The sequence below is a fragment of the Coprococcus sp. AF51-11b1 genome (genome assembly GCF_027682785.1).
Lineage (GTDB): Bacteria > Bacillota > Clostridia > Lachnospirales > Lachnospiraceae > Allocoprococcus > Allocoprococcus comes.
The window spans coordinates 1-57,671 of record NZ_JAQCZB010000010.1; the positions used below are offsets into that span (position 1 = coordinate 1).

The following is a 57,671-nucleotide window of genomic DNA, read 5'->3' on the forward strand; positions in this document are numbered from 1 at the left end:
ACTCGTTGTGAGTCATACCCTCCCTGCTTTGGAACTATCTATTTCCCGACAGCCCCTTTCTTTTTTACTCAGTATTTTTCTACAACATAAATAATGTTATCATTTTTAACATATTTCGTCAAGTTAGGCATAACGGATTTAGGTGCTTTAACTGTAAAACTTTATCAAAATATCGCAACTTTAATCGAAGAATTTAAATGATAAAAACAGCAAAGAACATCAGTGTCTGATTGAGAAGGAAAGTTCTTGATGTTATATCTGCTGGGAAGATCTTCCCGCGCTAATCCTAGCGCAGGAAGCCTCTCAGCATTTTTTCTTTCCAGAACCGGTACTTCTGATACCGTATCGGCAGATCCATCCAGGTTTTCTTATCGACTATGCTTCTCTGATGTGTGAAGCATTCAAATCCTTCTTTTCCATGATAGCATCCCATGCCGCTTTCTCCGACACCGCCGAACGGCATCTGGCTGGTGGCGAGGTGGATGATGGTATCGTTGATGCAGCCGCCGCCAAAATGGCATCTGGCAAGGACTTTCTTTTTGGCAGCAGGATCTTCGGTGAAAAGATAGAGTGCAAGCGGGTGTGGATGGGATTTGACCTGCCGGATTGCATCATTCAGGTCAGAATAGGTAAGTACCGGAAGAATCGGTCCGAAAATTTCTTCGCCCATGACCGGATCGTCCCAGGTGACATCTTTTAGGATGGTCGGGGCAATGCGCAGGGTAGACGGATCGGACTCACCTCCACAGACTAGCTTGTCGGCAGCAATCAGGTTCTGCAGCCGGTGAAAATGTTTTTCGTTGATGATTTTCCCATAATCCGGATTTTGAAGAGGCTGTTTGCCAAACTGCCGGTGGATTTCTTTTTCCAGTGCCTGAAGCAGCCGGTCACGAATAGAAGCATCGCAGAGGATATAATCCGGGGCAACGCAGGTCTGTCCGCAGTTGAGGTATTTTCCGAATACGATCCGCCTTGCGGTGAGAGAAATTTTCGCCGTGGAATCCACGATGCACGGGCTTTTCCCACCAAGCTCCAGAGTGACGGGAGTCAGGTATTCGGCAGCATGACGAAGGACTTCTTTTCCAACCGTTTTTCCTCCGGTGAAAAAGATTTTGTCAAAACGCTGGTTTAAGAGCGCCTGATTTTCTTCCCGGCCTCCGGTGATCATCGTTGCATATTTCGGCGGATAACATTCCTTGAGGATCTGGCTCAGAATCTGACTGGTGTGTGGAGCGTAAGCGCTTGGCTTCAGGATGACGGTATTTCCGGCGGCGAGCGCATCGATCAGCGGTTCTAAAGTGAGGAGTACCGGGTAATTCCAGGGACTCATGATCAGTACGGTTCCGTAGGGGGATGGCGATTGAAAGCTTTTGGCGGCGAAGTGTGCCAGCGGAGTAGGGACGGTTTTACAGCGCATCAGCTTTGGTAAATGCCTTTGCATCCAGGTAAGCTCGGAAAGTGTCAGACCGATTTCGCACATATAGCTTTCCATCCGGCTTTTTCCAAGATCCGTTTTTAGTGCTGTATACAGATCTTGTTCATGGCGTTTGAGTGCAAGTTTTAGCTGTTCTAATTGTTTTAATCGAAAAGAAAGCGGAAGTGTTGCGCCGGTTGCAAAAAAATCACGCTGCGTGGAAATCCGCTGTCTGATTGTCTGTTCATCCATGTGTTTTAACCTCCCAGGTATCTGGATATTTAAGTTTCGATTCCTGTTTTCCAAATTGTGTTTATATTCTTGAAGAGTCTTTTATACTGAAAATAATGTATATTTCTTTTATGATAACGAAAATAAGAGAATTCTTCAACGGTGTGAGTGGCGAAAATGGAAAGAATGTGATAAAATATTTTTGTTTGCAGCAGCAGACTTACATAATTTTATCAAGACAGGAGCTTTAATATATATGGGATACGAGCGTTTGGAAAAGAGTTTAATCGATCTGGTAAAGGAAGAGCAGGCAAAGCTCGGATATCGGAAAGAGATGATCCGGCTTTATTATCCGCTCAGTTCACTGAATCATTTTATGGAGACGAATGCAGATTCGGAAGAAATGCAGGAGCTCCTTGCAGCTTTTCCGAAAGCAGCAGAAGATATTTTCGGGGAAGTCGGGATTACACATGCAAAGGACCGTTTTTGCTTTGCTTTATCGGAAAAAGCATCGGAATATGTGCATGAAAATATGAAACCGAATGAATTTATCAAAGAGCTGGTGGAACTTGTCGCAAAGCATGGCTGCACGATGGAAGATATCGAAGTATTGTTCCGTTCTCATTCAGACAAGATCGTGGCAGAACCTATGGACAATGGAGAATTTGACCGGATGATCCGGTTTGAAGAGGGAGAAGACAAGTATTATTATTGCTTTAAAGATGAAGGATGCCATATTATTTATCATCGTTTCCTGCCGGAAGATTATGCAGATTTTGACTTTTAAATCGAACATTGCGGGAATTGCATAGCAATGAAGCAATCCGGTTACATCAGTGAGTGGCAAAATTTACTTTTGACACTCACATCATTAAATTGAATAAAAATAGATACAGATTTTGGCTTTAAACCAGATAAGAAAATAAGAAATCGAGGTAACACCAATGAAAATCGGAATATATGATTCAGGGATCGGCGGACTTTCTGTGCTTCACCGCGCACTGAAAAAGATGCCGGAAGCAGAATTTATATATTATGCGGATACAAAGCATGTTCCATACGGAGAAAAGACGAGGGAACAGATCAAAGGATATGTAGAAGAGGTTCTGAATTTCCTGATCGCGAAGGAGGTTGATGCAATCGTAATCGCCTGTAATACGGCAACCAGCGTGGCAACGAAAGAATTCAGAGGCGAATTTGCCGTACCGATCGTCGGTATGGAACCGGCAGTCAAGCGCGCGCTCAAGCTATATCAGGATATGCAGAAACGGATTCTGGTAACAGCAACACCGGTTACGATAGCCGGAGAAAAATTACACAGCCTTCTGGAACGGGTTGACACAGAACACGAAGTAGATCTGGCTCCGCTTCCAAAACTGGTCCGCTTTGCCGAAGCCGGAAGATTCCAGGACCCGGAAGTAGATGAATACCTGAAAAACAGCCTTCAGAGCTATACACTCAACCAGTATGCTGCAGTCGTACTTGGCTGTACTCACTTCAACTACTTCAAACAATCCTTCCGCAAAATCTTCCCGGGAGAAATCCACTTTGTAGACGGCAACGAAGGCACCCTCCGCCAGCTAAAAAGAGTTCTCCCCGAACAAACCACCCCAGGAGAACCCAGCAAAGTCACCTATTACTTCTCCGGAGAACCTGCTGATGATGAGGGTATGAAGAAAATTCAGGCATGTATGACGCAGTTAGATAAAGTATATGAGATCAAGTAAATACTGATATCGAATAAAATCCACCCCATTCCTATCTTGTGCAATGGAGATGAGACTCAAGAATCGTGGAAGCCTTTGCTGAACACGATTCTCGCCCTAAGAGGCTCATCGGAATGCTTTGCACAACTTGGAATGGGGTGGATTTTATTCTTCTCTGGTGGTGTCACAACCTATCTTATTGTACTTCCTGAATCCCAGTAATATCACTATCTATCATCATCGAATAATTGGTATAATACACGACAAACCCAGGCTTGCTTCCATTTGGTTTCTTGACATGTTTTTTCTCTACATAGTCAACCTCCACCTTTTCAGCCCCGGAATTCTTCGAGTAATGCGCAGCAAGTCTGGCTGCCTCTTCAAAGGTCCGGTCCGGAAGTTCTTCCCCGTTCGTCTTCACGATGACATGGGAACCCGGTGCCTTTTTCGCATGGAACCACCAGTCCCCGCCATTTGCAAAATGGAAGGTGAGTTCTTCGTTCTGAAGATTATTTTTTCCAACATACATATGGAAACCGTCTGAAGAAATATAGTGGAACGGTTTGCTTGTGATCTTCACCTTTTTGGCAGACTGCTTTCTGCGGATAAATCCACTTTCGATCAGTTCTTCCTTGATCTGGATCAGGTCATCCTCGCTTCGTGCAATATCCAGGGATTTGCTGACGGACTCCAGATAATCAATCTCATCTTTCGTTTCTTTGATCAGTTCTGAAAGAGCCTCGAAAGTACGTTTCTGTTTATTATACCGGTCAAAATATTTCTTTGCATTTTCCTGTGGTGTTTTCTGCGGATCCAGCGGAATTTTGATCATTTCGTTAGTATAATAATTGAGTGCTTCCAGTTCTTTTGCACCTTCTTCCAGATTGTAACCGTAGGTGTGGATCAGTTCCCCGTATACCTTGTATTTATCGCGGTTTTCCGTATCGCGAAGCTGCTTTAACTGCAGGTCGTATTTCTTGCGGTTACGTTCCAGTGCTGTCTGAACCACACGGCGCAGATCCGAAGATTTCTGGCGGATCCGGGTGATCAGATCACGGGAAGAATAATAAGTCCGGATCACTTCAGAAATCGAATCATAAGATTTTACCTGATAGTTGGAAAAGTGGGTGAGCAGAAGAGATGAGAACTCTTTCGGCTCATTTCCATCGTAATAAATAGCAGGAGAGAATTTGCTTTCTGTCACCTGCTCCATAAAATAGGTAAACTGCCGGTACAGATGCGCCAGCAGATCACCGGACATCTCCGATGCCGGAACAGAAGAGTCGATTCCTGCCAGATAGCAGATCTCTTCGGCGACAACCGGACTGATTCCGGTAAAACTGTTGTAGATCGCTTTTCCGACCGGCATTGGTTTGGAGAGAAGTTCCTGTGTGAAATTTTCCTCCGGTATGCCAAGTGGATTCTCTTTTTTCATAGTATCCGGGATAAAATATTCTCTTCCCGGAAGAACCTCACGCACAGAACTCATCTGCGCGGAAACATGCTTGATACTGTCGATGATCATTCCTTTTTCATTACAGAAAATAATATTGCTGTGCTTGCCCATGATCTCAACGATCAGGGATTTGCGGCACAGATCTCCAAGTTCATCCAGGTGCTCGATCTCGAAGCGGATGATCCGTTCCAGGGAAGGCTGAGAAATGCCTACGATGCGGCCATTTGCAATATGTTTTCTCAGAAGCATACAGAAATTCGGCGCAGTCATCGGACTTGGTTTGTTATCTCTGGACAGATAGATCAGCGGCAGGGATGCACTTGCGGAGATGACCAGTCTTACCTGCCCTTTTGCAGGTTTGATCGTGAGAAGCAGTTCATCATTTTCCGGCTGTGCGATCTTGGCGATCCGTCCGTTCAGGATGGTATCATTTAATTCTTTTACGATATTTGCGATTGTAATTCCATCAAAAGCCATTTTAAAAATTCACCTCATATTTATCCGGGAATATGCCAGGGCACATTCTTTTTTCAATGGGCTCATTATAGCATAGAGAGGCATGCATAGACAAGTGAAAATGCCCTGTCACCCGGTTGACGAGTAAGTGTAAATGAACTATAATAATCGATAGTAAAACGGCCCTTAAAAGGTCAGTAAGAAGAGGGAAAATCAAATGATAAAAAGTATGACAGGCTTTGGACGGTGTGAGATCGCCGAAGCAGACCGCAAATTTACCGTAGAGATGAAGGGGGTTAATCACCGTTACCTGGATGTGAATATCCGTATGCCAAAGAAGCTTAACTTCTTTGAGTCCGCGATCCGCAACCTGCTTAAGCAGTATGTGCAAAGAGGAAAGATTGATATTTTCATCGGGTATGAAGATATGACAGAAAGCCAGATGACTTTGAAATATAATCAGAAGCTGGCAGAAGAATATATGACAAGCTTTAAGCAGATGGAAGAACAGTTTGGGCTTGACAATGATGTGCGGGTATCCACACTTGCACGCTGCCCGGAAGTCCTTACGATGGAAGAACAGTCTGTGGATGAGGAAGAACTGTGGAGTGGTCTTGAAAAAGCAATGAAAGGCGCATGCGAACAGTTTGTACAGACCAAGACTACAGAAGGTGAGAACCTGAAAAAGGATATCATTGGCAAGCTGGATGGAATGCTGGAAGTTGTTGCCAGGGTTGAAGAGCGATCTCCGCAGATCGTTGCTGAATACCGGGAGAAGCTGGAAACGAAAGTGAAGGAGCTTCTTGGGGACACCCAGATTGACGAAGGACGGATCGCGGCTGAGGTTGTGATCTTCTCTGACAAGATCTGTACAGATGAAGAAGTGGTAAGGCTGAAAAGCCATATCAAGCATATGAAGGAAACTCTGGAACAGACAGAGGGAATCGGACGCAAGCTTGATTTTATTGCGCAGGAGATGAACCGTGAGGCGAACACGATCTTATCCAAGGCAAATGATCTGGAAGTATCCAATTATGCAATCGATCTGAAGACTGAGATTGAAAAAGTCCGTGAGCAGATTCAAAATATTGAATAAAGCTTTGAAAAATGTAAAAAGATGTGTTAAAATAACATTTCAATGTCTGAGTATGCAGGAGAACTGATTATGAGAGAAAAAAAAGGAATTCTTATTGTAGTATCCGGATTTTCCGGAGCCGGTAAGGGAACACTGATGAAAAAGCTGATGCAGGACTATGATAATTATGCATTATCGATCTCTGCAACCACGCGACAGCCTCGTGTCGGGGAAGAAGATGGAAGAGAGTATTTTTTCAGAACAAAAGAAGAATTTGAAAAAATGATTGCGCGTGATGAGCTTATAGAGTATGCTAGATATGTAGAAAATTACTATGGAACTCCGAAGCAGTATGTTATGGAGCAGTTAGAGGCAGGCAAGGATGTGATCCTTGAGATTGAGATCCAGGGTGCGTTGAAAGTGAAAGAGAAGTATCCGGATACCCTGCTGATGTTCGTGACTCCGCCGAGTGCGCAGGTACTGAAAGACAGACTGGTAGGACGGGGAACCGAGACCGCAGAAGTGATCGATTCGAGAATGAAGCGGGCAGTAGAAGAATCACAGGGCGTAGAGAAGTACGATTATCTTGTGATCAATGATGACCTGGAGCGCTGCGCAAAAGAGATGCACAGCATTATTCAGGGTGAGCATGACCGGGTAAGCCGGAATGCTGACTTTATAGATGATATCAGAAAAGAACTGAAGGAACTGTAGGAAAGGAGCAGAATTTATGTTACATCCATCATATACCGATTTGATGAAAGTAGTAAATCAGGACGTGGAAGAAGGCGCAACTAAGATTGTCAACAGCCGTTATTCTATCGTTCTTGCAACAGCAAAGAGAGCGAGACAGATCATTGACGGCGAGATGCCGCTTGTTCCTGTTAAGGACGGCGAAAAGCCGCTTTCTATTGCAATTGATGAGCTGAACAGTGGAAAGATCAAAATTATTGCAGAAGATGCAGATAAATAAAAGAAGTTCGATACCCTGCAGCTGTCTGCGGGGTATTCTTATGATAGGGGATTTTATTTTCCGGTGAAGATGATTTCCCCTGCCGCCCAGAAATTATGCTTGAGGAGAAATTTATTTTATGAATATATTATTCATTTCATTAGGCTGTGACAAGAACCTTGTGGATTCGGAGGTCATGCTTGGGATTCTTGCAAAGGACGGTCATCAGATGGTGGACGATGAGACAATGGCAGATGTCATTATCATTAACACCTGCTGCTTTATCCATGACGCAAAGGAAGAGAGTATCCAGAATATTCTTGAGATGGCAGATCTGAAGAAGACCGGTAGATTAAAAGCCCTGATCGTAACAGGCTGTCTTGCACAGAGATACAAAGAAGAGATCATTCAGGAAATCCCGGAGGTTGATGCGGTTCTCGGAACGACTTCTTATGAAGAGATCGCACACGTGATTGATGGAGTTTTAAGTGACAGTCCGATGGAGCGCGGAGACGTGCGCCTGACCATGAAGGATGTGGATTATCTTCCGGTGACAGACACGCACCGTATGGTGACGACCGGCGGACATTTCGCTTATCTGAAGATTGCAGAAGGCTGTGACAAGCACTGTACTTACTGTATTATCCCGAAGGTACGAGGAGATTTTCGGAGTGTGCCGATGGAGCATCTGCTGGAGGAAGCGCAGAATCTGGCAGACGGAGGGGTGAAGGAGCTGATCCTGGTAGCACAGGAGACCACCATGTACGGAACCGATCTGTACGGGGAGAAGCGGCTTCCACAACTTTTGAGAGCGCTTTGCAAGATCAGCGGACTTCGTTGGATCCGTATTTTATACTGCTATCCGGAGGAAATCACGGATGAGCTGATTCAGGTGATCAAGGAGGAACCAAAGATCTGCCATTATCTGGATCTCCCGATTCAGCATGCAAGCGATGGTATCCTGAAGAGAATGGGAAGACGGACTTCCAGAGCGCAGCTCATCGAGACCATTGAGAAGCTTCGACGTGAGATCCCGGATATCGCACTTCGCACAACTTTGATCACTGGATTCCCTGGAGAGACACAGGAACAGCATGAAGAGCTGATGGATTTTGTGGATCAGATGGAATTCGACAGACTTGGCGTATTTACCTACTCACCGGAAGAGGATACTCCAGCAGCATCTATGCCGGATCAGATCCCGGAAGAAGTCAAAGAGGAACGTCAGGCAGAGCTCATGGAACTTCAGCAGGATATCGTATTTGACCAGGCAGAAGACCGGATTGGGGAAGAGCTGCTTGTGATGATCGAAGGCAAGGTAGCAGATGAGAATGCCTATGTGGGAAGAACCTACCGGGATGCGCCGAATGTAGACGGACTTATTTTTGTGAACACATCGGAAGAACTAATGTCGGGAGATTTTGCAAGGGTAAAAGTGACCGGATCTGCAGATTATGATTTGATAGGAGAGTTATTATGAATTTACCAAATAAGTTAACGATTTTACGAGTGATTTTAATTCCATTTTTTGTAGTGTTTATGTTATTTGATATTACCGGAGCAGCAGATAAGTGGATCGCACTTGTGATCTTCTGTGTTGCCAGCCTGACGGATATGCTGGATGGGAAAATCGCCAGAAAGTACAACCTGGTAACGAACTTCGGTAAATTTATGGATCCGCTTGCAGACAAGCTGCTGGTATGTACCGCGCTGATCTGTCTGACATCTATGAACCGACTGAATGTCATTGTTGTTCTGGTGATCATTGCCAGAGAATTTATCATCAGCGGATTCCGTCTGGTTGCTTCTGACAATGGAATCGTCATTGCGGCAAGCTACTGGGGCAAATTCAAAACCGTATCACAGATGGCACTGATCATTGTGCTGATCATGGATCTGGGCGGTGTGTGGAATGTTGTAGGAACAGTCCTTACATGGGTAGCACTGCTCCTGACCGTCGTTTCACTGATCGATTATATTGCAAAGAACAAACAGGTATTAACACAGGGAGGCATGTAAAATGGTTGTAGAGCTGATTTCTGTCGGCACTGAAATTTTACTTGGCAACATTGTGAATACAAACGCAGCATACCTAGCAGAGAAATGTGCTCTGCTAGGTTGTTCTTTATATCACCAGACTGTTGTCGGTGACAATGAAGAGCGTATGGAAGAAGCAATCCGCCAGGCAATAGAGCGCGCTGATATCGTAATTCTGACAGGGGGACTTGGCCCTACCAAGGATGATCTGACAAAAGAAGTAACTGCAAAGGTATTTGGCAGAAAACTTTATATGGATGAACATTCCAAAGCACGGATCCAGTATTATTTTGAAAAGATAAAGAGTAAAAAAGTAACGGAAAATAACTGGAAGCAGGCGTTGGTTCCGGAAGGCGCGATCGTGATCGACAATCTGAACGGAACGGCACCTGGACTGATCCTGGAGGATAAAGAGCGCGGCAAAGCAGCGATCCTGATCCCTGGGCCTCCGAATGAGATGAAGCCGATGTTTGAACACGACATTGCACCGTACCTCAATAAAAAGCAGCCGGAGGGAATCTATTCCCATATGGTAAAAGTGTGCGGGATTGGGGAAAGCAGGGCAGAGACCATGGTTGCGGATCTGATGGATGCACAGACCAATCCGACGCTTGCGCCTTATGCAAAGACAGGAGAGGTACATTTTCGTGTGACTGCAAGAGCATGCTCTGAAGAAGCGGCAGAAAAACTGATGGAGCCGATGATCGAAGAGATGAAGAAGCGTTTTGGTGATGCTGTTTATACGACCGAAGAGAATGTGACACTGGAAGAGTCGGTGATCCGTCTTCTGGAAGAGAAGAAGATGACTGTGACAACGGCAGAATCCTGTACAGGCGGAAAGCTTTCCGGCAGACTTCTGAATGTGTCGGGAGCTTCCAGCGTGTACAATGAAGGATATATTACTTATGCGAATGCATCGAAGGAAAAGATTCTTGGTGTGAAGCATGAGACACTGGAAACCTACGGGGCAGTCAGTGAACAGACAGCAGCAGAGATGGCGCTTGGGGCAGCAAAGGCGGCAGGTGCGGATGCGGCACTTAGTGTAACCGGAATCGCAGGACCTGGCGGCGGCACAGCGGAAAAACCGGTCGGACTTGTGTATATCGGATGTGCGGTAAATGGAGAGGTAACGGTAAGAGAGTACCGTTTTACCGGCAATCGTGAGAAGAACCGGGACTATGCGGTTGCACGTGCGATCACGCTCTTGCGGGAAGAACTTTTAAAGAGGGCGTAAGAGAGAAAACCAGTTCATTCTGGAAAAGATGAGGTACAGAAAAATGATCATAAAAAGACTATATAGCAGTCAGGAGGTTGTGGAAGGTCTGCATCTGGTATGGGATGTATTTATCAGAGAAAACGCCAATTCCTGTACACAGCAGGGAATCGAGGAATTTGCCCGTTTTATCAAGATGGAGAATTTTATGCCTCTTGTCGAAAGCGGAGAGATGATCGTCTTTGGCGTGGTAGAAGGACAGGATCTTGGCGGTGTCGGAGCCGTGCGGAGGGATGGACATATTTCCCTTCTGTTTGTCCGCCCGGATTTGCGGAGAAAAGGGATTGCGAAGGCTCTTGTTGGTGAAATGTGCAGATACTGTACGATGCAGTTTGCTCTGATGCGTATGACGGTCAATGCATCGGTTGTGAGTACGGAAGCTTATCACCATATGGGATTCCGGGATCTGGCACCGGTTCAGGAAAAGAACGGGATCCGTTTTGTCCCGATGGATTTGATGATATCACCGGCAAATGTAAGATCTTCTTATAATGGAAAGAAACATACGGGACTTTTTATCGGGATCGCAGTTACCGTACTTATTTTTCTGATATTCCTGGGACTGCTCTTCGGAAAAATCATCAGCAATTTTGCGAGTGGTGAAGGAAAACAGGAGGATTCGTCACAGATTTTTGAATATAACCCGGATGAGGACGGAGAAATTGACGATATCTTTGGCAGTAATGGAAATGAAGAGGATAATAAGGAAAGCAGTTCTGAAGAAGCACAGGGAATCGAGGCAATTGAAGGCTACGAGGCAGAAAATCTGCCGTATACGATCACGGAGGAAAATTACACTTATTTTTCCAATGGAAATAAAGGCGAATATCCGATGCAGTTTGATGTCAAATATCCGCAGATCACAGGTGTGGAAGGTGAAAATATTGACAAGATCAATGAAATGCTGAAGGACTGTGCGATGAGTACGGTCAATACCTTATATCTGGCTCCGAGTGATTCTATGAAAGAGAAAATGTTGGAGGAATCGAACCCGTTTTTAGGAAGTCTTGTAACGTACAAGGTTTCTTATGCAGGAGAAGATTTTATCAGCGTAGCATTCAATGATATTTATTATGCAGGAAATACTTCTGCACAGTATTGTGACCTCCGTACCCGCAACATCCGTATTTCTGACGCAAAGCAGTTTGAAGTGGCAGATATCGTGGATCTAAGCGATGCATTTATGCACGATTGGATGAAAAAGATGAAGGGTGAAGCACCATCGGCAGAGGTGTTAAGCAGTGTGAAATTAAATGATTTCCGACAGATTTTAAATGGAGAAATCCTGGAGAACCGGTACTTTGATGCATTCTTTGTAGATAAGGATGGAATTGAGATCGGAATTACTTACCATTACCCGGGAGATGGAAAAAAATCTTCTGCGGAGAGTGGATGGATCACAGCGCCGTTTACTATGAAAGAAATAATTGAATATAAAACAGACAGTGAGTTCTGGAATCTTGTACAAAGTAACAATTGACGAATGTCGAAAATTGTGCGAAAATAAATACATATGGTGTTAAAACAATCACAAACGCCTTATAAAAGAAAAACAGATGTATTTGAAAGGAGTTTTAACATGATTTATTCACATGAAGTAGAAATGATGTGTCCGGTAGCTCAGGGTGCAAACCACGGACCAGCTCCAATTCCGGAAGAAGCAAAATGGGTAAAGGCTAAAGAAATCAAAGATATTTCCGGTCTTACACATGGTGTCGGCTGGTGTGCTCCACAGCAGGGTGCATGCAAACTTACTTTGAACGTTAAAGATGGTATTATTCAGGAAGCACTTGTGGAGACTATCGGATGTTCAGGAATGACTCATTCCGCAGCTATGGCTTCAGAAATTCTTCCAGGAAAGACTATTTTGGAAGCACTTAACACAGACCTTGTCTGTGATGCAATTAATACAGCAATGAGAGAACTTTTCTTACAGATCGTATACGGAAGAACTCAGAGTGCATTCTCAGAAGAAGGACTTCCGATCGGTGCAGGACTTGAAGACCTTGGTAAAGGACTTCGTTCACAGGTTGGTACAATGTACGGAACTCTCGCAAAAGGACCACGTTACCTGGAAATGGCAGAAGGTTATGTAACAGGAATCGCTCTTGATAACCATGATGAAATCATCGGATACCAGTTCGTAAGTCTTGGAAAATTCACAGACTTTGTCAAAGCAGGCGATACTCCGAACGAAGCTTGGGAAAAAGCTAAAGGACAGTACGGACGTGTAGCTGATGCCGTTAAGATCATTGATCCGCGTAAAAACTAATTACATACATAAGTAATTAACGGGTTATATAGGCAACAATATTTTCAGGAGGACAATTAAATGGCTTTATTTGAATCATATGAGAGAAGAATTGATAAAATCAATGAAGTTTTAAACAGCTATGGCATTGCTTCACTCGAAGAAGCTGAAAAGATCACAAAGGATGCCGGACTGGATGTATACAACCAGATCAAAGGTATTCAGCCAATCTGTTTTGAAAACGCATGCTGGGCTTACATCACAGGTGCAGCAATCGCAATCAAAAAAGGATGTACAAGAGCAGCAGACGCTGCAGCAGCAATCGGAGAAGGACTTCAGGCTTTCTGTATTCCGGGATCTGTAGCAGATCAGAGAAAAGTAGGTCTGGGACATGGTAACCTTGGAAAGATGCTTCTTGAAGAAACAACAGACTGCTTCTGCTTCCTTGCAGGACATGAATCATTCGCAGCTGCTGAAGGTGCAATCGGTATCGCTGAAAAAGCAAACAAAGTTCGTCAGAAACCTCTTCGTGTTATCCTGAACGGTCTTGGAAAAGATGCTGCAAAGATCATTTCAAGAATTAACGGATTCACATATGTTCAGACAGACTATGACTATTATACAGGAGAACTGAAAGAAGTTCAGAGAATCGCTTACTCTGACGGACTTCGTTCTAAAGTAAACTGCTACGGTGCAAATGATGTACGTGAAGGTGTAGCTATCATGTGGAAAGAAGGCGTTGACGTTTCTATCACAGGTAACTCTACAAACCCGACACGTTTCCAGCATCCGGTTGCAGGTACATACAAGAAAGAATGCGTAGAAGCAGGAAAGAAATACTTCTCAGTTGCTTCAGGTGGTGGTACAGGACGTACACTTCACCCGGACAACATGGCAGCAGGACCGGCTTCTTACGGTATGACAGATACACTCGGACGTATGCACTCTGATGCACAGTTCGCAGGATCTTCATCTGTACCGGCTCACGTAGAAATGATGGGTCTTATCGGTGCAGGTAACAACCCGATGGTCGGAATGACAGTCGCTGTTGCTGTAAGCATTGAGGAAGCTCACAAAGCTGGTAAATTCTAAGAAATTTATTTACAGGGAGAGGCGTAGCGCCTCTCCCTTTGTATATACAAATCAAAGAAGAACCTGCCGGTCCGATTATTTTATATCAAATCTTTCTTTTATCACTAAATCCTATCTCTCACATATACTAATACCACATCTGATCGAATTATTTTTCAAAAGAAATCTTCCTTAAAATCCCCAAAAAGAAAGGCAGGCTATCCAGATAATGGAGCAACTTATGGATTATGTAAAACCGGAACTGCTGATCGTAGCGGCAGTTCTATACTTTTTCGGAATTGCACTTAAACAAGCAGAATTTATCAAAGATAAATACATTCCGATCACGCTTGGGGCGACAGGCATTATCATCTGCGGGATCTGGGTGACATCTACCGCACATTTCGCAGGAGCACAGGATGTGTTGACCGCAGTTTTCGCATCCGTAACGCAGGGCATTGTTGTTGCAGGACTGAGTACCTACATCCATCAGATCATCAAGCAGGCAGGAAAAGAAGAGTAGGAGTAGAAGTGGTATGGCATTAAATGGAATTGACATCAGCAACTGGCAAAGTGGGATTAATCTTGCGGTTGTCCCGTGTGATTTTGTGGTGATTAAGGCGACAGAAGGAACCGGTTATGTAAATCCGGATTACGAAAGAGCCTACCGTCAGGCGAAAACAGCAGGGAAATGCCTGGGCATTTATCACTATGCGTCTGGTGGAAATATACAGGCGGAGGCAGAATATTTTCTGAAGAATGCAGGGAGCCGTGTGGGGGAGGCAATGCTTGTGCTGGACTGGGAAGGGCGGTCCAATCCGGCATTTGGTGTGAATGACCGGGAATGGGTGAAAGCCTGGTGTAATTATATTTCAACAAAGACCAGCGTCAATCCTGTGGTTTATGTGCAGCAAAGTATGATGAGCCGGTTGCAGAATATCGGAAACTATGGACTGTGGGTAGCGCAGTACGCGAGTATGGAGCCAATCGGGTACCAGGAAAATCCATGGAATGAGGGTGCATATGCCTGTGTGATGCGGCAGTACAGTTCTTCGGGAAGATTAAGCGGATGGAATGGCAATCTGGATTTGAATAAATTCTACGGAGACCGGCAGGCGTGGAGCCGGTATGCTGGAAAAGGAAACCAGACAACTCCAGAGAAACCTTCTGAAGAGGAAGAAAACCAGGAAGGAACTACGCTGGATCTGGTTTTTCGGACGATGCGTGGAGAATTTGGAAATGGGGAAGAACGGAAAAGCTGGCTTGGAACCAGATATGGAGAAGTGCAGGGGATGATCGACTATATTTCCGGTGCCAGTACAGAGACACTGGCAAAGGAAGTGCGTGCCGGGAAATATGGCAACGGGGAAGTGCGGAAAACGGTTCTGGGGAAACGGTATGAAGAAGTACAAAGCAGAGTCAATGCCGAAGAAAACAAGTATCATATCGTCAAATCCGGGGATACGCTTTCGAAAATTGCAGCGATATACGGAACATCTTATCAGGAAATCGCAAGGTTGAACAAACTACAAAATCCGAATCTGATTTATGTCGGTCAGAGGCTGCGGATCAAATAACCGGCTAATAGATTTGATATTCAGAATCTGGTCTTTGAATTCAGTAATTTGGCAAAAAGAGCTATTGTTTTCAGCTTTTTGGTGTGCTATGATGAAAAAAATGAATACACAGGAGGTTTTGGGATATGGATAATAACTTAAATGACCAGATAACTGAGAATAGTGAAGGGGAGGAAAAGAGTCCATCTTCTTACACCGATCCCAATGCAGGATATACAGAAGCAGAGCCGCAGGCAAAGAATGACAATAGCGTGCCAAAAGAGGCAGCGGACGATAATTTAAAGCAGGAAGAAAAAAGTCATCCGGCATATACTTATGGTGAAATGCCAAAGTCAGAAAACGGAAGCGGTTACGGACAGTCAGCACCGGACGGAAGCGCTTGCCATTCTGGAACTTCGGATGGAACTTATGAAAATAATACTTACAACGGAAATTCGTATTATAACGGAACCAATCAGAGCGGAGCTTATACCAATGGGTACTCTGACAACCAGTATCAGAATAGCGGTTATAATACCGGATTTAACGCGAGCGGCTATAATAACAATTACAATAGCCAGAACAATTGTCAGATGTCGCCAAAGCAGATGGATCTATCTCCACTTTCTACCGGAGAATGGCTTTTAACGATGATTGTCGGAATTATTCCATGTGCGGGACTGATTCTGTATATTATCTGGGCGTTTGGTAATAGTGGCAATCTGAACCGGCGTAACTACTGCAGAGCATCCCTGATCCTTCAGGTGATTTCCTATGTGCTTGTGATTTTCTTTGTTATCATCGCAGCGATCGGCAGAGTAAGCTATTATGGTTATTAAATAAGTATCTGGCAGGCTTTTCGGCAGGGCAGCAGTGCTTTGCTGAAAAGCTTTTTCATTTTTTTAGAAATTCTTTAGAAATCTATTCCGGTTCTCTTTAGCTTTAGGAGATAGACTATAGTCAAGGATGAGAAAAAGAGGAGAAAAGCAGTTATGGAAATGAATCATGTACTGGTCGTTGAAGACGACAAGGAAATCAGAGAAGGTGTGGAAATATACCTGAAAAGTCAGGGATACGAAGTATTTCAGGCGGCAGATGGGATTGAAGGTCTGGAAGTGATCGAGAAAGAGGAAATCCATCTTGCAATCGTCGATATTATGATGCCGCGGATGGATGGAATCCGTATGACGATGAAGCTTCGGGAAAAATATGATTTTCCGGTGATCATGCTGTCGGCAAAATCAGAGGAAGTGGATAAGATCATGGGACTGAATATCGGGGCAGATGATTATGTGACGAAGCCATTTACACCGATGGAGCTTCTTGCAAGGGTGAATTCACAGCTCAGAAGATACCGGATGTTTGCAGAGAAGCTAAGAGATCGTGAAGAAAATCAGAATATCCATGTGATCGGCGGTCTGGAGCTGAATGAAGCTACGGTGGAGGTATCGGTTGACGGAGAGCCGGTGCGCCTGACACCGATTGAGTACAAAATCCTGCTTCTCCTTATGAAGAGTCCTGGAAGAGTTTTTTCGGCAGAGGAAATTTACGAGCGTGTATGGAATGAAAAAGCGATCAATACCGATACGATCATGGTCCATATCCGGAATATCCGTGAAAAAATTGAGAGCTGCCCGAAAGAACCAAAATATTTAAAGGTGGTGTGGGGCGTTGGATACAAAATCGAAAAACAGGCATAAACTAGGGATTGTCCTGATTTTAGGTGTAATCTTACTTGCGACGGTGATCGTGTTAGGAAACTATAATACTTTTTATAAGAATGCAAAAAAGGAGCAGGACAGTCTGACACAGAATTACCGGACGAGTGAGTCCTTTATGAAGACATTTATTCGGGACTGCTATGTATTGTATTCCAAAGAATCCGGAAACGAATATAACGTAAAGTTTCTGGATGATTATTATCCGGAATTTGATGAGAAATTTAACCGGCAGATTGCATATATGAATTACCAGGTGCAGGATGCAAACGGAGAGGTAATCGATGGATACCGGTCGAATAGAGATTCCTGGGAAAAAGTGAAAGATACCGAGCTTGCAGATTATGCTCTTGGGATTAAGATCTCGTTTGACAAAAACGGTGAAATCAAGATTGATCAGGTGATGGGAACGGAAGTAACCAAACAGGAAGCTGTTCTGAAGATCCTGACCTCAAATCTGCCGGAAAAAATATTTGAATATGAAGATGAAAGTGAGATTGAAAATATTTCACCAAAAGACAGGACCTATTATTTCATGATGACGGAAGCAAAGCTGAATGCTTATGTTATGCGGGTATATCCGATTACTTCAATGGTGGGAAACGCGGCGGTTTATACAATCTTGACCCTTATATTGTTGGTCGCACTTCTGGCATGGCTGATTCCGATGAAGAAAGATCTGCATACAGGAGATGAAAAAATTTTCCATGTACCATTTGAAATTGCGATAGCGACTGGTATTACTGGAATTAGCCTGATTTTCAGCTATCTTGGAGAACTGATTATGCACGCGAAAGGAAATGTGTGGCCAATCGATTTTCTGGTCTGGTTTGTTTTCTTTGCAGTCATGTACTGGGTATCCGGCTGTGTACGCCAGATCCGGCTTCTTGGAGTAAAGGAATATGTGAAAAAAAGAGTTCTGCTGATCTGGATCTGGAGAAGATTCGGAAACGGAATCCGAGGCGGTATCCGCTGGTGCAAGAATAAGATTGAAGCATTTTATCATTCTCTGGATCAGTTCAATTTCAAGGAAAAGAACAATAAGATTATTTTGAAAATCGTGCTGTTCAATTTCGCAATACTGCTGGTGATCTGTTCATTCTGGTATTACGGAATTGCAGGACTGATCGTATATTCTGTAATCCTGTTCCTGATCCTGCAAAAATATTTTAATGATCTCCGGAAAAAATATGCATTGCTTTTGGAGGCAACCAATAAAATTGCAGACGGAAATCTGGATGTAGAGATTGAAGGTGATCTTGGTGTGTTCAGTCCGTTCCGTAATGAAATCCAGAAGATCCAGACCAGATTTAAGAAAGCGGTAAAGGAAGAAGTAAAAAGCCAGCGTATGAAAACAGAACTGATCACAAACGTATCACATGATCTGAAAACACCGCTGACTGCGATCATAACCTATGTGAATCTGTTGAAAGACGAGAAAGATGAGAAAAAGCGAAAGGATTATATTGATATTCTGGAACGCAAATCTATGCGTCTGAAAGTCCTGATCGAAGACCTTTTTGAGATCAGCAAAGCAAGCAGCCAGAATGTAAACCTGAATTTGATGAACGTGGATATCGTCAATCTGTTTAAACAGGTAAAATTTGAGCTGGAAGATAAGTTCGAAGAAAAAGGTCTGGAGTTCAGGACCACTTTCCCGGAAGAAAAAGTGATTCTTCGTCTGGACAGTCAGAAGACCTACCGGATCTTTGAGAATCTTCTGAATAACATTGTAAAATATGCGCTTCCGGGAACAAGAGTTTATGTGGAAATCGAAAAGACGGAGAAAGATGTATTTATCCGCCTGAAAAATATTTCTGCAACTGAGCTCACCTTCAATCCGGAAGAAATTACAGAACGCTTCGTCCGCGGAGATGAGTCCCGCAATACCGAAGGCTCCGGTCTTGGCCTTGCAATCGTAAAAAGCTTCGTAGGTCTCCAGGGTGGAAGCTTCCATATCGAAACCGAAGCAGACCTCTTCAAAGCCGAAATCCGCTGGGCTTTGCCGGGAGAAGAGACAGTGAAGCAGGAAGCATAAGAAAAATAAATGGTACCGGATTCAATTTTTTTTACAACTGAATCTGGTACCATTTATTTTTCTGATTTGTCTCACAACCTACATCATTCAACTTTTTTACTTTGGAAATCCGCTGGAGTAATGAATCTCATAATCATCCGTGATAAAGAGTGCCTCTGCCCCCTTGATTCCTTCGATATATTTCAATCCATCATCTAACCCCATCGCAAAGCAGGTTGTACTAAGTGCGTCCGCTTCCGTAGAAGAGTCACAGACAATACTCACCCCAAGCAGATTATTTTCATAAGGATACCCGGTTTTCGGATCTAAGATATGGTGATAAATCTTGTCGCCCACCTTAAAATACCGCTCATAAATCCCGGAAGAAACCACAGATTGATCCTTGATTTTTACACTGGTGATCGCTTCTCCATTCTGTGCAAACGGCTTCTGAATCCCGATATTATAATCCGAGCCATCCGGTTTGCCGCCAAGAGCCAGCACATTTCCGCCCAGATTGATCAGCGCATGGGATACATTCTGCTCTTTCAGATATGCTTTCAGCTGATCCGCAATATATCCCTTTGCAATTCCGCCAAGATCAATAGCTGCCTCCGGATCCAGAAGCTGAACCGTATTTCCATCAACCCTCACATTCTCATATCCGATATGACTTTTCGCTTCCTGAATCGCCGCATCATCCGGAACGGTCCCCGTATTATTCTTAAAATCCCACAAGTCACTAAGTGGAGCGATCGTAATATCAAACTTTCCATCTGCCAGACGGCTGTATTCCACGCCTTTCTGAATCAAATCCACCGTATCACCCGAAAGTGTCACAGGCTCCCCGTTTGCATGGTTCAGCTTATAAATCTCGCTTCCTTCCGAAGTCCGGCTAAACCGCGCATTATAATCTTCGCATTTCGCCACACAAGCATCCAGAACATCCTCTGAATCCTTATCATAAACCGTAATCGTCACCACCGTATCAAACACCGTCACCGTCCGCGACACCGGCTGCGGCGAACTCCCAGAACATCCACCCAGACAAAAAGTCCCAAACAAACTCAAACAAATACCAATTCCCAAACTTTTTATTTTCATCGCAAACCTCCTCAAACCATAACCTACAGTATTGTTTTTTTCATAAACTTCCTAAAAACGACATAATGAAAATTTACGAATCTCAGGTCTGTGCAATCAGCTAATGCACAGCCGTGAGGGAAGCGAAAGTCCTGCACGCCTCTATTTTGTGCAATGGAGATGAAACACAAAAATCGTGGAAGCCATTGCTGAACACGATTTTCGCCCTAAGTGGTTCATCGGAATGGTTTGCACAACTTGAGGCGTGCAGGACTTTCGCTCCCCTCACGGCGTCCCCATTCTCTTCTTCCACAAACCGTCCCATTCGTCAATTACCCCATTATACGTTCCCCTATGAAAAAAATCAATCGAACACTTGATTGCATTAGATAAAATGATGTGTTAGAATAAACAAAGAAAAAGGAGAACCCTATGAGCCATAAAGAAAATAAGAGCCATGAGGAGAAAGCATCCGGTTTCAAAAAGAATGATCTGATTCTTGTCCTCCTTGTATTTGCTGCGGCAGGCATTTTTTTTTCAGGACATCTATTCACGAGCCAGAAAAGCGCAGGCGTTGTAGAAATACAGATTGACGGGAAAGTGGTAGAGACACTGGATCTGCAGAAAGAGCGTGCATTTAAGATCAACGGAGGAACGAACACCGTGCAGATCGAGAACGGAAAAGTGAAAATGGCAGCGGCCAACTGTCCGGATCAGATCTGTGTACACCAGAAAGCAATTTCAAGGAACGGAGAGAGTATTATCTGCCTTCCGAATAAGATCGTTCTGAAAATTGTCGATGGAGAAGAAGCCGAACTGGATGCGGTGACGAATTAAGATATGAAGAAAAATACAGTCAGAATAGCGTGGTTTGGTGTATTTACTGCCCTTGCGCTGATATTTAGTTATGTAGAGACTCTGATCCCGTTTCAGATCGGGATTCCGGGGGTTAAGCTTGGACTGGCGAATCTGATCGTTGTGGTGGCACTGTACAAGATGGGTGGAAAGGATGCCCTGTTGCTTTCGGTGACGCGTATCGTGCTGTCCGGATTTATTTTTGCCAGTCTGTTTAGTATTTTATACAGTCTGGCAGGCGGACTTTTAAGCCTTGCAGTGATGGTGATTTTGAAAAAGCGGGGATCATTCAGTGTTTTTGGAGTCAGCATGGCAGGTGGTGTCTTTCATAATGTCGGTCAGCTGATCGTAGCGATGCTGGTCGTGGAGACATTCAGCGTCGCCTATTATGTGCCGGTGCTTCTGATCGCAGGAGTGATCACCGGATTTATTATCGGAGTTGTGGCAAATGAAATGCTCAAAAGACTTGGCAGCATCGTATTGTCATAGCATGGGAGGAAGAGATGATTTCATATATAAGAGGGGAGCTTGTAGCTCTCGAAGAAGATAAAGTGATCGTAGATGTAGGCGGCGTGGGCTACGGGATTTTTATGTCCGGACAGGCGATGGGACAGCTTCCGCCGGTTGGGAGTAAAGTGAAGATCCACACCTATCTGAATGTCAAAGAAGATGTCATGCAGCTGTATGGATTTTTAAACCGTGATGCGCTTTCTGTGTTCAAGCTTCTGATCGGTGTCAGTGGGATCGGACCGAAAGGAGGTCTTGGGATTCTGGCGCAGCTTACACCAGACGAACTTCGATTTGCCGTGATGTCGAAGGACATCAAGGCAATTTCAGCAGCACCGGGAATTGGCAAGAAGACGGCGGAGAAGCTGATCGTGGAACTGAAGGATAAGCTGAAGATTGAGGACGTACTGGATCACCAGGTGGAAGCGGCAAATGGAGCCGCTGAAGATACGGTAAATGCACAAGGACTTCAGGCAGATGCGGTACAGGCACTTACGGCGCTTGGCTATGGAAGTACTGAGGCACTGCAGGCAGTACGAAAAGTGGAAATGGATGAGAGCACGACGGTGGAAGATCTGCTGAAGGGTGCACTCAAATATTTGATATAAGAGGATTAGGATGGGAAGAAGAATTATTACCACAGAGAATCTGGAAGAGGATGTAAAAATTGAGAGCCATTTAAGACCTCAGCTTCTGGAAGATTATATTGGACAGGCGAAGGCAAAAGAGACTCTTAAGATTTATATAGAAGCGGCAAAAAGCAGGGGAGAGGCACTGGATCATGTGCTGTTTTACGGCCCGCCGGGACTTGGAAAGACAACCCTCGCCGGGATCATTGCGAATGAAATGGGCGTAAATATCAAGATCACGTCAGGTCCTGCGATCGAGAAACCTGGGGAAATGGCGGCAATCCTTAATAATCTCCAGGAAGGAGATGTGCTATTTGTAGATGAGATCCACCGGCTGAACCGGCAGGTGGAGGAAGTACTTTATCCGGCGATGGAAGATTTTGCAATCGATATTATGATCGGAAAAGGGGCTTCGGCAAGGTCGATCCGTCTGGATCTGCCGCATTTTACACTGGTAGGGGCAACCACCCGTGCCGGAATGCTGACAGCTCCGCTCCGGGATCGTTTCGGGGTTGTGAACCGTCTGGAATTTTATACGGAAAAAGAACTGCAGACCATCATTGTCCGTTCAGCAGGCGTGCTGGATGTGGAGATCGATGAAAAGGGAGCCCTTGAGATGGCAAGACGTTCCAGAGGAACGCCAAGGCTTGCCAACCGGCTTTTGAAAAGAGTCCGGGATTTTGCCCAGGTCAAATACGAGGGGGTGATCACCGAAGAGGTGGCAAGGCAGGCACTGGATCTTCTGGATGTGGACCGGCTTGGACTTGATCATGTAGACCGTAATCTTTTGACGACCATGATTGAAAAATTTCAGGGAGGTCCGGTAGGACTGGATACCCTTGCGGCAGCGATCGGGGAAGATGCCGGAACCGTAGAAGATGTCTATGAGCCATATCTTCTGAAGAATGGCTTTTTACAGAGAACACCAAGAGGAAGGGTGGTCACAGATCTTGCGTATACCCATCTTGGATTTGACAAGAACAAAGAATAGAAAGGAAAGAGACGATGCTGAAGATAAAACAATATGTGAAAGCAGAGAGTCTGGAGCAGGCGTATGAACTGAACCAGAAAAAGACGAACCGGATCGTCGGTGGAATGCTCTGGCTGAAAATGAGTACTGCGCAGATCCAGACTGCGATCGATCTGTCCGGACTCGGACTGGATCAGATTGAAGAGACGGAGGATGCATGGAAGATTGGATGTATGGTATCCCTTCGTGATCTGGAGTTACACGAAGGATTAAATGAATTGAGCTGCAACATGATCAGAGAAAGTGTGAGAAGTATTGTCGGTGTACAGTTCCGGAATCTTGCGACGATCGGCGGAAGTATTTTCGGACGGTTTGGATTTTCGGATGTACTGACCTGTTTCCTTGCACTGGATACAGAAGTAGAACTTTATAAAGGTGGGATCATTTCTCTGGAAGAGTTTGCAAAGATGGAGAGGGATAATGATATCCTTGTCCGTGTGATCGTAAAGAAAACACCGGGAAAGGGAAGCTATCAGTCACACCGTAATACCAAGACGGATTTTCCGGTACTGGCGGTTGCTGCTGACCGTTATGGAGATGAACTAAAGGTGGCAGTTGGGGCAAGACCGATGAAAGCAGTCTGTATTCACGTTCCGGCAGAACAGCTGGATGCGTGCACAGATCTGAAAAAATTTGCAAAAGAGCTTGCAGCCCAGGTGCCGATGGGAAGCAATATGCGTGGAAGTGCAGCGTATCGTACCCATCTTGCAGAGGTTCTGATCCGCAGAGCATTAGAGAGAATCACAAACGGAGGTGAAAAGAATGCAGATTAGTCTGACACTGAATGGAAAAAAGATTACAGAAGAGATCGCAGCTGATCTGCTTCTGATCGATTTCGTGAGAAATCATGGATGTTACAGCGTAAAGCGCGGCTGTGAGACTTCCAACTGTGGACTTTGTACCGTATTTTTAGATGAGAAGCCGGTACTTTCCTGTTCCGTGCTTGCTGCAAGAGCAGACGGGCACAAGGTAGATACGCTGGAAGGACTGCAGGAGGAAGCAGAAGAATTTGGCTCTTTTATCGCAGGACAGGGGGCGGAGCAGTGCGGATTCTGTAATCCGGGTATGATCATGAATGCAATCGCACTTTTCCGCGAGAATCCGGATCCAAGTGATGACGAGATCCGGGAATACCTTGCGGGGAATCTCTGCCGCTGTTCAGGCTACGAGGGACAGCTCAGAGGAATCCATGATTTTCTGGAGTACAAAAGAAAAGGAGGAGCCAGATGAAAGCAGTAGGAGTACCATTTGTAAAAAAAGATGCGAAAGCACTGGTGACTGGAAAGCCGGTATATACAAATGATCTGGCACCAAAGGATTGCCTGATCGTTAAGCTTCTAAGAAGTCCGCATGCCAATGCGATGATCCAGGAGATCAAGACAGATGTGGCAATGCGTGTGCCGGGAATTGAAGCAATCTATACCTGGAAGGATGTACCGCAGCAGCGTTTTACAATTGCAGGACAGACCTGGCCGGAGCCTAGTCCGTATGACCGGTTGATCCTGGACCAGCATGTTCGCTTTGTAGGAGATCCGGTAGCGATCATTGCCGGAGAAAATGAAGCCTGCGTAGAACGTGCAATGAAGATGATCAAGGTCAAATACGAGGTTCTTCCGGCAGTATTAGATCCTGAGGAAGCGCTGGATGGTCCAATTCTGGTGCATCCGGAGGACAGCTGGAAGGCATTGTGCCCGGTAGGAGCAGATAACAAGCGGAATCTTTGTGCACAGGCAGAAGATGGACATGGGGATGTAGAGAAAGTTCTTGCAGAATGCGATGTTGTTGTAGAACATACATATCATGTCAAAGCGGCACAGCAGGCAATGATGGAACCATTTCAGACGGTCTGCTTTATGGATATGTATGGAAGACTGAATGTGATGAGTTCTACGCAGATCGTTTACCATGTGCGCCGTATTGTTTCCAATGCACTTGGCATACCAAAATCCAAGATCCGTGCGTTTAAACCAAGGATCGGTGGTGGATTTGGGGCAAAACAGACGGCGGTAAGTGAGGTTTATCCGGCGTTTGTAACCTGGAAAACCGGAAAGCCATCGAAAATTGTATTTACAAGAGAGGAATCCCAGATTGCATCCTCACCGCGTCATGATATGGCGGTGACGGTTCGCATGGGAGCAGATAAAGAGGGAAATATCCGGGCAATTGATCTGTATACACTTTCTAACACAGGAGCATACGGGGAACATGGACCGACAACGGTCGGACTTTCCGGACATAAGGCGATTCCGCTTTATGGTTCATTAGATGCATACCGGTTCCGTTACGATGTGGTCTATACCAACCGGATGGCAGCAGGAGCTTATCGTGGATATGGAGCGACGCAGGGAATCTTTGCGGTTGAGACATCTGTTAACGAACTGGCAGAAAAACTTGGCATGGATCCGATGGAGATCCGTATGAAGAATATGGTCAAAGAAGGACAGTTCATGCCGGCATATTATGGGGAGACAGCGAATAGCTGTGCACTTGATAAATGCCTTGCGAGAGTAAAAGAAATGTCCGGATGGGATGAAAAGTATCCAAGAAAAGTTATGCCGGATGGCAAAATCCGCAGCGTCGGAGTAGCACTTGCCATGCAGGGATCCTGCATTTCCAATGTAGATGTCGGATCTGCGACGATCAAACTGGGCGAGGATGGTGTCTACAATATGTCAATCGCGGCAGCGGACATGGGAACCGGGTGTGATACGATTCTTGCACAGATGGCAGCAGAATGTCTGGACTGTGATCTGGATGATATTGCAGTATCCGGAGCAGATACCGATACTTCGCCGTATGATTCAGGCTCTTATGCATCAAGTACGACTTATGTGACCGGTATGGCGGTGACAAGAGCCGGTGAGGAACTGAAAAAGCGGATCGTCAGACAGGCAGCGAAGATGCTGAAATGTGAAGTGGATGAGGTTGATTTCGATGGACACATTGCAAGAAGCGATAAGACCGGAGAAGAGGTGACACTTGCGGCAATCGGAGCAGGGGCAATGTGCGGAAGTGATATTGCGCTTCAGGTAACAGAAAGCCACAGTTCGCCGGTATCTCCGCCGCCTTATATGGCAGGCGCTGTTGAAATCGAATTGGATCCGGAGACAGGACATGTCGAGATCCTGGATTACTATGCAGTGGTTGACTGCGGAACTGTTATTAACCCGAATCTTGCGAGGGTACAGGCGGAAGGCGGAATCGTGCAAGGAATCGGCATGACTCTTTATGAGAATATTCAGTACACGGAAAAAGGACAGCTTCTGAACAATTCATTTATGCAGTACAAGATTCCGACCCGAATGGATATGGGAAATCTGCATGTGGAATTTGAGAGCAGCTATGAGCCGACCGGACCGTTTGGTGCAAAATCGATTGGCGAAATCGTCATCAATACACCGGCTCCGGCATTGACGCATGCAATCGCAAATGCAACAGGTCTGTGGTTCCGTGAACTTCCGATTACAAGTGAACAGATTGCAATGGGAATTATGGAAAATGAAAATTAAACTGATTTATCTGGCGGCTGGAAACAGCCGCCGTTTTAACAGCCAAAGGATGCAAAATACAGAACCGCCACAATCAGAAGCAGAGAACAAATTGCTTTATCTGTTGGATGAAAAGCCGATGTTCCGCTATTTATTCGACCGTCTGGTAAAAGTCTGTCAAAGGCATCCGGAATGGGAAATGATTGTGGTAACACAGTATCCGGAGATTGAGCATCAGGTAAAAGCACTTCAGGAAAACGAGCAGCAAGGTGAACGTTTCCCGGTAGAAACAGTGATTTCAAAAGACAGCTATAAAGGAGCAGCCTATTCGGTAAAAGCAGGGATCCGTGCGGCAGGAGATGCTGATGCCTATGCATTTTTTGTGGCGGATCAGCCTTATTTTACAGAAGAAAGCGTGGAAGGATTCCTAGAAAAGATGGAGCGGGAGGCAAAAGTTGTACCGGGATGTGTGACCTGGAATGGACAGGAAGGCAATCCGGTCTGGTTTCCGGCAAAGTACGGGAAAGAACTTCTGGAACTGGAAGGAGATGCCGGAGGAAGAAAGGTGTTCCGCAGATACCGGGAAAAAGCAGTATTTTACGAGGTGAGCCTGGAAAAAGAGCTGGAAGATATTGATTATATGCCGGAAATAGAAAAAATGCGGATAACAGAAGGAGGCACAGAGAAAACTTTCCATGTATATGTCATCGAAAATGGAAAGCTTCAAAGGAAAGAGTCTCTGCTTATGGCACTTGGACTTGCGGAGCAGATGGTACCGAGAATTGCTGCCGTGGGTGCGGGAGGTAAGACTTCTCTTTTGAAACAGCTGCTTGCTGAATACCAAGAGAAGGGTGCCCTCCCGGTTCTGGTGACTACAACCCATATGAAAAAAGAGACTGCCCCTTATTTTGTAATGGAGGATTCTATCGAAAAAATTCTGGAAGTGCATAAAAGAGAAGGCATGGTGATCGCCGGTCTGGATGCAGGAAAAGGCAGGATCAAAAGCCTTTCTGTACCGGTAATGGAAAAGATCTGGGAGCTTCCTGCGCCGGTTCTTGTGGAAGCGGATGGTGCACGGATGCTTCCGGCGAAAGTGCCGGGGGAGAAAGAACCGGTTATTCCAAAGCAGATCCAGATAGTCCTTTCTGTATATGGACTCGATGCCATCGGACAAAGGATAAAAGACTGCTGTTTCCGGCCTGAGCTTGTGGCACAGGTACTTGGAAAAACAGTGGAAGAGGTTCTGACGGAGGAGGATCTGGCAGGGCTGGCTGTTTCGGCAAAAGGCGGGAAAAAGAATGTCCTGCCGGAAATGGATTTCTATATTGTACTAAACAAAGCAGATGACGAAAAACGTCTGAAAATGGCAGAGAGAATCGCCTTAAGAGTAGAACGGGATTCTGGTGAAAAAGTACGGATTACATCGTTTCGTTAATATTTTGGAAAAATAAAGCAATTGTGTGTTGAAAAATGGAACATTGCCGAATTGTCATTGAAAACCATTCGTGCTATCATAGATACGATAGCTTTGACAACGAAAGTTGTAAGTGGGTAGAGAAGGAGGCAAAAAAGTGAGTACGAAGAATAGTAATACTTCACAGGAACTATTTAACCTTAACGGAAAACCATCCTTTGGTCAGGCACTTCCGCTGGCATTCCAGCATGTAGTGGCGATGATCATTGGCTGTGTTGCACCGGCGATCATTCTTGCCGGTGTGTCCGGACTTTCAGAATCAGACACGGTTGTCCTGATTCAGGCATCTCTTGCAATGTCAGCGATTTCGACATTCATCCAGCTTTTTCCGTTTATCAAATTTAAGTCTTATCAGATAGGAGCCGGGCTTCCGGTTATTATGGGAATCAGCTTTGCGTATGTGCCGATCATGCAGTCAATTGCACAGGATGCAGATGTTGGAACAATACTTGGTGCACAGATCGTGGGCGGTATTGTTGCGATTATTGTAGGAATATTTATCAAGCAGATCCGTCATCTTTTCCCGCCGCTGGTTACGGGAACGGTTGTATTTGCAATCGGACTTTCGCTGTATCCGACCGCAGTCAATTATATGGCAGGTGGAGCAGGAAGTGCGGATTATGGTTCATGGCAGAACTGGCTTGTTGCGATCATCACACTGGCAGTCGTAACAGGACTGAATCATTTTGGAAAGGGCTTTTTAAAGCTTTCTTCCGTTCTGATCGGAATCATAGTTGGATATGTAGTTGCGCTTGGCTTTGGAATGGTGGATTTTTCTTCCGTATTAACGGCAAAATGGGTACAGTTCCCACAGCCGATGCATTTCGGAATTAAATTCGAGCCATCCTCATGTGTTGCGATTGCGGTATTGTTTGCAATCAGCTCTATTCAGGCAATCGGAGATTTTTCAGCAACGACGACCGGCGGAATGGACCGTATGCCGACGGATGAGGAATTAAGCGGTGGTATCATTGGTTATGGAGTCAGCAATATTGTCTGCGCATTTTTCAGCGGACTCCCGACAGCAACCTACAGTCAGAATGTCGGAATCGTAAGTTCTACGAAAGTAGTAGCAAAGAGAGTATTTGGAATTGCAGCGATGATCATGCTGGTTGCAGGAATCATGCCAAAGATCGCATACATTCTTCTAACTATTCCGTCATGTGTGCTTGGAGGCGCAACAATCTCTGTATTTGCAATGATTTCCATGACGGGTATCAAACTGATCAATAATTCAAAGATGAATTATAGAAATACATCCATCGTAGGGCTTGCCATTGCACTTGGAATGGGTGTGACACAGGCAAATGCAGCACTTGCGCAGCTCCCTGCATGGGTAACAACCATTTTCGGTAAATCACCGGTTGCACTGTCTACTCTGGTTGCAGTGTTCCTGAATCTGGTTTTACCAAAGGAGAAAGAAGAGTAAATGAAGATCCTGATAAGAGGAGCCGGGGATCTTGCCACGGGAATTGCGGCAGAGCTGTGGGAAAGAGGACATCAGATCCTGATGACGGATGTTGCCATCCCACTCACCGTCAGACGTGAGGTGGCATTTTCAAGAGCGGTGTACGAAGAACATGCAGTGGTAGAAGGAATGGAAGCAGTTCTTGCCGAAAATTTTGAAGAAGCAGAAACAATTATGGCAACGCGGAAAATTGCTGTCATGGTGGATGAAAAAGCAGAAGTGCGGAAAGAATATCTGCCGGATGTACTGGTTGACGGGATCATGGCAAAAAAGAATCTTGGGACCCGGATCAGTGACGCTCCTCTTGTTATCGGTATCGGACCGGGCTTTACGGCAGCCGGAGACTGCCATTTTGTGATTGAAACGCAAAGAGGTGAGCATCTGGGCGAGGTGATCCGCGAGGGAAGTGCAATCCCCAACACCGGAATTCCGGGAAATATTGGCGGCTATACGGTGGAACGCCTTTTAAAGGCATCCGCAGACGGAATCATGCATCCGGTCGCGAGAATTGGTGATGTGGTGGAAAAAGGGCAGATTGTTGCAAGGTGCGGAGATGAACCTGTCTATGCGAGGCTCCACGGGATTGTCCGTGGGATGCTCCAGGAAGGTGTACCGGTCAAAAAAGGATTGAAGATCGGAGATGTGGATGCAAGGATAGAGGAAAAACTTTGTTATACGATTTCGGATAAAGCACGAAAGATCGGAAACGGAGTTGCGGAAGCAATCGATTTTGTCTATAAAACAAAATAAAAAGTTGTCTGGACAACTTATTTATCCATCCTTTTTATGGTAAAATATAAAAAGGTTTGGGCAGAATACCTGCCGCAGTGACGGCAGGTATTTTTATGCCATAATCCATATAAAGTGAGGAACAAAAAATGAAACTGGTAAGAACAGAAGATGCAGTGGGGCAGGTGCTGTGCCATGACATTACACAGATTATTCCGGGAGTTGTAAAGGATGCTGTTTTCCGGAAGGGACATATTGTTACCGAAGAAGACATTCCGGTACTTTTATCTGTGGGAAAAGAGAATCTTTATATCTGGGAAAAACAGGAAGGTATGCTTCATGAAAATGAGGCAGCTGAGATTTTGCGTCAGATCTGTCAGGGTGAGCATATGCATCCTTCCGGGGTGAAGGAAGGAAAGATCGAACTGATCGCCGACTGTGAAGGGGTATTGAAGATCAATACCGAAAAGCTGAATGCGGTGAACAGTCTTGGTGAGATGATGATCGCATCCAGACATGGAAATTTTCCGGTGAAAACCGGAGATAAGATTGCAGGAACAAGGATCATTCCGCTTGTGATCGAAGAAGAAAAGATGCAGAAGGCCTGTGAAGTGGCAGGAAAAGAACCGATTTTCCGGATTCTTCCGTACCAGAAGAAAAAAGCGGGAATCGTAACGACGGGAAGTGAAGTGTATTATCATCGGATTGAGGATAAATTTACTCCGGTTGTGATCGACAAACTGAAAGAATGTGGCGTTACAGAGGTGAAGCAGATCCAGTGCAACGATGATCATGAGATGATCACAGAAGCAATCCAGACTCTGATCGAGGATGGTTCTGACCTGATCGTCTGTACCGGTGGAATGAGTGTAGATCCGGATGACAGGACTCCTCTTGCAATCAAAAATGCCTGTACGGAAGTGGTGACTTATGGGGCACCGGTTCTTCCGGGAGCCATGTTTATGCTTGCTTATTGTGAAAAAGAAGGCAGACAGATTCCGGTCATGGGTCTTCCGGGATGCGTGATGTATGCAAAACGGACGATTTTTGATCTGGTTCTTCCGAGGATTATGTGTGATGAAAAGCTGCATGAAAAAGATTTCCAGCTTCTTGGACAGGGAGGACTTTGTCTGTCCTGTCCGGTGTGTACGTTTCCAAACTGTGGATTTGGAAAAGGAAAATATTAAAATTATGAGAAAGAATAACTTATTTAAGAAAACAGTGGCAGCAGGTCTGATTCTGCTGATGGCAGCATCACTTGCTGCATGTGGCGGTAAAAAGACCGACACAAAAACAGAAGACAAAAAGACAGAAACAAAGGCTGACAAAGAAGAGGATGTAGAGCTTCAGGTATTTATCGCAGCCAGCCTGAATACGGCAATGACAGATATTGCAGAGCGTTATGAAAAAGAGCATCCGAATGTGAAAATCGTTTATAATGCAGACAGCTCAGGAACTCTGCTGACACAGATCGAAGAAGGATATGAGTGTGATCTGTTCTTCTCCGCAGCACAGAAACAGATGGATCAGCTTGAGGCTGATGGACTGGTAGTAGAAGGAACACGCCATAATGTAGTGAACAATCAGGTAGTTGTTATCACATTAAAGGACAGTGATACAGCAGTAACCGGGCTTGAAAACTTAAATGAGGCAAAGAGCATTGCACTTGCAGGCGGAAGTGTACCAGTTGGAAAATACACCCGTCAGGCGTTGATGAATCTCGGAATTCTGGACAAAGTAGACGATGCGTCTACCATCACAACAGAACAGATTTCTGAAGCTCTTGGTGGAATAGAGATCAGTGAGCAGGCAAATGTAAGCAAGGTGCTGATCACCGTTACAGAGGGTGCATGCGAAGTTGGAACAACTTATTATTCTGATACATACGGATATGAGGATCAGATCAAGATCCTTCAGACAGTAAGCTATGATCTGACAGGTAATGTGATTTATCCGATCTGCCGTGTGGAAAATAAAGAGGCAGATGATGCAAAGAAAAAAGCAGCCGATGATTTCCTTGCATATGTAACATCCGATGACGCAAAGAAGATCTTTGACAGCTACTATTTCGATACAAACGTAGAGTAAAAGAGGAACGATATGGAAGAAATAAGACAGATCCTTGCAGGACTTGACTGGAGTCCGCTTTTCATTTCAATCAAAACAGGAATCGCAGCAACGATCGTGTCATTCTTCCTGGGAATATGGGCAGCAAGAAAGGTGCTGAAAGCGAAGACGGGTCTCAGGGCTGTGCTGGATGGGATTCTGACACTGCCGCTGGTGCTTCCGCCGACGGTTGCAGGATTTTTCCTGCTGCTCATTTTCAGTACGAGAAGAACCGTTGGATCGTATCTTTATACGACATTTGATATCAAGATCGTACAGTCCTGGGCAGGATGCGTGATCGCGGCAACTGTGATTGCATTTCCACTGATGTACCGGAATGCAAGAGCAGCATTTGAACAGGTGGATGTGAACCTGATCTATGCGGCGCAGACGCTCGGTATGCCGGAGTGGAAGATTTTCTGGAGGGTGATCATGCCGGCGGCAGGTCCTGGAGTTGCATCCGGTACAATTCTTGCATTTGCAAGAGCGCTTGGAGAATATGGTGCGACCTCCATGCTTGCGGGCAATATTCCAGGAAAGACGGCAACCATTTCCCAGAGAATTGCAATGGTCATCCAGGACGGTGATTATCAGACGGCAGGCGTGTGGGTCGGAATTGTAATCCTGATCGCATTCGGAATAGTAGTACTTATGAATCTGGCATTTGGAAAGGGAATGAAACATACAAAGCAATGGTAGAACTAGAGATAAAAAAACAGTATGAAAAATTCAGGCTGGATGTTGCCTTTAAAAGTGAAAAAAAGCGGATCGGAATCCTGGGCGCTTCCGGATGTGGGAAAAGCCTGACCTTGAAAAGTATTGCCGGGATCGAAAGACCGGAAAAAGGGCGGATCGTGATTGACGGAGTTACCCTTTTTGATGCCGGAAAAAAGATTTTTCTGAAGCCACAAAAAAGGAAAGTCGGTTATCTTTTTCAGAATTATGCGTTGTTTCCGAACATGACCGTGGAGCAGAATATCGGGATTGGATTTACCGGAAACAAAGAAGATAAGCAGAAAATGGTAGAACAGCTGATCCATCATTTCCAGCTGGACGGACTGGAAAAGCTTTATCCGTCAAAGCTTTCCGGCGGACAGCAGCAGAGAACGGCACTGGCACGGATTATGGCATATGAACCGGACGTGATCCTTCTGGATGAACCATTTTCGGCACTGGATGCGTATCTTCGGGAGCGGATGCTGACCGAGCTGATGGAAATGCTGAGTGATTATGAAGGTACGGTGATCATGGTGTCCCACAGCAGGGATGAAATCTACAGCTTCAGTGAAGAGGTTCTGGTAATTGAAGATGGACATGGAATCCGCCTGGGTCCGGTAAAAGAAGTATTTAATGCACCGTGCTATAAGACAGCGGCAAGACTTACCGGATGTAAAAATATTGCAGATGTTTACCGGATGGATGCGCAGACGGTGTATGTGAAAGACTGGGATGTGCAGCTGATTTTTAAAGGACGCAGTGTGCCGGAGAATGTGAAGGCAATCGGAATCCGAGCTCATGATCTGATTCCGGTGTATGGAACGATATCCGGGGCTATGCTGAAAGTTAAAGAATGGAAAAGTGTGGATTATCCATTTGAACGAAAATATTTTATCCAATGCGAGTCGGGATGTGAGGACTTCTGCTGGTTTGTTCAAAGAGAGATTTCTGCCACTCTGGAAGAAAAAGGAATGCCGGATGCACTCGCATTTCCGGAAGAAAAAGTGCTGTTCCTTGAAGGATAGCGTGGCAGATGCTATAATGGACAAATAGAGAAAACGGGCAGAAGGTGGCAGCATAAATGCAGAAAGAACAAGACAGGGAAGCGATTTACCGGAGCATTTTCTTCTGTGATATGGATCGGAAGAAGGCGGATGAGATCGTTAACCGGTTAGACGGCAGAACCGTAACCTATGACAAGGGCGAAATCATCATAAGAGAAAGAGAAAAACTGAACAATATCGGAATCCTGCTTGACGGGGTACTCTGTAAAGTGCAGTATTACCGGGATGGAACCGAACAGCTGGTCCAGAAGCTTGTCAGCTCGTTTGTTGTGGGAGTGGAGATTGCGGTCAGTGAAAAAAAGACGAGTCCTTATGATGTTTATGCATCGGAACAGGCACACATTTTCTGGTTTCCTGTACGGGCGATGGAAGAAGAGGGCGTTCTGGATCTGCGTGAGAGGATTGAGTTTTACAAGAAAACGGTTCATTTCCTTGCAAATGAAGATATCCGCAAGTGCAGGAAGATTGAATTGCTGTCGATCAGAGGAATCCGGGAAAGAATCGAGCAGTATTTGAGAATTCAGCAAAGCCGCCATAAAAGCAATGCCTTTGATATTGAATTTAACAGAGAACAGATGGCAAATTATCTGGGGATCAACCGGAGTGTGCTGTCACATGAGTTGAAAAAAATGGAAAAAGAGGGGATTTTGAAGGTCAGAAAGAATCATTTTGAGCTGGCTGATAAAGAATAAAACAGAATTTCTGCTGAAAATATCGAAAAGTGGTTGGTTTTTATCAGAATATAGTTTATAATGAAAAAAGGATTAGGCGGCAAGGAGGTTCTTTATGGCATCGTCAAAAAATTATACAGAAGTTTTGATAGGCGGCAAAGTATTCACCCTGAGCGGATTTGAAAGCGAAGATTATCTGCAGAAGGTATCCACTTATCTGAACCATAAAATCGAGGAATGTACAAGCAGCGATGGATATCGCAAGCAGAGTGCGGAAGCCAGAAGTGTGCTTCTTGCTTTAAATATAGCAGATGATTATTTTAAAGCCAAGAAACAGGGCGGCGCATTAGAAAGCGACATCGAGGCAAAAGACAAAGAGATGTACGATTTAAAGCATGAACTGATCTCAGTACAGATCAAGTATGAGAATGCTGAAAAAGCACTGGATAAACTCAAGGCAGAGAACCAGGAACTTCAGATGAAGATCGTACAGCTTGAAACAGAAATGAAAAATCACCGTACAAAATAGACTGTCCTGAGGCAGTCTATTTTTGATACTCCGGTATACAAAGAGAAATATCTGCAACACAGGGGCTTTGTATACAGGTTATTTAAAGATAGAGGAGTTATATGAAAGACAGAGTTGAAATTCTTGCACCGGCAGGGAGTATGGAGTGCCTGAAAGCGGCAATTGCAGCAGGAGCTGATGCGGTATATACAGGGGGAGCCCTTTTCGGGGCACGTGCTTATGCACATAACCTGACGGAGGAAGAACTTTTAGAGGCAATTGATTATGTGCATTTGCATGGAAGAAGACTGTATCTGACCGTGAATACACTGATCAAAGACCGTGAGATGGAAAAACAGATGTATGATTATCTGCTCCCTTATTACCGGCAGGGGCTGGATGCAGTGATCGTGCAGGATATTGGACTCTTCCGTTTTATCCGGAAGCATTTTCCAGATCTTCCGATTCACGCAAGTACCCAGATGACGCTTACGGGAGTAGATGGGGCGAAGTTTCTGGAAAAGGAAGGTGCACAGCGAATTGTTACGTCCAGAGAACTGAGTATGGCAGAGGTGAAGAAGATTGCCGATGAGACAGAGCTCGAGATTGAAAGCTTTGTACATGGTGCACTCTGCTATTGCTATTCCGGTCAGTGCCTGTTCAGCAGTTTTATCGGCGGCAGAAGTGGCAACCGTGGACAGTGCGCACAGCCGTGCAGACTGCTTTACCGGACACCGGAAGCAAAGAGACCGCAGTATCTGCTGAGTCTTAAGGATATCTGTACATTGGAACTGATCCCGGAGATGATCGAGAGCGGGATTTATTCTTTCAAGATTGAAGGCCGGATGAAGAAGCCGGAGTATGCGGCAGCAGTCGCTTTCCAGTACCGGAAATATGCCGATCTTTATCTGAAATATTACGAAGAATGTCCGGCAGAAGAGGATCCGGCAGCGTATGCGATGAAGAAATACCGTGTCCGCGAGGAGGATCGGCAGATGCTGCTGGATCTCTATAACCGTGGTGGTTTCCATACGGGTTATTATCATACACAGAATGGACGGGAGATGATTTCCTTAAACCGTCCGAACCATGCAGGAGTGCCGGCAGTAAAGGTACTTGCTAAAAAAGGCAGAAATGTGACTGCAAAAGCACTGACAGACCTGTATCCGCAGGATATTATTGAACTCCCGATGCGCAAAGGCAGGGAAAAAGCAGATAATTATACCTGTAAGGATGCAGTCAGAAAAGGAATGAATGTGCAGATCCCGGTATTTGCAGATACCCCGTTCAAGAGGGATGAAATCTGGATGCGCACAAGAAACAGCACATTGATTGACACGCTGCGTGAAGAATTTGTAAATGGAAAAATAAAAGAACGGATCTGCGGAACTTTCCGGCTGTATCCGCAGGAAAAGGCAACGCTTACGGTGAAGTGCCGGGATGCCGAGATTACGGTTGCCGGTGAAAAAGCACAGGAAGCACTGAGCCAGCCGATGAGCAGAGAGCGGATTGAAAAGCAGCTGCGCAAGACGGGAAATACGGAATTTGAATTTTCCTTTTTAAAGGCCGAGATCGGAGAAAAAGTATTTCTTCCGATGCAGAGCCTGAACGAACTTCGAAGGGAAGCACTGGAGACGCTGGAAAAAGTGATCTGTGAGAAATACAGAAGAAGTGGTGAAGTGAAAGATCCGGAAGAAGATAAGACAGAGCTTTCAATGGAAGAAGAGGTACTTTCCGGATGGACGGCATCGGTAAGAACCGCAGAACAGATGGAAGTGATTCTGGAAGAAGAAGCAATCGGAAGAATCTATGCGGATTGTACCATGTTCCCTCACATCTGGGAGAAGGACAGCTATGTGGAGTGGATTACAAAAGTACATGCAGCAGGGAAAGAAATTTATCTGGTCATGCCGTATATTTTCCGGGAAAGAACCCGAAAACAGTATGAAGCTGCATATAACCGGATATTCGGAGCCGGATGGGACGGCATTCTGATCGCCAATTATGAAAGTTTTGCGTTTCTGAAAGAGCATGGTTATACCGGAAGGATTATGACCGATTACAATCTGTATGAATTTAATCAGGAAAGCAGGAAATTCTGGAAGGAAAAGGGAGTTTTTGAATTTACAGCGCCCGTGGAACTGACAGAAAGAGAACTCCAGGATCTCCGGGTAAAGGATGGAGAAGTGATCGTATATGGTTATCTTCCGATGATGATATCTGCAGGATGTATTCAGAAAACGACCAGAGGATGTCTGAAAAAATCCGGACAGACGACAATAACTGACAGATATCGTAATCCATTTGTGGTAAAAAATGAATGTGATTACTGTTATAATATCCTTTACAATTATGTACCATTATATCTGGGAGACCGGATGGAAGAGGTATATCAGATCGGCCCTGGGCGGATCCGACTGATGTTTACTACTGAAAGGCAGCAGGAGGTAAGGCAGATTTTAAGTGCGTATTTTGAAGGAAAAGAGCTTCCGGAGGGAACGTACACCAGGGGACACTGGAAAAGAGGAATAAAGTAGGTGGAATTTTGATCAATATAATTGTAGAGCTGTCAAAATATCTGATGATAGCCCTGATGCTGGTCTATACATTTGAATGTTTTGCAGTATTTAATTACACAGATGAGTATACACAGAGAAGTATTTTCAGAAAGCAGAATGTGCTGATGTTTCTGCTTCATATGATTGCATTTCTGGTGATGTATCTGCAGACAAATGAAACAAAAATGATCGGATTTTACGGGATGCAGGTGGTACTGTTTCTGGCGGTCATTTTGCTGTATACAATAATTTACCCGCGGGTGTCGCGGCTGGTTGTAAATAATATGTGTATGCTGATGGCAATCGGCTTTATTATGATCACCAGACTTTCGTATTCGCTTGCGGTAAAGCAGTTCCTCATTGTCAGTGCATCTGTAGCGATAAGTCTTGTGATCCCGGTCATCATCCGGAAGGTAAAAGCTCTGTCAGAATGGAAAATATTCTATGCAATTGCAGGTGTTGTAATGCTTGGGGTCGTCATCATTGTAGGACGTGTGACTGGAGGAGCGATGCTGAATGTTGCAATCGGAGGTTTTACCCTTCAGCCATCTGAGCTTGTGAAGATCATTTTTGTATTTTTCGTTGCGGCGAGTCTGAAGACTGATACTTCATTTAAGAATATTGTGATCACAACGGCAGTGGCAGCAATGCATGTGCTGATCTTGGTTCTGTCAAAAGACCTTGGTGCGGCGCTGATCATTTTTGCTGTATATCTGGTGATGCTTTATGTGGCAAGCAGACAGCCACTTTATGTACTTGTCGGGCTGATTGCAGGAAGTGGGGCATCAGTTGTGGCATATAAATTATTTAACCACGTCCGTGTGCGTGTACTGGTATGGAAGAATCCATTTACCGTTTACAATGAAGGTGGTTATCAGGTGGCACAATCCTTGATGGCGATCGGCACAGGAAGCTGGTTTGGAATGGGACTTTTTCAAGGGGCGGCAGATCAGATACCTGTTGCAGAGTCAGATTTCATTTTTTCGGCAATTGCGGAGGAAATGGGACTGATTTTTGCACTTGGTCTGATACTGGTATGTGTCAGTGTTTATATGATGTTTCTGAATATTGCGATGCAGCTTCGGGACAGCTTTTATAAACTGGTGGCACTGGGACTTGGAACCTGTTATATTTTTCAGACATTTCTGACGATCGGAGGTGTGACAAAGTTCATTCCGTCTACCGGAGTGACACTTCCACTGGTAAGCTACGGTGGAACCTCCGTCCTCAGTACGATCATTATGTTTGCGATCATTCAGGGACTGTATGTATTAAGAGAAGACGAGGAAGAAGACATTGAAAGAAAAAAATTACAGAGAAGACGAACTTCCAGATCTGGATCAGCAGCTGGAGAGCCTGCCAGACGAGAGCGGGTATCACGACCAAAAGAAGAAGGCAGAAGGAAAAAGCCGCAGCAGACGAACGGATGGCGAACCGAAGAAAAAGGCCGAACGCAGCAGCCTAAAAAACGGACAGCGGCGTCCGAAAGAAGCACAGGCAGAAAGAAGCGGAGCCAGTAAGAAAAAAGAGAAGCAGATGACCAATAAAGAACTGACGAGAGTTACTTATATTTTTGTAACACTGTTTTTGGTACTGTTGGGATATCTGGTTTATTTTAATGTGGTAAAAAGTAAAGAGGTTGTCAACAGCACGTACAATATCCGTCAGGATCTTCTTGCGGACCGTGTGCTGCGTGGCAGTATTACAGATAAAAATGGAGAAGTGCTTGCACAGACTGTGACAAATGACGATGGATCGGAAACACGGGAATATCCGGAAGGAGAAGTGTTTGCACATGTTGTCGGATATGCCGCAAAAGGAAAATCCGGACTGGAATCCTCACAGAATTTCAATCTTCTGACTTCAAATGCCTTTTTCCTGGAAAAGCTGGCGAATGAATTTAAAGACCAGAAGAATACGGGAGATACGGTGGTCACAACCTTGGATGCGAACCTGCAGAATGCAGCATATAATGCACTGGGAGATAACAAAGGTGCAGTTGTCGTGATGGAGCCAAGTACAGGGAAGATCCTGGCAATGGTATCGAAGCCGTCTTTTGATCCGAATAATGTTTCGGAAAACTGGGATGCACTGAACAATGACGAGAACAGTTCGCTTCTTAACAGGGCTACACTTGGACAGTATACACCGGGGTCGACATTCAAGCTGGTGACAACACTTGCTTTTATGCGGCAGAATCCAGATTATAACAATTATTCGTTTGAATGTAACGGAGAATTCTCACAGAATGGGGCAACGATCCACTGTTATAACAGTACTGCCCATGGGGAAGAGAGTCTGACGGATTCGGTTGCAAATTCCTGCAATTCTTCGTTTTCAAATATCGGGCTGCAGCTGGATAAGGCAGAATGGAGAAAGACTGCCAAACAGATGCTGTTTAACAGCAAGCTTCCGGGTGATGTGAAATATAATGAAAGCAGTTTTCGCCTGAAAACAGATGCAGGAGATGCAGATACGATGATGACTGCAATTGGTCAGGGAGAGACACAGGTCAGTCCGTACCATATGGCGATGCTCGTTTCGGCGATCGCAAATGGTGGAAAGCTGATGAAGCCGTATCTGGTGGACAAGATTACAAATTATGCAGGCACAACGGTGAAGAAATATATGCCGGAAAGCTACAAAGAGCTGATGACATCATCTGAAGCTGCACAGCTTACGGAATACATGAAGGCGGTTGTGGATTATGGTACCGGAGCTGCGCTTTCAGGTGCGTCTTATACAGTGGCAGGGAAAACCGGAACTGCCGAGGTCAGTGAAGATGGAAATACAGTACATTCCTGGTTTGTCGGATTTTCCAATGTGGATAATCCGGAGCTGGCGATCGGCGTCTGTGTCGAGGATGCGGATACGGCGACCATTACTGGTGTCAGTGTCGCAAAGCAGGTGTTTGATTCTTACTATAATAATTAAAGGTCAAGGTGACAGCGCACATGAGGTTTTACAAAAATCTTTATGTCAGCGAGAGCATGACAAAAAAGAAAGAAAAAGTGATTGCAAAACTGAATAAAAAAAAATATCCGTTGAAAACTTATGTGATCGCACTGATCGAAGAAGGGGAAAATCAGCTGGAATTTTATTCGACGTTGATGTTCCGCCAGGGAAGTGTGATCGATGATGATATTTTCGCAATTGGTCTTGCAAGCGGATATGATGATGCGCTGTATCTGGTAGAAGAGATCGCAAAGGAAGTTTATGAAGAGACAGGGGATTTGGATATCCGGTCTTACATCAGAAAGCAGGAGAGGGAAGAAGAATGATTCTACATATCATTGGATTGATTTTGAAGATTATCGGAATAATTCTTCTGGTGATTCTGGGAATTCTGCTACTTGTGATCGGTGTCCTTCTCTTTGTACCGCTGAGGTATGAACTGCGTGCCGAGTTTCCGGGGAAGCTGGAAGATGCGGAGGGGAATCTTAAGATTTCATGGCTGCTTCATCTGATTGCAGGAAGAGTGGAGTATCGGAACGGCGATGTGAAATGGCAGGGGCGGATTGCCTGGAAGAAGTTGGGAGATGTTCTGGAAGCGGAAGATAAACCGGTGAGAAAGAAGGAGAAAAAGCCGGATGGCGGAAAAAAAGCCGGTGCGGAGAATGCCAGTGAGAGAACGGCAGAAAGAAATGATGCGGCAGATGTAAAGAAGCCGCAGACGCTGCCGGAAAAGAGAGCCGAAAGCGGAACGTATGCAAAGCCAGAGCATGCGGACGTGAAAGATGAGAAGTCCAAAACAGAAACACAGGGAAGTCCTGACACGAAGGTGAAAACATTTTCAGAAAAAAAAGAAGAGAATGCTACACCGGAAAAGGAAAGTGAATCCAGAGAAAAAAAGGATGTTCATGACGAGAGAGGATCCGGAAAGGCTCACAAAACTCCACGAAAGCGGAAGAAACCGGTCAAAGCATTTGGAAAACTGATCCGGAAGCTCAGCCAGAAGCTTCGTGAGATCCTGGAAAAGATCAAATGTACATGGAAGAATTTATGTGATAAAATAAAAAATATCGCAGATAAAAAAGATAAAATTCTGGAGTTCCTGGAACAGGAAAATCATAAAGCAGCTTTTGCACGTGGCAAAAAGGAACTGGTCTGGGTGAAGCGTTTTCTGAAGCCGAAAAAGCTTCGCGTAAAACTGCATTTCGGTTTTGAAGATCCTTACCATACCGGACAGGTACTGGCACTTTGTGGAATGTTTTATGCATTTATCGGAGAAAATATGGATCTGGAACCGGATTTTGAAAAGCGGGTACTGGAAGGTTCCGTTTATGTAAAAGGAAGACTAAGAACAGTTCATATGGCAGTATTTGCAGCAAAGATGCTGCTGGATAAGAATATCCGCAGCACTTACCATGATATCAGGGAGTTTAAATGGTAAAGCATTCGATAGAAAATAACAGGAGGAATCGAAAAAATGGCAGTAGATAATCAGTTTAAAGAGACAGTAGATGCATTGTTTAAAGGGATGAACGGCGTGGTATCATCCAAAACCGTTGTAGGAGATGCAATCCACATCGGAGATACGATTATTCTTCCGCTTGTTGATGTATCTTTTGCAATCGGAGCAGGGGCATTTCATGCGGACAAAAAGGACAGAGGAGCCGGCGGACTCGGTGGAAAGATGATCCCGAGTGCGGTGCTTGTGATCCAGAACGGAACAACCAGACTGGTCAACATCAAGAATCAGGATACCATGACCAAGATCCTGGATATGGTCCCGGATGTGATCGACCGTTTTAAATCCCCATCTGAGGATAAAATGACCGAAGAGGATGTGGCAGATCTGTTAAATGAAGCAGATTCTCCGGAAAATCAGGAATAGACGTAGGTTTCTGGCATATATTTATTGTAAAAGAGGAAAAAGCAGGAACGAAGATGAAACGGGTATTTGGTTTTGCACTGTTTTTTGTGGCACTTGGTATGGTGATCATGATGTTCATTCCGAGCATATTTATCGGAATTCTGATCGTTCTGCTGTGCCTCCTTGTCGGATATCAGCTTTTTTGCTGCTGATTTTGAAAAAATATGAGAACCTGCAGGGGAAACCCTGAAAAAAGCCTTGCGTACGCAGGGCTTTTGTGATACAATGCTAACGTTGCAAAAAAACACGTGTGTGGTTTATCCCGGTGGTGCCAAAGCTGACAAGCATGGTTCGCGGACATAAGCACACGGAAGTAAAAAACCAATGGAGGAAAGAAACATGAGCGTTATTTCAATGAAACAACTTTTAGAAGCAGGTGTTCATTTCGGACATCAGACAAGAAGATGGAACCCTAAGATGGCAGAGTACATCTACACAGAGAGAAATGGTATCTACATCATCGACCTTCAGAAATCTGTAGGTAAAGTAGATGAAGCTTACCAGGCAGTATCTGACATCGCAGCAGAAGGTGGAAAGATCCTTTTCGTAGGAACAAAGAAACAGGCTCAGGACGCTATCAAGACAGAAGCAGAACGTTGCGGAATGTACTATGTTAACGAAAGATGGCTTGGAGGAATGCTTACAAACTTCAAGACAATCCAGAGCAGAATCGCTCGTCTGAAAGAAATCGAAGCTATGTCAGAAGACGGAACATTCGATGTACTGCCGAAGAAAGAAGTTATCGAAATCAAGAAAGAATGGGAAAAGCTTGAAAAGAACCTTGGCGGAATCAAAGAAATGAAGAGAATCCCGGATGCTATCTTTGTAGTAGATCCTAAGAAAGAAAGAATCTGTGTTCAGGAAGCTCACACACTTGGAATCCCGCTGATCGGTATTGCTGATACAAACTGTGATCCGGAAGAACTTGATTATGTAATTCCAGGAAACGATGATGCTATCAGAGCTGTAAAACTTATCGTATCCAAGATGGCTGATGCTGTAATCGAAGCAAACCAGGGCGAAGCAGAAGAAGTTTACGAAGGCGAAGACGTAGAAACAGCTGAAGAAACAACAGAAGAATAATTCGAACAATCCAAAAGATCATATTGAAAGATGGAGGAAAAAATCATGGCAATCACAGCAAGCATGGTAAAAGAATTAAGAGAAATGACAGGCGCTGGTATGATGGACTGCAAAAAAGCTCTGAACGAATCTAACGGAGATATGGATGCAGCAATCGAATACCTCAGAAAGAACGGCGAAGCTAAGGCTGTTAAGAAAGCCGGACGTATCGCAGCTGAAGGTATTGTTATGGCAGACGTTAAAGAAGATAAGACAGCAGCTATCGTAGAAGTTAACTCTGAGACAGACTTCGTTGCTAAGAACGCTGATTTCCAGGCATTCGTAAAAGCAGTTGTTAATCAGGCACTTACTACAAAAGCTACAGATATGGAAGGATTCATGGCTGAAGCTTGGAACGAAGATGCTTCTAAGACAGTTAACGATGCACTTACAGAAAAGATTTCTGTAATCGGAGAAAAGCTCAGCATCAGAAGATTCGAAAAGATCGTTACAGATGGCTGTGTAGTATCTTACATCCACGGTGGCGGACGTATCGGTGTTCTTGTAGAAGCTGATACAGCAGTTGTTAACGATGCTGTTAAAGAAGCTCTGAAAAACGTAGCTATGCAGGTAGCAGCTTTAAATGCTAAGTATGTAAGCCAGGCAGATGTAGATGCTGATTACATCGCACATGAGAAAGAAATTCTTCTTGCTCAGATTATGAACGACCCGAAAGAATCTCAGAAACCGGAAAAGGTTATCCAGGGAATGATTTCCGGACGTATCAACAAAGAGATGAAGGAAATCTGTCTGTTAGATCAGGTATATGTAAAAGCTGAAGACGGAAAACAGTCTGTAGCTAAATACCTTGATGAAGTTGGAAAAGCTAATGGAACAACTATCACTCTGAAGAAATTCGTTCGTTTCGAGACAGGTGAAGGTCTTGAAAAGAAAAATGAAGATTTCGCAGCTGAAGTTGCAGCTCAGGCAAACGCATAATCTTACAGTTCGCATAAGAATTTGAACCGTATGATTATCATGTAAATCAACGAAAAACCTTGAATTTCCTATGAAAATGGGATGATTCAAGGTTTTTTTGCGTTGCCAAGCATGCGACAAAAAGGTCCGGTGGACCTTTTTTAGTGTTGGGGAATAAATTTTGACTTATCGTAAATTATCGCTATTTATGCATGAAATTGGGTAAAAGTTGGGGAGTGAGTTGGGGAATTTCAATTCCCCAAGGGACATTTGATGCATATCTATATCAGATTATAGAGAATAAGCAAAAATTCATATCTCAAATTATGACCAGTAAAAGTCCGGCAAGATCCGTAGAGGATATTGATGAAGTGGCACTGTCTTATGCAGAAATCAAAGCTTTAGCGGTTGGAAATTCGTATATAAAAGAGAAGATTTTGATATTTATCACTTACCGCCTTTAATGGGAATGTTCGTAGATTATATTGAAAATGAATGTGAAAGATTGCTGCAAGAATCGCCGCAATTTACTGAGCTACAGAGAGAAGACCATGAGTTACTGGACGAATACCCATTCTTAAATATGATTACCGACAGTAATGGAGTCACGAAAGTGTTGGATTTGAATTATGCAGAGACAGAAGCCTTGACGAAATTTTGTTTAGTGGAAGAAGATATAAACTGTTGGAAACGATTGCAGATGTATTTATTAGGGATAGCACATGCAATGTGGATAATTGAGTTATTCACTTTTCCGGTAACACTTATACCACCAGAACGCATGATAACGTGTGCCTTGACCAATTCGCAGGATTGCCAGATCATTAAAATCATATCCTGGAAATTGTAATTTGGCAGCGAGTGTTTTCTAAGTAAGATTATGAGCCTTTCGTAATTCTTTTACCCGTTGTCCTATTCTGCTTTTTACTGTTCGTTTTTTATACCAATAAATAATCATTCTGATCCTCAAAAGTTTCTGTAGATTGAAAAAGAATTATATTGTTATATGATTTCGTAAGTGATATACTTAAACACAAGGAAAACCGTGTGAAATTATAGTTTGCTTTTTGCACGGTTTCCTTTATATACAAAGGTTAGTGAAAACTAACAGTGGAGCGATATGAAAGATTTTTTGATTATACAGGAAGGAAAATGTAATGCTAATGAATGTTTTTGAAGGTATACTGATTCCATTTGTTGGAACAACGCTAGGTGCGGCATGCGTGTTTTTTATGAGAAAAACACTTAGCAAGTCAGTGCAACGTGCACTTGCAGGGTTTGCGGCAGGTATAATGGTTGCTGCTTCAATTTGGAGTCTTCTGATTCCGGCAATTAAGCAATCTGAGAGTATGGGGAATTTATCGTTTATTCCAGCAGTTGCTGGGTTCTGGTTTGGTATATTGTTTTTACTTGCACTTGATCATTTGATTCCACATCTTCATATTGGAAGTGATCAGGCAGAGGGACCGAAAAGCAAGCTTGGCCGTACTACAATGATGGTGTTGGCAGTTACACTACATAATATCCCAGAAGGTATGGCAGTTGGTGTAATGTATGCAGGATTTCTTGCTGAAAATGCACAGATTACTGCAACAAGTGCACTCGCTTTATCACTTGGAATTGCCATTCAGAATTTTCCAGAAGGAGCTATCATATCCATGCCACTTAGGGCAGAGGGCGAAAGTAAGGAAAAGGCATTTCTTGGAGGTGTACTTTCAGGAGTCGTTGAACCGATTGGAGCAGTACTGACGATTCTTGCTGCACAGCTGGTAATCCCGGCATTACCATATTTATTGAGCTTTGCAGCAGGAGCTATGTTATATGTTGTGGTTGAAGAACTAATTCCGGAAATGTCACAGGGACAGCATTCGAATATCGGTACGCTTTTCTTTGCGCTTGGATTTAGTTTGATGATGATTTTAGATGTGGCACTGGGATAAGGGGAGAAGGTAATATGGTAGACAAAATACAAAATGCTTATGAAACATCAAAAAATATATATGACGATGTTCTTACGCAAAGGAATATTTTCAGCAAACTGTATATTAAGTTATTTTGGAGTGGCACTGATGATAATGGTATAGCACGAAAAGTTTTAGCATATGTTCCTGATGACTTTTCGGGAAATCTTCTTGATATTCCGGTTGGAACGGCTGTATTTACGGAAAACAAATGGAGTACCCTGAAAAATGCACATATTACTTGCATTGATTACAGCATGGATATGCTTGATCAAGCCAGAAAAAGACTTGGTAGTCATGCACATATCAAATGCATTCAGGGTGATGTGGGGAATTTGCAAATGGAGAATGAATCTGTTGATACCGTTGTCAGTATGAATGGTTTTCATGCATTTTCTGACAAGCAAAAAGCATTTTATGAAATATGGCGCGTTTTGAAACCGGGCGGCGATTTCATTGCCTGCTTTTATATCAGTGGAAAATCGAAACGGACAGACTGGCTGGTAAAAAATATTCTTGCAAAGAAAGGGTGGTTTTCTCCGCCGTTTCAGACGGAGAAAGAGCTGAGAGATATCCTTCAAAAACTATATAAAGAAATGGATATCGATGTTGACGGTTCCATGGTATATTTCCGTTGTGTGAAGTAATGCAATGATGCTGGATTCATAATGAGAATTGTTCGGTTCTTATGCTAAATGATGCGACAGGAGAGGGCGTTATGACGGTTTACTGAGTAATGCCAGGTGTGATGATTTGTTTTTCAGACATGGCAACAGCAGGTTGCTTTTCAGACTGCGGATTTATTGATATGATAAAGATAACGGAGGTGACGACTATGGAAACAAAAAATGTTATTTTAAAACTTCGTACTGAAAGAGGAATGTCACAAGACGAGCTGGCAGATAAAATCATGGTAACAAGGCAGGCAGTATCACGTTGGGAAAATGGAGATACAGTTCCAAACACTGATACACTTAAGCTCTTATCGAAAGAATTTGATGTTTCCATCAATACGCTTTTAGGAGAACCCAGAAAGCTGATTTGCCAGTGCTGCGGGATGCCAATTGGCACGTTCTTATTTGAAAGAAATGCTTCCAAAGTTAGATTACTGGAACAGGTATGATGAACTTAGTGACAATGGGCAGTTTGAAGAGTTTAAAATGCAATTGATAAATGAAATAAATGATCTGCATATAAGCGGTCTTCCAAGAGTAGACAAACTAAATGCACTTGTGGCGAAATATGTGAATCTGGAATATACTCTGCCTAATGGACAAAAAGTGAAATTCCTTGATGATCAGAAAACCTATCTGGGGAATCAACTGGAGTCTGAATTCGGAGGAGACACATGTTTTGGCATTCTGGCAAGTATGGATTTTATTCTGGTATGTACATATGAGAAGGATGGTGAAAATCCAGAGCTGTTGATTTATAAAAAGAGATAATTTAAGTAAAACGAAAGCTCTCGAATATGGAACTGATCCCCCGTCAAATAGACAATTGAAAAAAATAAAATTTTCCTGCCAGTAGATTATCTGCTGGCAGTTTTTTATTACATAGGAAATGTCATTTCCTATGTAATAAAAGCCTCCGGCAGGATGCGCACTGCGGCGTACAATGAAGATGAGAAATAAATTATTCTGTTGTATTGCGGCGAATTAATATAGGTGTAATCTGTTTATGAATAGGTTTACCTAATGGTTTGGGAACACGCTTTTTCTGATTTTCCATCTGCTGGATCAAAAGATCCATGGCAGTTTTTGCAATCACATTGATCTGCTGTCCGATGGTTGTGATCGGAAGGATTGCTTCGCTGGCAATCGGAGAATTGTCAAATCCAACAATTTCATAAGTGGAAGGAAATGTTCCGTATTTTTGGAAAATTAAATTAAGAAACATATTAGCATAGGTATCGTTCGCAAGAAAGATACCCTTTTTTTGATCGGGGTATTTTGATTCTATCTTGTTGAAAATGTCCCGGATTACATTTAAAATTTCATGATAAGAATCACCTTTTACACTTAGATCTATCTCATACGGAATATGATGTTCTTCACAAGTTTCCTGAAAGGCTCGGATTCGGTCATAAGCTGGGGCAGATTTATTTACATTGACATTTATATGAATTAATATGTTACATTTATCCCGGATCAGCAGGGAAGTGGCCTGAAGTGCACCCATGTAGTTATCTGTATTGACACTGCTGATATATTCTGCTTCACGCTCAATTGCAATGACGGGGATCTGATAGGAAGCGAGCTTCTCAGATGGAAGAGTGTGGCTTAAAACTATCAGACCCTCAATCTGATAAGAGAGAAGTTCTTCAATGTATTGTTGTTCTTCTTCTGCACCATGTTTACTGACGAAAACAAGAAATTTATAGTGATAATCACTGTAGCTGGAAAGAAACTGTGTCAGCATCTCAGAATAATAGTGCAGATAAAGGTTCGGAATAATGATTCCAATGAATTCACTCTTCCCATTCGCCAGAACCTTTGCCAGCTTATTCTTTTTATATCCAAGTGTATCAAGAGCCTGTGATATCTTTTCCTGGTTTTCTAAAGTAAGAGAATCAGGATGATTGAAGTATCGCGATATTGTAGTCTTTGAAAAATTAGTGTATGCTGCAATATCTGCAAAAGTTACCTGTTTTTTACCCATAAAAGTTGAATCTCCTCCAATATGATGTGATGGCCGAAATATGACATCCGGTGGTCAATAATATCTTTTAGTATAGCAATTTTCAAGAAAAAAAGCAATGTTAAAATAACCGATTACGTAACCGGTTATTTTAATAGACAAAAGTATTGACAGAATGAAATAGATATAGTAATATTAAACCATAAAGTAACCGGTTACTTAATCGGTTTTGTACGAAGAGTAAATGGAATGGAGGAAGAAGTGCATGAAAAAAATGCAAAATCAAGCAAAGTCCGTAAGCAAGCGAACGTGGAGAGAAAAGATGACTTATGTGAAAAAAAACTGGCAGTTATATCTTTTCTTCCTGATGCCAGGACTTTTACTGACAATTATTTTTAAGTATCTCCCGATGGGTGGTCTTCTGATTGCTTTTGAAGACTACAATGTAATAAAAGGAGTTTTTGGTAGTCCCTGGGTAGGACTTGAGTATTTCAGACGATTCTTATCTTCACCAGATTTCATGAATTATCTGATGAATACGTTGAAAGTGAGTATCTATGGATTACTGTGGGGATTTCCGGTTCCGATCATTCTTGCATTGCTTTTGAACCGTATTCGTAAGACTGGAATTAAGAAGAAAGTGCAGCTTTTGATCTATATGCCAAACTTTATTTCAGTCATCGTGCTTTGCGGTATGGTTCGTATGCTTTTATCTCCGGTTGGACCGCTGAATAAAGTACTGGGAATCAGTACAAACTGGATGACAATGCCTTCCGCATTCCGGACAATTTACATTGCAAGTGGAATCTGGCAGACCGCAGGATGGGCATCTATCATGTACACAGCAGCGCTGGCGAATGCCAGCAAGGAGCTGGAAGAAGCAGCCATCGTGGATGGAGCGAATCTCCTGCAGCAGATCTGGTATGTAGAATTGCCGGCAATTAAGAATATTATTGTAATTCAGTTTATTTTGCAGGCTGGAAATATTATGAGTATTGGTTTCGAAAAAGCTTATGCTTTACAGACAGATATGAACCTTCCGGCGTCAGAAATCCTGTCTACGTATGTATATCGTATTGGACTTCTGAATGGAGACTATGGATATTCGACAGCAGTAGGTCTTTTCAATTCTGTTGTAAATGTTATCTTGCTGATCTTTGTGAACTGGGTTGTTAAGAAACTGAATGACGGAGAAGGATTATAGAAAAGAGGGAGAAGAGATGGAGAAAAAAAAGAAGAAAAAATATTCAAGGACAGATAGAGTAATCCTTGGAGTCGGATTTACCATTCTTGGTTTATTCGTCCTTTCTATAGCAATACCGATTATTTATGTAGTACTTGCATCCTTTATGGATCCGACTGTTTTGAATAACCAGGGATTAAGTTTTAATATTAAGGACTGGACATTAGATGCTTATCGAAGAGTATTAGAGAATGAAATGATCTGGCGTGGATTTTTGAATTCCTTCCTGTATTCACTTGCATTTACAGTAATTTCTGTTTTTGTGACATTGCTGGCAGCATATCCGTTGTCTAAAAAAGAATTTGTAGGAAGAAAATTTTTCAATATTATTTTCCTGATCACAATGTTCTTTGGGGGTGGAATGATTCCTACATTTATCTTGATCAATCAGCTGCACATGGTTAATACGGTGTGGGCAATCCTGATTCCGGGGGCATTTAACGTATGGAATATGATTCTCGCAAGAACTTATTATCAATCAATTCCGACAGAATTAAGAGAAGCATCTGCAATTGACGGGGCGAATGAGATCCAGCATTTCTTTAAAATCATGATTCCGGTATGTAAGCCGATCATTGCAGTTCTGGCACTCTGGTCTTTTGTTGGAATGTGGAACAGTTATTTCGATGCAATGGTTTATTTGAATGATGCAAATCTACAGCCATTGCAGTTAGTGCTCCGTTCTATCCTGGTACAGAATACACCACAGCCGGGAATGATCGCCGATATCCAGAGTACGGCAGAAATGGCAAAAGTAGCAGAACAGCTTAAATATGCAACCATTGTAGTATCAAGTTTACCACTGTTAGTAATGTACCCATTCTTCCAGAAATATTTTGACAAAGGAATTATGGTAGGATCGGTAAAAGGCTAATAAGAAAGGAACGATACGGATATGAAGAAAAGAAAAGTAAATGCATTACTCGCAATTGTACTATCTATGACGATGCTGGTGGGAGTTGCAGGATGTGGAAAAGAGCAGCAGCTCGCAGCTGAAATTGATCCGGATACACCTGTATCGGAAGTGCAGTTTCCATTGAAGGAAACCGCAGAACTTTCCTTTATTACAAGTGCACCGGCTACATCAACACAGGAGCCAAATGAACGAGTGATCTTTCAGCGCATGGAAGAGCAGACCAATGTTCATATTGACTGGACTTGTTTTGTATCAGATCAGTTTTCTGATAAGAAAAACCTGGCACTTGCCCAGTTTGGAAATCTGCCGGATGGATTATTCAATGCCGGAATGAGTGAGTATGATCTGTTACGTTATGCAAAGCAGGGAATCATTATTCCTTTGGAAAATCTGATAGATAAATATATGCCGAATTTACAGGCAGTATTTGAAAAATACCCAGAATACAGGACGATGTGTACAGCACCGGATGGACATATTTATTCATTCCCATGGATTGAACAGCTTGGAGCTGGGAAAGAAGCCATTCAGGCAATCGGAGATATTCCGTATATTAACAAAAAATGGCTGGATTATCTTGGACTTGAGATTCCGACAACAACAGATGAATTGGAACAGGTATTAATTCAATTCCGTGATCATGCAGATGAACTTGAAAAAGAATTTTCAATTGAAGGTAATGTGATTCCAATGTCATTTATTATCAATAATGGAGACCAAGATCCGGCAATTCTAATCAATGGGTTTGGAGAAGGTTATGGAGACACGGGAGATCATTTCGCTGTAACGGATGAAGGAAAAGTTATTTACACAGCTGTTCAGGAAGGTTATAAAGAAGGAATTGAATGGTTACATAAACTTGTGACAGAGGATTTAGTTGACCCAGAAGCATTTACACAAGAGTGGTCTACCTATGTAGCAAAAGGTAAGAACCATCGATACGGTCTCTGTTTTACATGGGACATTGCAAATATTGATAACAATGAAGATTATGTGATGCTACCGGCACTGACAGGGCCGAATGGCATGAGAAATATCACGAGACAGAATAATAGTGAAACAAGTGGATTTGACCGTGGAAGATGTGTTCTTACATCAAGTTGTCGGAATACAGCACTTGCTGCTGCATGGATTGATCAGATGTATGCACCACTTCAATCACCACAGAATAACTGGGGAACTTATGGAGAAAAGGATTCCTTTAACATTTTTGAACTGTCCAAAAATAAAGATGGCGGAGAAATGCTGAAGCACATGGATCTTGGAACTCAGTCACCGGTAGAAGTACGTGAGGCACAATCTGTAAATGGTCCACTTGCGGTACTGAATGAATATTATGATGTATATGTAACACAGCCGGAAGATGCAAAATGGCGTTTAGACAATATGCATGAAACTTATCTACAGGATATGAACAGCAAGTATGTTTATCCAAACGTCTTTATGAGCATTGATGATACCAATAAAGTATCTCAGTACGATACCGATATTAAAAAATATGCAGAGCAAAAGAAAGCAGACTGGATCTTGAATGGCGGAATTGAAAAAGAGTGGGATTCCTATCTGAAGAAAATGGAAAAGTATGGACTTTCTGATTATCTTTCAATTAAACAGAAATATTTTGATCAGTATCAGGAGTCATTGAGTGAAGAAAAATAACGATATGAACAACAGGAGAATTTGCATGAGTGAGATGTTAGAAAAGGCTAGAAAATATGAAGATGAACAGGGAAAGCAGATAAAAGCAGAAGACAGACCGGCTTTTCATGTGAGCCCATATATCGGATGGATGAATGATCCGAATGGTTTTTCATACTATCAGGGAGAGTACCATCTTTTTTATCAGTACTATCCATACGATACACACTGGAACAGTATGCATTGGGGACATGTGGTTAGTAAGGATTTGCTTCACTGGGAATATCTTCCGGCAGCTTTGGCACCGGATGAAGATTATGATAAGATTGGATGCTTTTCAGGAAGCGCAATAGAGTTGGAGGACGGCAGACAACTGCTCATCTATACTGCGGTAGATCAGGAAAAAATGGAAGATGGAACTGTAAGGGATATTCAGACACAGGCAGTGGCTGTTGGAGATGGAAAAGATTATAAGAAATATGAGAAGAATCCGGTTCTGACAGCCAAAGATCTTCCGGAGGGTGCAAGTAAAGTAGATTTCCGTGATCCAAAGATCTGGAAAGGAAAAGACGGGAATTTCTATTGTGTTATCGGAAGCAGACCGGCAGACGGAAGTGGACAGATTCTTCTTTATAGAAGCAAGAACGGATTCGACTGGGAATTTGTCAGCATTCTTGCAGAAAATAAGAAACGTTTTGGAAAAATGTGGGAATGTCCGGACTTTTTTGAACTGGATGGAAAACATGTTCTTTTGACCAGTCCGCAGGATATGTTGCCGGAAGGCTTCGAATATCATAATGGAAATGGTACCTTATGTATTATAGGAGAAATGGACGAAGATACATATACCTTAAAAGAGCAGTATACGCAGTCTGTGGATTATGGAATTGATTTTTATGCAATGCAGACGGTGAAAGCATCGGACGGCCGCAGAATTATGATTGGCTGGATGCAGAACTGGGACACACTGGCTCATCGTGATAATGATTCGAAGTGGTTTGCACAAATGAGTCTGCCGAGAGAATTATCTGTGAAAAACGGAAGACTTTATCAAACGCCGATTAAAGAACTTGATGCAATGCGTAAAAACAGAGTTGAGTACAACAATGTAGTAATAAATAATGATACGATTTCATTAGATAAAATCGAAGGACGAACGATAGATATGGAGCTTGTGATACGTCCGGAAGATAAAGAAAATATGTATAAGAAATTTGGATTACGCTTTGCGAAGAATGAGAAGTTTTATACAGAACTGAGCTTCCGTCCTGATGAGTCTGTACTGAAAATTGATAGAAAATTTTCAGGAACCGAAAGAGCGTTGGTTCATCAGAGAAGATGTCTGGTAAATGGAGATGCCGATAAATTAAAGCTTCGTGTGATTTTAGATAGATTCAGCGCAGAGATATTTATTAACGATGGCGAACAGGTTATGTCGGCTGTCATATTTACAGAACAAGAGGCAAAAGGGATTTCCTTCTTTGTTGAAGGTGCAGCTAAAATTGATGTAGTGAAATACGATCTGGTTTAGAAAATACATGATAAAACTTACATAGAGTTTGAAGACGAATGGATAATGATAGGGGGATTCCTGAAACGGGGATCCCCTTTGTAGTATAGGAGCATAGTATCGATGATAGAAGAAAGAAGAAAAAGACATGAGAATGAACTGCATGAAAAGTATCTGCAGTTATATCACAATGAACAATGTTATGAAGAATTAATGCAAATGCTGGAAGAGGCTTATCAGAACAGACCGGCGGAACTTAGGAGATTAGACGGCAGAAGGGAGAAGGAACCGAACTGGTATCGTAACAGAAACATGCTTGGGATGACGATGTATCCGAAGCTGTTTGCAGGGGGATTGAAAGGTGTGATAGAACATTTAGATTATCTGTCTGAGCAGAAGATCACCTACCTTCATTTGATGCCACTTTTGAAGATGCCTCATCCACATAATGACGGTGGGTATGCGGTAGAAGATTTTAAACAGGTAGATCCCGAAATAGGAACAAACGAAGAGTTAAAAAGACTGACAAAAGAGCTGAGAAAACGCGGGATCAGTTTGTGTCTGGATGTTATTATGAATCATACGGCAGATACGCATGAGTGGGCAATGCGCGCAAAGAGAGGCGAACAGGAATATATGGATCGCTATCAGTGTTATGAAACGCGAGAGATTCCGGATCAATTTGAAAAGACGATGCCACAGGTGTTTCCAGAGACTGCACCGGGTAACTTTACATGGTGCGAAGAGATGCACAGGCATGTATTGACAACATTTTATCCTTATCAATGGGATCTGAATTATCATAATCCGAAAGTATTTAACGAAATGATCGGGAATATCCTGTATCTGGCAAATATGGGAGTCGAAGTGTTTCGTATTGATGCAGTTCCTTATATCTGGAAAGAATTAGGAACGAATTGCAGAAATCTTCCACAAGTGCATCTCATTGTCCGTATGCTGCGAATGATTCTGGAGATGATCTGTCCGGCTGTGATACTAAAAGGCGAGGTTGTTATGGAACCAAAAGAACTTCCGGTCTATTTTGGAACAGAGAGTGAACCGGAATGTCATATGTTATACGGAGTTTCCAGCATGGTAAATCTGTGGGCAGCACTGGCTACGAGGGACACAAGGATGTTGAAACACCAGATGGATGTGATTCACAGCCTTCCAAAGAATTGCTATTTTGTCAATTACCTTCGCTGTCATGATGATATTGGCTGGGGACTGGATGAAGAACAGGAGAAAAAGCTGGAAATAAACCCGATTCAGCACAAAGAATATTTGTATCATTTCTTTGAAGGTACTTATCCATATAGCTTTGCGCGAGGAGAATTATATAATTACGATCCGGTGACGAAAGATGCCAGAAGCTGTGGAACAACCGCAAGCCTGTGTGGGATCGAAAAAGGCGGATTTGAAGGAGATTTAGAGCAGGTGAAACAAGGAATCCAGAGGGTGCTCATGATGCATGCGGCATGTATGAGCATGGAAGGATTTATAATGCTTTCATCAGGGGATGAGATTGGTCAGGTAAATGATTATAATTACAAAAAAAACCCGGATACTGCAGCAGACAGCAGATATCTGCATCGCAGTCCATTCCGGTGGGACAATGCAGAAAAGAGAAAAAAAGCAGGGACGGTACAGTACGATATCTGGAATGGTCTGAAGCAGATGGAAGAAATACGGCGTCGGGAAAATTGCTTTGGAGAAACTGCCGGTATTTCTACCTGGGGCACAGGAAATGATGCGGTTTTTGCAATCAGAAGAACAGAAGGAAATGAAGAGTTGATCTGTCTGGCTAATTTTTCAGAGTATGGACAAAATGCATGGCTGAATTGTCTGGAAGGCGAATATGAGGATTTGTTTACGGGAGAAAAGCTGGAAATGAATTCGGTATGGATGAATCCTTATCAGTACAGATGGTGCTTGAAAAAATAGGAATTTTATGAAAAAGTAATGTCATTTTTGAGACAGAATGGAGAATATGATGAAAAAATATGATGTAGTGGCACTAGGAGAATTATTAATTGATTTCACAGAAAACGGAAAAAGTAATCAGGGAAATCCGCTTTTTGAGGCAAATCCGGGAGGAGCACCGTGCAATGTACTTGCAATGCTGACGAAACTCGGACATAAGACGGCATTTATCGGGAAAGTAGGGGAAGATTTTTTCGGAGAACAGCTGAGAGATGCGATAACAGAAGTAGGGATTGATGCAGATGGATTATGTACAGATAAGGAAATCCATACGACACTTGCAATGGTACATACTTATCCGGATGGAGACAGAGATTTTTCGTTTTATCGTAACCCGGGAGCAGATATGATGCTGAACAAAGAAGAAATTTGTGAAGACATTATTAAAGAAACGAAAATCTTCCATTTCGGAACATTGTCTATGACTCATGAAGAAGTGCGCGAAGCAACAAAAGAAGCAATTCGTGTTGCAGAAGAATCTGGTGCAGTTATTTCCTTTGATCCGAACTTACGTCCACCACTTTGGAATTCTTTGGATGTGGCAAAGAAACAGGTATTATATGGATTAGCACATTGTCATATCCTGAAAATCTCAGACAATGAGATTCAGTGGCTGACAGGAGAAGAAGATTATACTGCAGGGGTAAACTGGATCAGAGAAAGATATCAGATTCCGCTGATCCTTGTATCTATGGGTAAAGAAGGAAGTCGTGCATACTATAACGGAATGATGGTAGAAGTAAAACCGTTCCTTCAGAAGAATA

The 57,671-nt window shown here is 43.5% G+C and carries 56 protein-coding genes and 1 pseudogene (1 of these 57 running past the window's edge); 53 read left to right on the forward strand and 4 right to left on the reverse strand.

Features of this window, described 5'->3' with window-relative positions:
* Window positions 1–286: 286 nt before the first annotated feature.
* Window positions 287–1,687: an aldehyde dehydrogenase gene (locus PGY05_RS10450; protein WP_270475933.1), complete on the reverse strand. Its 1,401-nt coding sequence runs from the start codon at window positions 1,685–1,687 to the stop codon at window positions 287–289.
* 214 nt (window positions 1,688–1,901) lie between these two features.
* Between PGY05_RS10450 and PGY05_RS10455 the strand changes: the two genes are divergently transcribed.
* Window positions 1,902–2,432: a DUF3877 family protein gene (locus PGY05_RS10455; RefSeq protein ID WP_173689794.1), complete on the forward strand. Its 531-nt coding sequence runs from the start codon at window positions 1,902–1,904 to the stop codon at window positions 2,430–2,432.
* A 157-nt stretch (window positions 2,433–2,589) separates the two neighbouring features.
* Complete coding sequence (murI, locus tag PGY05_RS10460; protein ID WP_270475849.1) at window positions 2,590–3,372, forward strand: glutamate racemase; 783 nt, start codon at window positions 2,590–2,592, stop codon at window positions 3,370–3,372.
* A gap of 175 nt (window positions 3,373–3,547) precedes the next feature.
* Here the strand turns inward: murI and PGY05_RS10465 are convergent, their stop codons facing one another.
* Complete coding sequence (locus tag PGY05_RS10465; RefSeq protein ID WP_270475850.1) at window positions 3,548–5,284, reverse strand: Rqc2 family fibronectin-binding protein; 1,737 nt, start codon at window positions 5,282–5,284, stop codon at window positions 3,548–3,550.
* Between the two features lie 196 nt (window positions 5,285–5,480).
* On the opposite strand from PGY05_RS10465, the gene PGY05_RS10470 reads away from it, so the two are divergent.
* From PGY05_RS10470 to PGY05_RS10535, 14 genes are all read left to right on the forward strand, one after another.
* Complete coding sequence (locus PGY05_RS10470; RefSeq protein ID WP_270475851.1) at window positions 5,481–6,359, forward strand: YicC/YloC family endoribonuclease; 879 nt, start codon at window positions 5,481–5,483, stop codon at window positions 6,357–6,359.
* A gap of 69 nt (window positions 6,360–6,428) precedes the next feature.
* The gene (gene gmk / locus PGY05_RS10475) at window positions 6,429–7,052 is read left to right on the forward strand and encodes a guanylate kinase (protein ID WP_022220477.1); all 624 of its coding nucleotides are present in this window, start codon (window positions 6,429–6,431) and stop codon (window positions 7,050–7,052) included.
* A gap of 16 nt (window positions 7,053–7,068) precedes the next feature.
* Complete coding sequence (gene rpoZ, locus PGY05_RS10480) at window positions 7,069–7,311, forward strand: DNA-directed RNA polymerase subunit omega (RefSeq protein WP_022220478.1); 243 nt, start codon at window positions 7,069–7,071, stop codon at window positions 7,309–7,311.
* Window positions 7,312–7,429: 118 nt separating this feature from the next.
* Entirely contained in the window at window positions 7,430–8,770 is a 1,341-nt protein-coding gene (gene rimO / locus PGY05_RS10485) for a 30S ribosomal protein S12 methylthiotransferase RimO (RefSeq protein WP_270475852.1), read from the forward strand.
* Window positions 8,767–9,309 (forward strand): CDP-diacylglycerol--glycerol-3-phosphate 3-phosphatidyltransferase, encoded by a 543-nt coding sequence (gene pgsA, locus PGY05_RS10490; protein WP_055155589.1) that lies wholly within the window; start codon window positions 8,767–8,769, stop codon window positions 9,307–9,309. The genes rimO and pgsA overlap by 4 nt, the downstream gene beginning before the upstream one ends.
* Before the next feature lies 1 nt (window position 9,310).
* The gene (locus PGY05_RS10495; RefSeq protein WP_270475853.1) at window positions 9,311–10,561 is read left to right on the forward strand and encodes a competence/damage-inducible protein A; all 1,251 of its coding nucleotides are present in this window, start codon (window positions 9,311–9,313) and stop codon (window positions 10,559–10,561) included.
* Window positions 10,562–10,589: 28 nt separating this feature from the next.
* Entirely contained in the window at window positions 10,590–12,080 is a 1,491-nt protein-coding gene (locus PGY05_RS10500; protein ID WP_270475854.1) for a GNAT family N-acetyltransferase, read from the forward strand.
* Window positions 12,081–12,179: 99 nt separating this feature from the next.
* Window positions 12,180–12,872 (forward strand): iron-sulfur cluster assembly scaffold protein, encoded by a 693-nt coding sequence (locus PGY05_RS10505; RefSeq protein ID WP_270475855.1) that lies wholly within the window; start codon window positions 12,180–12,182, stop codon window positions 12,870–12,872.
* Between the two features lie 60 nt (window positions 12,873–12,932).
* The gene (locus PGY05_RS10510; RefSeq protein ID WP_008375150.1) at window positions 12,933–13,943 is read left to right on the forward strand and encodes a GGGtGRT protein; all 1,011 of its coding nucleotides are present in this window, start codon (window positions 12,933–12,935) and stop codon (window positions 13,941–13,943) included.
* 208 nt (window positions 13,944–14,151) lie between these two features.
* Window positions 14,152–14,445: a phage holin family protein gene (locus PGY05_RS10515; protein ID WP_270475856.1), complete on the forward strand. Its 294-nt coding sequence runs from the start codon at window positions 14,152–14,154 to the stop codon at window positions 14,443–14,445.
* Window positions 14,446–14,458: 13 nt separating this feature from the next.
* Entirely contained in the window at window positions 14,459–15,499 is a 1,041-nt protein-coding gene (locus tag PGY05_RS10520; RefSeq protein WP_270475857.1) for a GH25 family lysozyme, read from the forward strand.
* A 125-nt stretch (window positions 15,500–15,624) separates the two neighbouring features.
* Window positions 15,625–16,317 (forward strand): hypothetical protein, encoded by a 693-nt coding sequence (locus tag PGY05_RS10525; protein WP_270475858.1) that lies wholly within the window; start codon window positions 15,625–15,627, stop codon window positions 16,315–16,317.
* Window positions 16,318–16,470: 153 nt separating this feature from the next.
* Complete coding sequence (locus PGY05_RS10530) at window positions 16,471–17,178, forward strand: response regulator transcription factor (protein WP_008375161.1); 708 nt, start codon at window positions 16,471–16,473, stop codon at window positions 17,176–17,178.
* A complete protein-coding gene (locus PGY05_RS10535; protein ID WP_270475859.1) occupies window positions 17,150–19,234 on the forward strand; it encodes a sensor histidine kinase in 2,085 nt (694 codons plus the stop codon). Before PGY05_RS10530 ends, PGY05_RS10535 begins: the two co-directional genes overlap by 29 nt.
* Window positions 19,235–19,330: 96 nt before the next feature.
* Here the strand turns inward: PGY05_RS10535 and PGY05_RS10540 are convergent, their stop codons facing one another.
* Window positions 19,331–20,317 carry an FAD:protein FMN transferase gene (locus PGY05_RS10540; protein ID WP_270475860.1) on the reverse strand — a complete coding sequence of 329 codons (987 nt, stop codon included), beginning with the start codon at window positions 20,315–20,317 and terminating at the stop codon, window positions 19,331–19,333.
* A gap of 411 nt (window positions 20,318–20,728) precedes the next feature.
* On the opposite strand from PGY05_RS10540, the gene PGY05_RS10545 reads away from it, so the two are divergent.
* The 31 genes and pseudogenes from PGY05_RS10545 to PGY05_RS10695 all read left to right on the forward strand — a co-directional run bounded on the left by PGY05_RS10545 (window position 20,729) and on the right by PGY05_RS10695 (window position 48,422).
* Window positions 20,729–21,133: a NusG domain II-containing protein gene (locus PGY05_RS10545; RefSeq protein ID WP_022221064.1), complete on the forward strand. Its 405-nt coding sequence runs from the start codon at window positions 20,729–20,731 to the stop codon at window positions 21,131–21,133.
* A 3-nt stretch (window positions 21,134–21,136) separates the two neighbouring features.
* A complete protein-coding gene (locus tag PGY05_RS10550; protein WP_055155576.1) occupies window positions 21,137–21,640 on the forward strand; it encodes a Gx transporter family protein in 504 nt (167 codons plus the stop codon).
* 14 nt (window positions 21,641–21,654) lie between these two features.
* A complete protein-coding gene (ruvA, locus tag PGY05_RS10555) occupies window positions 21,655–22,266 on the forward strand; it encodes a Holliday junction branch migration protein RuvA (protein WP_195601462.1) in 612 nt (203 codons plus the stop codon).
* Window positions 22,267–22,276: 10 nt separating this feature from the next.
* The gene (gene ruvB / locus PGY05_RS10560) at window positions 22,277–23,278 is read left to right on the forward strand and encodes a Holliday junction branch migration DNA helicase RuvB (RefSeq protein ID WP_270475861.1); all 1,002 of its coding nucleotides are present in this window, start codon (window positions 22,277–22,279) and stop codon (window positions 23,276–23,278) included.
* A gap of 14 nt (window positions 23,279–23,292) precedes the next feature.
* On the forward strand, window positions 23,293–24,090 hold the full coding sequence (locus PGY05_RS10565) for an FAD binding domain-containing protein (RefSeq protein ID WP_117834124.1): 798 nt from the start codon (window positions 23,293–23,295) through the stop codon (window positions 24,088–24,090).
* Window positions 24,080–24,547 (forward strand): (2Fe-2S)-binding protein, encoded by a 468-nt coding sequence (locus PGY05_RS10570; protein WP_008375171.1) that lies wholly within the window; start codon window positions 24,080–24,082, stop codon window positions 24,545–24,547. Before PGY05_RS10565 ends, PGY05_RS10570 begins: the two co-directional genes overlap by 11 nt.
* A complete protein-coding gene (locus tag PGY05_RS10575) occupies window positions 24,544–26,826 on the forward strand; it encodes a xanthine dehydrogenase family protein molybdopterin-binding subunit (RefSeq protein WP_008375173.1) in 2,283 nt (760 codons plus the stop codon). Before PGY05_RS10570 ends, PGY05_RS10575 begins: the two co-directional genes overlap by 4 nt.
* Window positions 26,816–28,240, forward strand: coding sequence for a selenium cofactor biosynthesis protein YqeC (gene yqeC, locus PGY05_RS10580; RefSeq protein WP_270475862.1), 1,425 nt, complete (start codon window positions 26,816–26,818; stop codon window positions 28,238–28,240). The genes PGY05_RS10575 and yqeC overlap by 11 nt, the downstream gene beginning before the upstream one ends.
* Window positions 28,241–28,376: 136 nt before the next feature.
* Complete coding sequence (locus PGY05_RS10585; protein WP_055155574.1) at window positions 28,377–29,708, forward strand: uracil-xanthine permease family protein; 1,332 nt, start codon at window positions 28,377–28,379, stop codon at window positions 29,706–29,708.
* A complete protein-coding gene (gene yqeB / locus PGY05_RS10590) occupies window positions 29,709–30,497 on the forward strand; it encodes a selenium-dependent molybdenum cofactor biosynthesis protein YqeB (protein ID WP_330672996.1) in 789 nt (262 codons plus the stop codon). It abuts the gene before it with no gap.
* Between the two features lie 128 nt (window positions 30,498–30,625).
* A complete protein-coding gene (locus PGY05_RS10595) occupies window positions 30,626–31,663 on the forward strand; it encodes a molybdopterin-binding protein (protein WP_270475863.1) in 1,038 nt (345 codons plus the stop codon).
* Window positions 31,664–31,667: 4 nt separating this feature from the next.
* Window positions 31,668–32,564 (forward strand): molybdate ABC transporter substrate-binding protein, encoded by an 897-nt coding sequence (modA, locus tag PGY05_RS10600; RefSeq protein ID WP_330672997.1) that lies wholly within the window; start codon window positions 31,668–31,670, stop codon window positions 32,562–32,564.
* 12 nt (window positions 32,565–32,576) lie between these two features.
* Window positions 32,577–33,281: a molybdate ABC transporter permease subunit gene (gene modB, locus PGY05_RS10605; protein WP_117556011.1), complete on the forward strand. Its 705-nt coding sequence runs from the start codon at window positions 32,577–32,579 to the stop codon at window positions 33,279–33,281.
* Window positions 33,275–34,324 carry a sulfate/molybdate ABC transporter ATP-binding protein gene (locus tag PGY05_RS10610; RefSeq protein WP_270475864.1) on the forward strand — a complete coding sequence of 350 codons (1,050 nt, stop codon included), beginning with the start codon at window positions 33,275–33,277 and terminating at the stop codon, window positions 34,322–34,324. Before modB ends, PGY05_RS10610 begins: the two co-directional genes overlap by 7 nt.
* Before the next feature lie 56 nt (window positions 34,325–34,380).
* A complete protein-coding gene (locus tag PGY05_RS10615; protein ID WP_270475865.1) occupies window positions 34,381–35,055 on the forward strand; it encodes a Crp/Fnr family transcriptional regulator in 675 nt (224 codons plus the stop codon).
* Window positions 35,056–35,149: 94 nt separating this feature from the next.
* Window positions 35,150–35,563 (forward strand): cell division protein ZapA, encoded by a 414-nt coding sequence (gene zapA / locus PGY05_RS10620; protein WP_008375194.1) that lies wholly within the window; start codon window positions 35,150–35,152, stop codon window positions 35,561–35,563.
* 101 nt (window positions 35,564–35,664) lie between these two features.
* Window positions 35,665–38,079 (forward strand): U32 family peptidase, encoded by a 2,415-nt coding sequence (locus PGY05_RS10625; RefSeq protein ID WP_270475866.1) that lies wholly within the window; start codon window positions 35,665–35,667, stop codon window positions 38,077–38,079.
* An 8-nt stretch (window positions 38,080–38,087) separates the two neighbouring features.
* Window positions 38,088–39,620 carry an FtsW/RodA/SpoVE family cell cycle protein gene (locus PGY05_RS10630; protein WP_195412893.1) on the forward strand — a complete coding sequence of 511 codons (1,533 nt, stop codon included), beginning with the start codon at window positions 38,088–38,090 and terminating at the stop codon, window positions 39,618–39,620.
* Window positions 39,621–39,636: 16 nt separating this feature from the next.
* The gene (locus PGY05_RS10635) at window positions 39,637–41,034 is read left to right on the forward strand and encodes a peptidoglycan D,D-transpeptidase FtsI family protein (RefSeq protein WP_270475937.1); all 1,398 of its coding nucleotides are present in this window, start codon (window positions 39,637–39,639) and stop codon (window positions 41,032–41,034) included.
* A 20-nt stretch (window positions 41,035–41,054) separates the two neighbouring features.
* The gene (locus PGY05_RS10640; RefSeq protein WP_270475867.1) at window positions 41,055–41,381 is read left to right on the forward strand and encodes a hypothetical protein; all 327 of its coding nucleotides are present in this window, start codon (window positions 41,055–41,057) and stop codon (window positions 41,379–41,381) included.
* On the forward strand, window positions 41,378–42,493 hold the full coding sequence (locus tag PGY05_RS10645) for a DUF2953 domain-containing protein (RefSeq protein WP_270475868.1): 1,116 nt from the start codon (window positions 41,378–41,380) through the stop codon (window positions 42,491–42,493). Before PGY05_RS10640 ends, PGY05_RS10645 begins: the two co-directional genes overlap by 4 nt.
* Before the next feature lie 36 nt (window positions 42,494–42,529).
* The gene (locus tag PGY05_RS10650; protein ID WP_055155563.1) at window positions 42,530–42,937 is read left to right on the forward strand and encodes a GerW family sporulation protein; all 408 of its coding nucleotides are present in this window, start codon (window positions 42,530–42,532) and stop codon (window positions 42,935–42,937) included.
* 53 nt (window positions 42,938–42,990) lie between these two features.
* Window positions 42,991–43,128, forward strand: a complete 138-nt coding sequence (locus tag PGY05_RS10655) for a hypothetical protein (RefSeq protein WP_008375213.1) — start codon at window positions 42,991–42,993, stop codon at window positions 43,126–43,128.
* A gap of 187 nt (window positions 43,129–43,315) precedes the next feature.
* Complete coding sequence (gene rpsB, locus PGY05_RS10660; protein WP_044999249.1) at window positions 43,316–44,059, forward strand: 30S ribosomal protein S2; 744 nt, start codon at window positions 43,316–43,318, stop codon at window positions 44,057–44,059.
* Window positions 44,060–44,104: 45 nt separating this feature from the next.
* Window positions 44,105–45,037: a translation elongation factor Ts gene (tsf, locus tag PGY05_RS10665; RefSeq protein WP_270475871.1), complete on the forward strand. Its 933-nt coding sequence runs from the start codon at window positions 44,105–44,107 to the stop codon at window positions 45,035–45,037.
* Window positions 45,038–45,270: 233 nt separating this feature from the next.
* A pseudogene (locus tag PGY05_RS16795) lies at window positions 45,271–45,453 on the forward strand (helicase); the annotation flags it as partial.
* Between the two features lie 26 nt (window positions 45,454–45,479).
* Complete coding sequence (locus tag PGY05_RS10675; protein ID WP_270475873.1) at window positions 45,480–45,866, forward strand: hypothetical protein; 387 nt, start codon at window positions 45,480–45,482, stop codon at window positions 45,864–45,866.
* Window positions 45,867–46,173: 307 nt separating this feature from the next.
* Window positions 46,174–46,956 (forward strand): ZIP family metal transporter, encoded by a 783-nt coding sequence (locus tag PGY05_RS10680; protein WP_270475874.1) that lies wholly within the window; start codon window positions 46,174–46,176, stop codon window positions 46,954–46,956.
* A gap of 14 nt (window positions 46,957–46,970) precedes the next feature.
* On the forward strand, window positions 46,971–47,624 hold the full coding sequence (locus tag PGY05_RS10685; RefSeq protein WP_270475875.1) for a class I SAM-dependent methyltransferase: 654 nt from the start codon (window positions 46,971–46,973) through the stop codon (window positions 47,622–47,624).
* 188 nt (window positions 47,625–47,812) lie between these two features.
* A complete protein-coding gene (locus PGY05_RS10690; protein WP_270475876.1) occupies window positions 47,813–48,100 on the forward strand; it encodes a helix-turn-helix transcriptional regulator in 288 nt (95 codons plus the stop codon).
* Window positions 48,042–48,422, forward strand: coding sequence for a hypothetical protein (locus tag PGY05_RS10695; protein ID WP_270475877.1), 381 nt, complete (start codon window positions 48,042–48,044; stop codon window positions 48,420–48,422). The genes PGY05_RS10690 and PGY05_RS10695 overlap by 59 nt, the downstream gene beginning before the upstream one ends.
* A 190-nt stretch (window positions 48,423–48,612) precedes the next feature.
* Here the strand turns inward: PGY05_RS10695 and PGY05_RS10700 are convergent, their stop codons facing one another.
* Window positions 48,613–49,638, reverse strand: a complete 1,026-nt coding sequence (locus PGY05_RS10700) for a LacI family DNA-binding transcriptional regulator (RefSeq protein ID WP_270475878.1) — start codon at window positions 49,636–49,638, stop codon at window positions 48,613–48,615.
* A 244-nt stretch (window positions 49,639–49,882) separates the two neighbouring features.
* Here PGY05_RS10700 and PGY05_RS10705 point away from each other — a divergent pair, with 244 nt between their 5' ends.
* The 6 genes from PGY05_RS10705 to PGY05_RS10730 form a co-directional block, all read left to right on the forward strand.
* Window positions 49,883–50,821: an ABC transporter permease gene (locus PGY05_RS10705; RefSeq protein ID WP_195255829.1), complete on the forward strand. Its 939-nt coding sequence runs from the start codon at window positions 49,883–49,885 to the stop codon at window positions 50,819–50,821.
* A 16-nt stretch (window positions 50,822–50,837) separates the two neighbouring features.
* A complete protein-coding gene (locus tag PGY05_RS10710; RefSeq protein ID WP_270475881.1) occupies window positions 50,838–51,734 on the forward strand; it encodes a carbohydrate ABC transporter permease in 897 nt (298 codons plus the stop codon).
* 21 nt (window positions 51,735–51,755) lie between these two features.
* On the forward strand, window positions 51,756–53,435 hold the full coding sequence (locus PGY05_RS10715) for an ABC transporter substrate-binding protein (protein ID WP_270475882.1): 1,680 nt from the start codon (window positions 51,756–51,758) through the stop codon (window positions 53,433–53,435).
* A gap of 25 nt (window positions 53,436–53,460) precedes the next feature.
* Window positions 53,461–54,945, forward strand: coding sequence for a glycoside hydrolase family 32 protein (locus PGY05_RS10720; RefSeq protein WP_270475883.1), 1,485 nt, complete (start codon window positions 53,461–53,463; stop codon window positions 54,943–54,945).
* A gap of 102 nt (window positions 54,946–55,047) precedes the next feature.
* The gene (locus PGY05_RS10725; RefSeq protein WP_270475884.1) at window positions 55,048–56,868 is read left to right on the forward strand and encodes an amylosucrase; all 1,821 of its coding nucleotides are present in this window, start codon (window positions 55,048–55,050) and stop codon (window positions 56,866–56,868) included.
* A gap of 49 nt (window positions 56,869–56,917) precedes the next feature.
* On the forward strand, window positions 56,918–57,671 hold the 5' portion of the coding sequence (locus PGY05_RS10730) for a carbohydrate kinase family protein (RefSeq protein WP_270475885.1). Its footprint extends 209 nt past the window's final position; the window shows 754 of its 963 coding nt (coding positions 1–754); the start codon lies at window positions 56,918–56,920; the stop codon falls past the right edge of the window.

Bases quoted from the DNA above. Each gene is read 5' to 3' on its own strand.
- PGY05_RS10455 (WP_173689794.1), top strand. From the start codon at position 1,902: ATGGGATACGAGCGTTTGGAAAAGAGTTTAATCGATCTGGTAAAGGAA.
- murI (WP_270475849.1), top strand. From the start codon at position 2,590: ATGAAAATCGGAATATATGATTCAGGGATCGGCGGACTTTCTGTGCTT.
- PGY05_RS10465 (WP_270475850.1), bottom strand. From the start codon at position 5,284: ATGGCTTTTGATGGAATTACAATCGCAAATATCGTAAAAGAATTAAAT.
- PGY05_RS10470 (WP_270475851.1), top strand. From the start codon at position 5,481: ATGATAAAAAGTATGACAGGCTTTGGACGGTGTGAGATCGCCGAAGCA.
- gmk (WP_022220477.1), top strand. From the start codon at position 6,429: ATGAGAGAAAAAAAAGGAATTCTTATTGTAGTATCCGGATTTTCCGGA.
- rpoZ (WP_022220478.1), top strand. From the start codon at position 7,069: ATGTTACATCCATCATATACCGATTTGATGAAAGTAGTAAATCAGGAC.
- rimO (WP_270475852.1), top strand. From the start codon at position 7,430: ATGAATATATTATTCATTTCATTAGGCTGTGACAAGAACCTTGTGGAT.
- pgsA (WP_055155589.1), top strand. From the start codon at position 8,767: ATGAATTTACCAAATAAGTTAACGATTTTACGAGTGATTTTAATTCCA.
- PGY05_RS10495 (WP_270475853.1), top strand. From the start codon at position 9,311: ATGGTTGTAGAGCTGATTTCTGTCGGCACTGAAATTTTACTTGGCAAC.
- PGY05_RS10500 (WP_270475854.1), top strand. From the start codon at position 10,590: ATGAGGTACAGAAAAATGATCATAAAAAGACTATATAGCAGTCAGGAG.
- PGY05_RS10505 (WP_270475855.1), top strand. From the start codon at position 12,180: ATGATTTATTCACATGAAGTAGAAATGATGTGTCCGGTAGCTCAGGGT.
- PGY05_RS10510 (WP_008375150.1), top strand. From the start codon at position 12,933: ATGGCTTTATTTGAATCATATGAGAGAAGAATTGATAAAATCAATGAA.
- PGY05_RS10515 (WP_270475856.1), top strand. From the start codon at position 14,152: ATGGAGCAACTTATGGATTATGTAAAACCGGAACTGCTGATCGTAGCG.
- PGY05_RS10520 (WP_270475857.1), top strand. From the start codon at position 14,459: ATGGCATTAAATGGAATTGACATCAGCAACTGGCAAAGTGGGATTAAT.
- PGY05_RS10525 (WP_270475858.1), top strand. From the start codon at position 15,625: ATGGATAATAACTTAAATGACCAGATAACTGAGAATAGTGAAGGGGAG.
- PGY05_RS10530 (WP_008375161.1), top strand. From the start codon at position 16,471: ATGGAAATGAATCATGTACTGGTCGTTGAAGACGACAAGGAAATCAGA.
- PGY05_RS10540 (WP_270475860.1), bottom strand. From the start codon at position 20,317: ATGAAAATAAAAAGTTTGGGAATTGGTATTTGTTTGAGTTTGTTTGGG.
- PGY05_RS10545 (WP_022221064.1), top strand. From the start codon at position 20,729: ATGAGCCATAAAGAAAATAAGAGCCATGAGGAGAAAGCATCCGGTTTC.
- PGY05_RS10550 (WP_055155576.1), top strand. From the start codon at position 21,137: ATGAAGAAAAATACAGTCAGAATAGCGTGGTTTGGTGTATTTACTGCC.
- ruvA (WP_195601462.1), top strand. From the start codon at position 21,655: ATGATTTCATATATAAGAGGGGAGCTTGTAGCTCTCGAAGAAGATAAA.
- ruvB (WP_270475861.1), top strand. From the start codon at position 22,277: ATGGGAAGAAGAATTATTACCACAGAGAATCTGGAAGAGGATGTAAAA.
- PGY05_RS10565 (WP_117834124.1), top strand. From the start codon at position 23,293: ATGCTGAAGATAAAACAATATGTGAAAGCAGAGAGTCTGGAGCAGGCG.
- PGY05_RS10570 (WP_008375171.1), top strand. From the start codon at position 24,080: ATGCAGATTAGTCTGACACTGAATGGAAAAAAGATTACAGAAGAGATC.
- PGY05_RS10575 (WP_008375173.1), top strand. From the start codon at position 24,544: ATGAAAGCAGTAGGAGTACCATTTGTAAAAAAAGATGCGAAAGCACTG.
- yqeC (WP_270475862.1), top strand. From the start codon at position 26,816: ATGAAAATTAAACTGATTTATCTGGCGGCTGGAAACAGCCGCCGTTTT.
- yqeB (WP_330672996.1), top strand. From the start codon at position 29,709: ATGAAGATCCTGATAAGAGGAGCCGGGGATCTTGCCACGGGAATTGCG.
- PGY05_RS10595 (WP_270475863.1), top strand. From the start codon at position 30,626: ATGAAACTGGTAAGAACAGAAGATGCAGTGGGGCAGGTGCTGTGCCAT.
- modA (WP_330672997.1), top strand. From the start codon at position 31,668: ATGAGAAAGAATAACTTATTTAAGAAAACAGTGGCAGCAGGTCTGATT.
- modB (WP_117556011.1), top strand. From the start codon at position 32,577: ATGGAAGAAATAAGACAGATCCTTGCAGGACTTGACTGGAGTCCGCTT.
- PGY05_RS10610 (WP_270475864.1), top strand. From the start codon at position 33,275: ATGGTAGAACTAGAGATAAAAAAACAGTATGAAAAATTCAGGCTGGAT.
- PGY05_RS10615 (WP_270475865.1), top strand. From the start codon at position 34,381: ATGCAGAAAGAACAAGACAGGGAAGCGATTTACCGGAGCATTTTCTTC.
- zapA (WP_008375194.1), top strand. From the start codon at position 35,150: ATGGCATCGTCAAAAAATTATACAGAAGTTTTGATAGGCGGCAAAGTA.
- PGY05_RS10625 (WP_270475866.1), top strand. From the start codon at position 35,665: ATGAAAGACAGAGTTGAAATTCTTGCACCGGCAGGGAGTATGGAGTGC.
- PGY05_RS10635 (WP_270475937.1), top strand. From the start codon at position 39,637: ATGACCAATAAAGAACTGACGAGAGTTACTTATATTTTTGTAACACTG.
- PGY05_RS10640 (WP_270475867.1), top strand. From the start codon at position 41,055: ATGAGGTTTTACAAAAATCTTTATGTCAGCGAGAGCATGACAAAAAAG.
- PGY05_RS10645 (WP_270475868.1), top strand. From the start codon at position 41,378: ATGATTCTACATATCATTGGATTGATTTTGAAGATTATCGGAATAATT.
- PGY05_RS10650 (WP_055155563.1), top strand. From the start codon at position 42,530: ATGGCAGTAGATAATCAGTTTAAAGAGACAGTAGATGCATTGTTTAAA.
- PGY05_RS10655 (WP_008375213.1), top strand. From the start codon at position 42,991: ATGAAACGGGTATTTGGTTTTGCACTGTTTTTTGTGGCACTTGGTATG.
- rpsB (WP_044999249.1), top strand. From the start codon at position 43,316: ATGAGCGTTATTTCAATGAAACAACTTTTAGAAGCAGGTGTTCATTTC.
- tsf (WP_270475871.1), top strand. From the start codon at position 44,105: ATGGCAATCACAGCAAGCATGGTAAAAGAATTAAGAGAAATGACAGGC.
- PGY05_RS10675 (WP_270475873.1), top strand. From the start codon at position 45,480: ATGGGAATGTTCGTAGATTATATTGAAAATGAATGTGAAAGATTGCTG.
- PGY05_RS10680 (WP_270475874.1), top strand. From the start codon at position 46,174: ATGCTAATGAATGTTTTTGAAGGTATACTGATTCCATTTGTTGGAACA.
- PGY05_RS10685 (WP_270475875.1), top strand. From the start codon at position 46,971: ATGGTAGACAAAATACAAAATGCTTATGAAACATCAAAAAATATATAT.
- PGY05_RS10690 (WP_270475876.1), top strand. From the start codon at position 47,813: ATGGAAACAAAAAATGTTATTTTAAAACTTCGTACTGAAAGAGGAATG.
- PGY05_RS10700 (WP_270475878.1), bottom strand. From the start codon at position 49,638: ATGGGTAAAAAACAGGTAACTTTTGCAGATATTGCAGCATACACTAAT.
- PGY05_RS10705 (WP_195255829.1), top strand. From the start codon at position 49,883: ATGAAAAAAATGCAAAATCAAGCAAAGTCCGTAAGCAAGCGAACGTGG.
- PGY05_RS10710 (WP_270475881.1), top strand. From the start codon at position 50,838: ATGGAGAAAAAAAAGAAGAAAAAATATTCAAGGACAGATAGAGTAATC.
- PGY05_RS10715 (WP_270475882.1), top strand. From the start codon at position 51,756: ATGAAGAAAAGAAAAGTAAATGCATTACTCGCAATTGTACTATCTATG.
- PGY05_RS10720 (WP_270475883.1), top strand. From the start codon at position 53,461: ATGAGTGAGATGTTAGAAAAGGCTAGAAAATATGAAGATGAACAGGGA.
- PGY05_RS10725 (WP_270475884.1), top strand. From the start codon at position 55,048: ATGATAGAAGAAAGAAGAAAAAGACATGAGAATGAACTGCATGAAAAG.